The sequence below is a fragment of the Ruegeria sp. CL3 genome (assembly GCF_056536505.1).
Genome location: NZ_JBQFPT010000006.1, coordinates 279,392 through 322,868, shown reverse-complemented (window position 1 = coordinate 322,868; position 43,477 = coordinate 279,392). Strand labels below are relative to the sequence as shown.

At 55.8% G+C, this 43,477-nt stretch carries 39 protein-coding genes and 2 tRNA genes (1 of these 41 only partly in view); 16 read left to right on the top strand and 25 right to left on the bottom strand.

The genetic code is table 11. The features are described 5' to 3' along the window. Positions 1-33: 33 nt before the first annotated feature. Positions 34-110: transfer RNA gene (locus ACR0NO_RS11585), tRNA-Met, on the top strand. On the opposite strand, the gene ACR0NO_RS11580 is transcribed toward ACR0NO_RS11585, so the two are convergent. The 8 genes from ACR0NO_RS11580 to ACR0NO_RS11545 all read right to left on the bottom strand — a co-directional run bounded on the left by ACR0NO_RS11580 (position 67) and on the right by ACR0NO_RS11545 (position 8,596). After that, complete coding sequence (locus ACR0NO_RS11580) at positions 67-1,716, bottom strand: recombinase family protein (protein WP_480724042.1); 1,650 nt, start codon at positions 1,714-1,716, stop codon at positions 67-69. The two genes, ACR0NO_RS11585 and ACR0NO_RS11580, sit on opposite strands and share 44 nt — an antisense overlap. Positions 1,717-1,873: 157 nt before the next feature. Further along, entirely contained in the window at positions 1,874-2,650 is a 777-nt protein-coding gene (locus tag ACR0NO_RS11575) for a tyrosine-type recombinase/integrase (protein ID WP_480724034.1), read from the bottom strand. Between the two features lie 274 nt (positions 2,651-2,924). Further along, positions 2,925-4,604, bottom strand: coding sequence for a site-specific integrase (locus ACR0NO_RS11570; RefSeq protein ID WP_480724033.1), 1,680 nt, complete (start codon positions 4,602-4,604; stop codon positions 2,925-2,927). A gap of 168 nt (positions 4,605-4,772) precedes the next feature. Next, on the bottom strand, positions 4,773-4,985 hold the full coding sequence (locus ACR0NO_RS11565; protein WP_093965312.1) for a helix-turn-helix domain-containing protein: 213 nt from the start codon (positions 4,983-4,985) through the stop codon (positions 4,773-4,775). Next, positions 4,978-5,133 (bottom strand): hypothetical protein, encoded by a 156-nt coding sequence (locus ACR0NO_RS11560; protein WP_480724032.1) that lies wholly within the window; start codon positions 5,131-5,133, stop codon positions 4,978-4,980. Before ACR0NO_RS11560 ends, ACR0NO_RS11565 begins: the two co-directional genes overlap by 8 nt. 786 nt (positions 5,134-5,919) lie before the next feature. Then, entirely contained in the window at positions 5,920-6,705 is a 786-nt protein-coding gene (locus ACR0NO_RS11555) for a hypothetical protein (protein ID WP_170494281.1), read from the bottom strand. A 47-nt stretch (positions 6,706-6,752) separates the two neighbouring features. Then, positions 6,753-8,426: a sulfatase-like hydrolase/transferase gene (locus tag ACR0NO_RS11550; RefSeq protein ID WP_170386664.1), complete on the bottom strand. Its 1,674-nt coding sequence runs from the start codon at positions 8,424-8,426 to the stop codon at positions 6,753-6,755. A 14-nt stretch (positions 8,427-8,440) separates the two neighbouring features. Continuing rightward, the gene (locus ACR0NO_RS11545; protein WP_170380012.1) at positions 8,441-8,596 is read right to left on the bottom strand and encodes a hypothetical protein; all 156 of its coding nucleotides are present in this window, start codon (positions 8,594-8,596) and stop codon (positions 8,441-8,443) included. Between the two features lie 106 nt (positions 8,597-8,702). On the opposite strand from ACR0NO_RS11545, the gene ACR0NO_RS11540 reads away from it, so the two are divergent. Further along, positions 8,703-9,659 (top strand): helix-turn-helix domain-containing protein, encoded by a 957-nt coding sequence (locus tag ACR0NO_RS11540; protein ID WP_480724031.1) that lies wholly within the window; start codon positions 8,703-8,705, stop codon positions 9,657-9,659. A 327-nt stretch (positions 9,660-9,986) separates the two neighbouring features. On the opposite strand, the gene ACR0NO_RS11535 is transcribed toward ACR0NO_RS11540, so the two are convergent. Together ACR0NO_RS11535 and ACR0NO_RS11530 are read right to left on the bottom strand one after the other, a co-directional pair. Continuing rightward, positions 9,987-10,205: a GDCCVxC domain-containing (seleno)protein gene (locus ACR0NO_RS11535; RefSeq protein WP_480724030.1), complete on the bottom strand. Its 219-nt coding sequence runs from the start codon at positions 10,203-10,205 to the stop codon at positions 9,987-9,989. Between the two features lie 4 nt (positions 10,206-10,209). Next, the gene (locus ACR0NO_RS11530) at positions 10,210-10,533 is read right to left on the bottom strand and encodes a hypothetical protein (protein WP_480724029.1); all 324 of its coding nucleotides are present in this window, start codon (positions 10,531-10,533) and stop codon (positions 10,210-10,212) included. A 99-nt stretch (positions 10,534-10,632) separates the two neighbouring features. Here ACR0NO_RS11530 and ACR0NO_RS11525 point away from each other — a divergent pair, with 99 nt between their 5' ends. The 3 genes from ACR0NO_RS11525 (at position 10,633) to ACR0NO_RS11515 (ending at position 13,182) form a co-directional block, all read left to right on the top strand. Beyond that, a complete protein-coding gene (locus ACR0NO_RS11525) occupies positions 10,633-11,031 on the top strand; it encodes a MerR family transcriptional regulator (protein ID WP_480724028.1) in 399 nt (132 codons plus the stop codon). Between the two features lie 103 nt (positions 11,032-11,134). Next, positions 11,135-12,538, top strand: coding sequence for a sensor histidine kinase (locus tag ACR0NO_RS11520; protein ID WP_480724027.1), 1,404 nt, complete (start codon positions 11,135-11,137; stop codon positions 12,536-12,538). Beyond that, the gene (locus ACR0NO_RS11515) at positions 12,535-13,182 is read left to right on the top strand and encodes a response regulator (protein ID WP_260023726.1); all 648 of its coding nucleotides are present in this window, start codon (positions 12,535-12,537) and stop codon (positions 13,180-13,182) included. Before ACR0NO_RS11520 ends, ACR0NO_RS11515 begins: the two co-directional genes overlap by 4 nt. A 75-nt stretch (positions 13,183-13,257) precedes the next feature. Here the strand turns inward: ACR0NO_RS11515 and ACR0NO_RS11510 are convergent, their stop codons facing one another. From ACR0NO_RS11510 to ACR0NO_RS11495, 4 genes are all read right to left on the bottom strand, one after another. Beyond that, positions 13,258-14,124 carry a hypothetical protein gene (locus ACR0NO_RS11510; protein ID WP_425085767.1) on the bottom strand — a complete coding sequence of 289 codons (867 nt, stop codon included), beginning with the start codon at positions 14,122-14,124 and terminating at the stop codon, positions 13,258-13,260. A 159-nt stretch (positions 14,125-14,283) separates the two neighbouring features. Then, positions 14,284-15,165 carry a cation diffusion facilitator family transporter gene (locus ACR0NO_RS11505; RefSeq protein ID WP_480724026.1) on the bottom strand — a complete coding sequence of 294 codons (882 nt, stop codon included), beginning with the start codon at positions 15,163-15,165 and terminating at the stop codon, positions 14,284-14,286. A gap of 165 nt (positions 15,166-15,330) precedes the next feature. Then, complete coding sequence (locus ACR0NO_RS11500) at positions 15,331-16,239, bottom strand: c-type cytochrome (RefSeq protein ID WP_480724041.1); 909 nt, start codon at positions 16,237-16,239, stop codon at positions 15,331-15,333. Between the two features lie 13 nt (positions 16,240-16,252). After that, positions 16,253-16,720 carry a c-type cytochrome gene (locus ACR0NO_RS11495; protein WP_425085770.1) on the bottom strand — a complete coding sequence of 156 codons (468 nt, stop codon included), beginning with the start codon at positions 16,718-16,720 and terminating at the stop codon, positions 16,253-16,255. 86 nt (positions 16,721-16,806) lie between these two features. Here ACR0NO_RS11495 and ACR0NO_RS11490 point away from each other — a divergent pair, with 86 nt between their 5' ends. The 7 genes from ACR0NO_RS11490 to ACR0NO_RS11460 all read left to right on the top strand — a co-directional run bounded on the left by ACR0NO_RS11490 (position 16,807) and on the right by ACR0NO_RS11460 (position 24,979). Then, positions 16,807-17,652: a LysR family transcriptional regulator gene (locus ACR0NO_RS11490; protein WP_480724025.1), complete on the top strand. Its 846-nt coding sequence runs from the start codon at positions 16,807-16,809 to the stop codon at positions 17,650-17,652. An 893-nt stretch (positions 17,653-18,545) separates the two neighbouring features. Then, a tRNA-Ser gene (locus tag ACR0NO_RS11485) sits at positions 18,546-18,635 on the top strand. A gap of 999 nt (positions 18,636-19,634) precedes the next feature. Then, positions 19,635-19,784 (top strand): hypothetical protein, encoded by a 150-nt coding sequence (locus ACR0NO_RS11480; protein WP_480724024.1) that lies wholly within the window; start codon positions 19,635-19,637, stop codon positions 19,782-19,784. Positions 19,785-20,223: 439 nt separating this feature from the next. Beyond that, positions 20,224-21,117, top strand: a complete 894-nt coding sequence (locus tag ACR0NO_RS11475) for an NAD(P)-dependent oxidoreductase (RefSeq protein ID WP_480724023.1) — start codon at positions 20,224-20,226, stop codon at positions 21,115-21,117. A gap of 507 nt (positions 21,118-21,624) precedes the next feature. Beyond that, entirely contained in the window at positions 21,625-21,855 is a 231-nt protein-coding gene (locus ACR0NO_RS11470) for a hypothetical protein (protein WP_480724022.1), read from the top strand. Between the two features lie 49 nt (positions 21,856-21,904). Beyond that, entirely contained in the window at positions 21,905-22,207 is a 303-nt protein-coding gene (locus ACR0NO_RS11465; RefSeq protein ID WP_480724021.1) for an SH3 domain-containing protein, read from the top strand. Positions 22,208-22,459: 252 nt separating this feature from the next. Next, positions 22,460-24,979, top strand: coding sequence for a cation:proton antiporter (locus ACR0NO_RS11460; RefSeq protein WP_480724020.1), 2,520 nt, complete (start codon positions 22,460-22,462; stop codon positions 24,977-24,979). A gap of 101 nt (positions 24,980-25,080) precedes the next feature. Here the strand turns inward: ACR0NO_RS11460 and ACR0NO_RS11455 are convergent, their stop codons facing one another. The 11 genes from ACR0NO_RS11455 to ACR0NO_RS11405 all read right to left on the bottom strand — a co-directional run bounded on the left by ACR0NO_RS11455 (position 25,081) and on the right by ACR0NO_RS11405 (position 40,548). After that, positions 25,081-26,880: an NAD(P)-binding domain-containing protein gene (locus tag ACR0NO_RS11455; RefSeq protein WP_480724019.1), complete on the bottom strand. Its 1,800-nt coding sequence runs from the start codon at positions 26,878-26,880 to the stop codon at positions 25,081-25,083. Positions 26,881-27,028: 148 nt separating this feature from the next. Next, entirely contained in the window at positions 27,029-28,768 is a 1,740-nt protein-coding gene (locus ACR0NO_RS11450) for a sigma-54-dependent Fis family transcriptional regulator (protein ID WP_480724018.1), read from the bottom strand. Positions 28,769-29,144: 376 nt separating this feature from the next. After that, positions 29,145-32,330 (bottom strand): ATP-binding protein, encoded by a 3,186-nt coding sequence (locus ACR0NO_RS11445; protein WP_480724017.1) that lies wholly within the window; start codon positions 32,328-32,330, stop codon positions 29,145-29,147. 146 nt (positions 32,331-32,476) lie between these two features. Next, positions 32,477-33,280, bottom strand: a complete 804-nt coding sequence (locus ACR0NO_RS11440; RefSeq protein WP_480724016.1) for a hypothetical protein — start codon at positions 33,278-33,280, stop codon at positions 32,477-32,479. A 117-nt stretch (positions 33,281-33,397) separates the two neighbouring features. Next, positions 33,398-34,291 (bottom strand): RDD family protein, encoded by an 894-nt coding sequence (locus tag ACR0NO_RS11435; protein ID WP_480724015.1) that lies wholly within the window; start codon positions 34,289-34,291, stop codon positions 33,398-33,400. Then, positions 34,288-35,283 carry a stage II sporulation protein M gene (locus ACR0NO_RS11430; RefSeq protein WP_480724014.1) on the bottom strand — a complete coding sequence of 332 codons (996 nt, stop codon included), beginning with the start codon at positions 35,281-35,283 and terminating at the stop codon, positions 34,288-34,290. Before ACR0NO_RS11430 ends, ACR0NO_RS11435 begins: the two co-directional genes overlap by 4 nt. After that, entirely contained in the window at positions 35,283-36,527 is a 1,245-nt protein-coding gene (locus tag ACR0NO_RS11425; RefSeq protein ID WP_480724013.1) for a DUF58 domain-containing protein, read from the bottom strand. Before ACR0NO_RS11425 ends, ACR0NO_RS11430 begins: the two co-directional genes overlap by 1 nt. A 35-nt stretch (positions 36,528-36,562) precedes the next feature. Next, on the bottom strand, positions 36,563-37,519 hold the full coding sequence (locus tag ACR0NO_RS11420; RefSeq protein WP_480724012.1) for an AAA family ATPase: 957 nt from the start codon (positions 37,517-37,519) through the stop codon (positions 36,563-36,565). Next, positions 37,509-38,819, bottom strand: a complete 1,311-nt coding sequence (locus tag ACR0NO_RS11415) for a hypothetical protein (protein ID WP_480724011.1) — start codon at positions 38,817-38,819, stop codon at positions 37,509-37,511. Before ACR0NO_RS11415 ends, ACR0NO_RS11420 begins: the two co-directional genes overlap by 11 nt. Further along, the gene (locus ACR0NO_RS11410; RefSeq protein WP_480724010.1) at positions 38,816-39,514 is read right to left on the bottom strand and encodes a DUF4129 domain-containing protein; all 699 of its coding nucleotides are present in this window, start codon (positions 39,512-39,514) and stop codon (positions 38,816-38,818) included. The genes ACR0NO_RS11415 and ACR0NO_RS11410 overlap by 4 nt, the downstream gene beginning before the upstream one ends. 146 nt (positions 39,515-39,660) lie before the next feature. Next, on the bottom strand, positions 39,661-40,548 hold the full coding sequence (locus ACR0NO_RS11405; RefSeq protein WP_480724009.1) for a MurR/RpiR family transcriptional regulator: 888 nt from the start codon (positions 40,546-40,548) through the stop codon (positions 39,661-39,663). A 137-nt stretch (positions 40,549-40,685) separates the two neighbouring features. Between ACR0NO_RS11405 and ACR0NO_RS11400 the strand changes: the two genes are divergently transcribed. The 4 genes in view from ACR0NO_RS11400 to ACR0NO_RS11385 are tightly spaced (at most 23 nt apart) and all read left to right on the top strand, a layout consistent with a single transcriptional unit that may run on beyond the window. Next, on the top strand, positions 40,686-41,768 hold the full coding sequence (locus tag ACR0NO_RS11400; protein WP_480724008.1) for an alcohol dehydrogenase family protein: 1,083 nt from the start codon (positions 40,686-40,688) through the stop codon (positions 41,766-41,768). Next, complete coding sequence (locus ACR0NO_RS11395; protein ID WP_480724007.1) at positions 41,765-42,343, top strand: dimethylsulfonioproprionate lyase family protein; 579 nt, start codon at positions 41,765-41,767, stop codon at positions 42,341-42,343. The genes ACR0NO_RS11400 and ACR0NO_RS11395 overlap by 4 nt, the downstream gene beginning before the upstream one ends. Continuing rightward, complete coding sequence (locus tag ACR0NO_RS11390; protein ID WP_480724006.1) at positions 42,340-43,446, top strand: mandelate racemase/muconate lactonizing enzyme family protein; 1,107 nt, start codon at positions 42,340-42,342, stop codon at positions 43,444-43,446. Before ACR0NO_RS11395 ends, ACR0NO_RS11390 begins: the two co-directional genes overlap by 4 nt. A gap of 23 nt (positions 43,447-43,469) precedes the next feature. After that, positions 43,470-43,477, top strand: partial view of a cupin domain-containing protein gene (locus ACR0NO_RS11385; protein WP_170491353.1) — the 5' portion only. 250 nt of this gene lie beyond the right edge of the window; 8 of the gene's 258 nt are visible here — the first part of the coding sequence; the start codon lies at positions 43,470-43,472; its stop codon lies off the right edge, out of view.

Below are 43,477 nucleotides of genomic sequence, written 5' to 3'. Positions count from 1 at the left end.
CTCTCTAATACGATGAAACAAATCTGACTCTGACGCGGGATGGAGCAGCCCGGTAGCTCGTCAGGCTCATAACCTGAAGGTCGCAGGTTCAAATCCTGCTCCCGCAACCAGTGTTGGCGAACAGAGTCCCGAACAAGCCGCCTCAGGGCGGCTTTGTTCATTATGGGGCGCACCCAACGCGAGCAATCCCGCCAACTCACCAACAAGTTCAATCGTATACGTCCCATCATCCGAGATCAGCCGTATCTCAGACAGCAGCCCGCGAATGATGCACGTCGCTTCAGCCTGCGAAGAGGGATCGCGCAATGCCATGGTTAAATTGGCGACTTGTTTCCGATACACATCGGACAATCCGGGGTGCAGCAAAACTGGTGGTTCATCTGACGCCGAATTGATGGTGTCTTGGAGTTCGGATTTGCGTGCTTCTAACGCTGTCAGCTTTTCTTTCATGCTGGCGTGGAACATGCCGTCGCTGATCGCGTCGACGAGATGTGCGATCTTACGCTCGACCTGCGCCAGATCACGTGTCGCGTTAATCCTATCCTGCTGAATGGACCCGGTAAGACGGTTGTATTCCTCTTGATAAGCGTTGGTGAATTCCGCGATCAGATCGGGGTGTAGTAATTGCTCTTTTAGGCCGGAGAGAACGCGGTCCTCCAAGTCTGTGCGTTTTATCGTCAACCGGTTGTCACAAGTACCTTTGTTCTTATGAGCGGAGCACCCGTAATACTGCTTTCCGACTTGGGTGATGCCGCCGCCGCAACACCCGCAGGTCAGCATGCCAGAAAACAGATGCCGTGCCCGCTTGGTGCGGCCCAACTTCTTGATGCCATCGCTGATCGCGGCGTTGCGCGTACTTTCCTGCCGTGCCTTCACCGCGTTCCAAAGGTCATCGGACACGATCCGTAACTCGGACACGTCTTCAATCACCCAGTCTTCCGGCGGGTTTGGGCGAGCTTGCCGTTTACCGCTGTCCGGGTCTTTGACGAAACGCTGCCGGTTCCAAACCAACCGCCCGATATAGAGTTCGTTGTTCAAGATGCCGGTGCCACGCTGGTGGTTGCCGTAGATCGTCGATGCGCCCCATGTTCCACGGGGGCCGGGAATGCCCTCATCGTTCAGGTGGGCAGCGATGTTGCGTGGGCTCAGCCCATGGCTGTAGTCCTGAAAGATACGTTTAACGATCTGGGCTTGGCTTTCATTGATCCGCCGTTCCCCTGTGGTGAAAAACCCGTCTGCGCCCATATCTCGCACAACGTCATAGCCATACGTGATACCACCGGCTGATTTACCTTTGCGCACACGTCCTTCAAGGCCGCGATGGGTTTTTTGAGCCAGGTCTTTCAGGAACAGGCTGCTCATGGTCCCCTTGAGGCCGATATGCAGTTCGGAGATCTCTCCCTCTGCCACGGTGAAGATCGGGATGCCTTGAAACCGTATTTGTTTGAAGAAGGCGGCGATGTGTTCCTGATCCCGGCTGATCCGGTCTAGGCCTTCGGCCACAACGACATCAAACACATTGCGTCGCGCGTCCTCCAACAGTCGCTGGTAGCCGGGGCGCAGATGAGACGCTCCGCTCAGCCCCCGGTCGGAATAGGTCTCGGCCTCCTGCCACCCTTTGCTATCGATCAGGCGTAGGCACAGCCGATGTTGGTCCTCAATGGAGGCGTCACATTGAAGATCGGTGGAGTAGCGGGCGTAGATGGCGGCGCGCATGGGTCGGGCCTTTCGGTCTGAGGAACTGGTTGGCCCAACCCATTATAGGCATGGATTGGGCCGTGTCTTCCACTTTCGATTGCAACCCGTTGCAACGGAAAATGCTTTGGTCATAGGCATTTGGCCGAACCGACGAGCGGCTTTCGGATGCGATAACTTACCGTTTGCGACCCAAGGTCTTCATCTTTGCCTGCAGGAGAGATTGGTAGTCGTCACAGGCCGACAACCCGGTGGCACGATTGTAGTGCTTCTGAGACATGTCCAGCGTCGCGTGCCCGAGGATATCCCGGATGATGTTGACATGTTCCGGGTCCGTCTCAGCGACGCTGGTCGCCGCAATGTGCCTAAACTTGTGGGTGCGCAACTCGACGCCCAGCATACGTTGCGCCACTTTCGGCAACTCACGAGACAGGCCGTCCGGGGTGATCGGGTCTCCATATTGGCTGATCCACAGCGCATTGGATGTCTTGGGTCCGAGCAGGATCGGGCGATGGTTGTCCAAATAAGACTCCATCGGCTGTATCAGAACCTTGGGCAGAGGAAACCACCGCGCTTTTTTGTCTTTGGTGTCTTCCGGCGAAAGGTGAACCTCGAACCCTTCGGCGTTTTTGCGCAGATGCTGGTCCGTTGTCAGCACCAGCAACGTGCGACGGCGTACGGGCCGCGAGATCAGAAAGGCGATCATCAGGCCTGCGCGAAAGTGGATTGCGCGCTTCAGGTCACTGAGAGACGGATCACTCTCCACATCTTGGAGCCATTGCAAGCTTTTGGTCAGAGCGTCACCTGCCAATATCGGAACCGCTTTCGGCAGGCTTTTGCGATCTGCCAGATGTACCAGACGGTTGGACAGTTTGTTTAGCCAGTCCCAATCTCCTGACGGGTCCATGGCCTTTACAAGCACATACAGATCACAAATCATGTTCTTGCGGGTCATTAGGCCTACGCGCGCTTCCGCTTCTTCCAGATATCTCCGCACGGCATCTTTGGTAATGCGATCTGTCGGGGATCGATCCAAAAGGGCAGGCTGATGACGCTTTATCCATGACAGCCAGTATCCGTAGCTCTGGCGTCGTTTGGTGCGGCTGCCTTCGGACCAGCTCGCACAGGGACCTGTACCGTCAAAGATGTCACCTTCCGCGAATAGGGCTTCCCAGGCGGTTTTATCCGCCTGGGGCCAATTTTGATAAAGAAGAACAAGAGGAATGGGGTTAGTCATCGGACGTCCCCCGGAACTTCGAAAGAACCACCTCATCATAGTGGTCGTGTGCCCATTGGTTGCTGAGCGATGCGTAGAAATCCATCGTCGTTTGGAGCCGCTTGTGCTTGAGCAGGCGGCGGACGGTCTCGAAGTCGCCGGGGCGTTCTTCTAGATAGAGCTTGGCCGCGATGTGGCGGAACAGGTGAGGGTGAACCTTCAACCCGGTCTCACGAAAGATGCGACGGGTCAGATCACCGCCAAAGTTTGCGGGCGACCGGGGCTTTCCGTCACTGCTGCGGGGGAACAGGGCACGGCCACCAACCTGCGACACAAGCGGTCGGAACTGCATGATATAGCGGTGCAAAATCTTGGAACTACGGGCATTCAGTTTGACCTCAATCGGCTCCCCATTCTTGACCTCGATCCCTTCGATACGGATGGAATAATAGGTGTGCGTCCCCGAGCGGATCCGGATCAAATGTTTGTCCAAATCAAGGTTCGCGAGGTTTTTGACGCGCATGGGACAGCTCAGGAGGATCGTAAGCGCTGCTGCATGCATCGCCGCCAGTGCGCTGTCGCGCCGGGTCGGACTGTCTTCCGCCCGTGCCATCAGCGTATCCGGCAGGCTCAACAACAGGGCCACGTTCTCCCAATCATTGAACTGCGCAAGGCGCTCGGCGTTCTTGGGGCTCATGCCGCGCGGGTTTACGGCGACCCGTTTGTGAATGTCTTTGAGTGCCTTGATGACGTCCTCTGGCGCGTTAAGGTGATGCCGTGCAATGGCGATGCAGGTTGCTGCAACATTACTCAGCCCGGACGGCAGGCCATTGGTCCCACGGCGGTCTATGATCGTCCGGAAGGCTGATTTGAGATTGCTCGCCGTAACCACCACAGACAGGCTTGTGAACTTTTCCGGGCTTTGCCCCGAGGTTACCAACGCGTCCAGCAATTGACGCAGATACGCTTCGGTGTTGCGCAGGCTGGTCTCGCGCAGCGGCTTGTCAGGACCGTCTTCGCTGAACAGATCACGTTGCGCCAAGCGGTCGATATAGGCTTTGATCTCTGCTTGCAGGCTCTCCGGATAGTCCGTCAGCGGGCGGGCCACGTACCGATCAGACAGCAAACGGTCCTGCCGGGGAAGATCCAGACCGTGTTTGTCAATCACGTGGTTCCATGTATCGATCATGGACTGAATGTACTTGGCTGGTTCGTTCTTCAGCAGCACAGCGTCGAGGACCGTCTGAAACGCCTGAACCACTTCGCCACCAATGTCCTTGGGCGAGATCGACCGGGCACTGCAATAGCGTGCAAACCGCATCAAGCCCCAAACCTGATGGGTGGACTGCACAGTCGTCAGAAACGTGTCCCACTCTGGGGTTAGTTCAGATTTGGCTTCAAAATCCTGCAACACCCCAACCGCACGCAAGGCACTGGCCAGATCGCTTTTGGTGGTGCTAAGGGTGTTGGGCTTCACCCCGCAGGCGGCGGGATGCAACGATGCCAGCAGTTTGCGCAGTTGCGGGATGTCTGTCGGAATGTCCGACGGCGGACGGCTCATGTATGCACTGACGCGCGAGATCGCGGACAGCTTGGACTGTTGACGTTTCTTGTCGGGGTCTGGATTGGACTTCATAACGTCCAGAACCTCGGCCAGCGTTGTTGGCGGTTGGATATCTTGATGATGGGTCATGATAAACCTCTTCGGTTTTGAAATTGGGGACAAAAGGGGACATTTGGGGGCATGCAGACCCATGGCGGCCCTCTTGCGGACATTCGGGAAACCAAAGGCGTGAATTTGTATCCGAAATCCATGACCCCGTTTTCCCGAACGCCGGAAAAGCCGAGTTTTGTGAAAGCCTTAGAGAACATGGGCTGCTGCCTGATTGCCGCGTTGTTGGGCAAGGGCGTGCAGGTCGCTGCGCGCAATGCGCCAATCGCGGCCCAACCGAGTCGCAGGCAGTTCGCCGGATTTGATCCAGCGACGAACGGTCTTGGTGCTGATGCGGAACAGCGCAGCGACATCGCGCACGCTGAGATAGGCGGCATCCTCTGTGATCGGCAGATCAACCATGATCCACCTCTGGGTCTTCACCGTTGCAACGGGTTGCGAAATCCGAACGCGCAGCCTCGCGTGCCAACAGCCGCACAAGGTTGATCAGGGGTTCAGGAATAGTGAAATTGGGCGGGTTGCCCTTGGGAGCAGAAGACGAACTCGTCATCGATACGTTCCTTTTAAAGGAACCGCTCGAGACAATGATCGCGATGTTCTGGCTTCGGAGCGCACTCCAGACGACAAAACACTGACCTCAAACGAGATCAGGATCATTGCCATCGAGTGCGTCGAGGACGAAGTGCCGTCCTGTCCAATCCCAATATTGGCGGCCCAGCCATCACGGCTGGTAGGTTGATAGTTCTTTCAGTTTAACTGACGCGTTTAGTTATATCAACCTATTGTTTTGTTTACCTTTTGCTTACATTTTGCAGAAATTTTTGTTGCCGTGAGATCGAAAGTACTATGGCGGATTTTTCAAAGCCTAAGTAATAGTCGCTTCTCACTAAAAGCAGCCATTCGTTTGCAGTTCACCGAGCGACTGCCTAGAGCCCAAAGTTACCAGTAGTGCTTGGGGCACGAAGGTCAGCAATGCGCAGAAAGCGGACTTTGCAAAGTCTTGGGTACAGATCGTAATAGAAGTCTATTTTCTCAGAACTCTGGGCCTAAGCATCGATGGCTGGGGATTAGAAGCGCGAACGACGGATTCAGTTTCAAGGTTCAAATCCATCTCAGCGGATCGCCCAGAGACTGTTGATCTTCCCCGAGTTCAGAGCGGAGTGAACGGAAAGAATGATGCGGCGTGACGCCAATTTATTTCCTACCGACCCGGAGCGGGCAGGGATTGGCTCAAGGCAGTTCCAGGAAGGGTCAAGATATACGCAGAAAACAAATGGCTGAACAGAGTTCTGGACTGCGACATAGATGATCTTCGCCGAGGTTGGGTGTGGGTGAACTAGTAGTTGAAACGCAAACCTAAGCCGGCACCTTTATCGTAGGGGCGGTCGGAACCTATACCGATGAGGAAATCAGCATAAATTGCGATGCCAGGACTGAGGTTCTTGCCAATCTGGAACTCAGCGGTCGCTGGCCAAGCATCGTTCTCCCAGTCATATGGTGCTTTAATATCAGCCTTGGCCCAGTACCCTTCGCCAAACGGTTGTAGCGCAATCAACCGCATCGCGGTTTGGTTTATGTCCGTCGGGCCATTGTATGAAGCAAAATGCTGGAGCAGTGGGATCAGCGTCAGCCCTGATTTTGTGTTTGCAAAGGCGAACCCGCCAAAAGGCGCAATTTGATCGGACCCGGTTCCGATCCCTTTTTCCGGGTCGCCAAAGTCCAGTATCCACTCCAGACCAATGGCCGACTTGATGGCCCACGTTTCGTTGAGCGGTCTCTGAGAAGGGAAATAGATCGCTTTGAGGCTCAATTTCTCAAATTCAGTGAACCGAGTTCCAGTCACATCCGTTGAGTTGTAGTGCAACTCATATTTCAGTTTCAGATCAGGCCGCAGCATGTATGCGCCATCTATAAAGGCGTCCTGCTTGTCAGCACCGTTGCCCAAATCCAAATACTGATACCGGATGTCCGTGTTATTGACTGCGGCCAAAGGGTTTGAAGCGTTTTCATCGGCGATTGCTGGGGCCGCAACAATGCCAGTCGCCAATGCAAGGACAAGCGCTTGGATTTTCATATTGTTTCCAGAATTTTTGTTGTGGATGCCAAGCCCCACATCCAGCATATCATTATCTGATGCGGGGCTTGCATTGCTCTTATCAGCTTCACCTTTTAGTCGGGCTGAATGTCCCGCTTGGCGACAAAGGCATCCACCGCTGCGACGGTTTCAGGACGAAGGTTCACGATACCTTCATAGGGACGTCCAGTCGCGGCCGGTTGATCGGGGTACATTTCCTTGAATTTCAGGTGGCGGGCAATAATGCGGTTAAACTCATGTCCAGCCCATGCTCCGATCTCGGTCGATACGCTCTGTTCTTCGCGGGGGTCGCGGAACAGGTTGTAGAACTTGGCCACGATAGCATTTTCACCTTTGGCCGGAACCTTGAGTTTGATGTGTTCCTTTACCACCTCTTTCAGCGAATTGATCGAGTAGATCAGTACATGATCCCTGCGCCCATGCGTATCGCCAATAAACATCAGGGACGTCTGATCGACACCGTCAATGATCCGGTCGCGGGGGATGGCATCCATCGCTCCACCGATACGCGCAATTGACGTGAACAAATCAGAAATATGAATAATGTCAGATACAATCGAGTCTCCCTCGATCAAGCCGGGCAGGCGGGCAAACGCGTCCACCCGAACGCCTCCTTCAGACGTATCGGCCTTGCCGCCGCGGAAGACCAGCGGCGAAAACCCACTGCCGGGGGCATATTTGGTGAAGTGACCGTTGTCGCCCATCAAAACGATTAGGGTATTGTCCCTGAGCCCCAGCGCATCGACTTCGTTCAGAATGACCCCTATCCATTCATCCAGCTCTTCCATGCTTTCAACGAATGTACCGCCGTTGGGTGTCGTGAACGCCTCTCTCGTCGTGCGCGTTGTCGACAGAGGGACAAGCGGCCAGTATTGCAGGAAGAACGGTTCATCCCGTTCTGCTAGCAGGCGCAACTGTTCCATCGCCTGTGCCTGATAGCGGATGTTCATCTCATTGTATTTGTCCTGGGTCCATTTCTCACCCGGTTCCATATGGACTTCGCGGACCTCCCCGCCAATAACAGCTTCAAGGCCGGTAATCATGTGTCCCGGATCAGGGCGAAACCAATCATCCAGCGTGTATTTGGAGTTGTAGTTGTCTTCCCCAATGGCCATGGTGATTTCTTCCTTGGCTGCATCTTCGTTGAAGATGGCCAACTGGCCCTGCTGATGGATGGGGAACGCGGCGTAGTCAAAGCCCTGATAAGTAGGCCAAGATTCCTGAATGTCGCCCATGTGCCATTTGCCAACATGCGAGGTGTTGTAGCCTACGGATTTCAGAACTTCGGCAATTGTGACTTCTTCATCGGCAAGGCCAAAACCTGAAATATCGACGGCGGTATCGCCCATCCCATTGCGATACGGCTGGCGACCCGTCATGAAGGCGACCCGCGACGGTGTACAGGACGGCTCGGTGTACATGCGCGCAAACCGCATGCTTTCCTCTGCGAGCGCGTTGATATTGGGCGTCGAATACCCGCGTATCGCGTTCATCTCGGGCATACCCATGTCGCCAAAACCCATATCGTCAATAAGGATGTAGAAGATGTTTGGAGGGTTCCCTCCGTTTTTCTCACGAAAATCGGCCAGCAGTTGGTCAACCTGTGCGTCGTTCTCGACCCAAACGGCTTCGTTTTGCTGCTTCAGCACATAGTATTCCGCATCATGCACGATATTGCTGTCCTGAGCTGCCGCCGTGATAGCGGAGCCGGCAAAGACCAGCGCGGAGAGGAACAGTTTTGATTTCATGAGATACCCCTGTTTCATGATTTACTTGTTTTCAGACCTTCAAGGATCAGATGATGGCAAAAGGTTGAAAGGGAGAGTTCGCTGTCTTCAGCCTGTGAGCGCAACAACTCTTTTTCGCTTTTGGTTAGCAGCGTTACGACGCGTTCGGTGCGCGCAGTATCGTCAGGCAACGATGGGCGTCCGAACCTCTTCCCTCTCGATTTGTCTGCTTTGTCTTGCAATTGTCCAAGCCTACATATTCGAATAACATTTCATGAAAACTACCTGCGGGGCGGAATGGACGACATCAAAAAACGATCAGCCCCCAAAAAAACCTGCGCCCCAAACACACTTTTTTTGCAGGACCCTTCGCAATTCCGCGAGCTGTCCCAATGGGATGTCGAGCTACGCCAAATTGAAGAGGGAACTATGAACTCTTCGGTATCCGTTTGGGCAGGTCTTGACCTTCAAATGATCGATTTGTCGTTTGATAAGGCTGTGTACCAAACCGGTGTTTCTCGCTCTGACATTCTAGCGTTTGGCTTACCAGACAAAGGGAGTGTACGGACTTGGCTTAACGGCTCACCCTCAGACACCGCTCTGATGAATTTTGGTAGCGGAGACCCTTTTGAAGGCGTGAGCAATTCAACGCTCACAGGCCTGACCTTTGCCATCGACATCCGAAGGGCTCAACGGATCGCCGACGATTGCGGTCTTGATATCAGCACCGCGCGAAATGACGCTTTAAGATCTTTCGTTAGCGACGCTGGCAAGCTTCATTCCTTAGTCAAAAACAAAGCGCGCTTTCTAATTGGATCAGCGGCCGGACCAAGCTCTGATAGTGAAGAGAGTGATATGATCTTAGAGCTTCTGGAAATGCTGGTGGTAGGCGAAAATTGGAGTGATCGGCGAAACAGTAAAAATAGAACCCGTTTAGCACAACAAGCCGTTGAGTTCATGCGGGCCCATTTGATGGATAACGTGTCAATCGGTGAAGTATGTGCAGATATTCAGGTATCCGCATGCACTCTTCGTCGCGCGTTTCAGGAAACATATGGGGTGAGCCCCAAGCAGTTTTATCTAAGAGCCCGTCTCGGTGCTGTGCGCCATGAACTGGTATCCTGCTCGCCAGAGGAGAGTATATCAGACATCGCAAACGCTTACGGATTTTGGCATATGGGTCAGTTCGCGCGAGACTACAGAGCACTCTTTGGACAACTGCCGACACAAACGTTGTCGGGCAAAATGAACTGAAACAGAGCTTGGCAGTACGCGGCCTAACTTGTCCGCAACACGAGAATTGCAAAGTCGGATTTTGAAGGTCCGCTTGGGGCTGACTGCGGTCCTTTGGAGTAAATATGCGGATGGCTGCAAAGTCCGCAAAGCGGAAGTTTGCTGCGACTGCTTTGAATGGCTGCTCTGCGGACAAAGCTTCCGATAAGTCAGTTTGTCGGGATGTGTGACAACGGCCCATATCAGTCGTTGAAGAACCCTGTGCCGAACGGCCGGTTTGGCCCGAAATATTCGATCTTGTACTCTTTCGGCATTGCCCGCAGTCAAAGAAACCAACCGACAGAAAAGCTATCCACAACAGCCGTCCCCTAACTGGATAGGAGGACACGGAACGGTAGCGTAGGAGCAAAAAACACAGCAATCGCCTTCTAAAGGCTTCAAGACTGCCCTGCATGATTTGCATTCATAAAACCACTGGCACGTGTCGGTTGGCATTCTTTCGGTTTCAATGCGTCCGCACTCAGGGCAAGTCAAAGTGCTATCCAGCACCACAGTTTGTTTTGTCATTGTCTCACATCTGCATGATTAGATAATCGTTGATTTGAGCCTCATTGAACACGATGACCCATGCCAGCGCGGTGATCGCTGAGCTTCCAACAAGCCACCATTTCAGATTTGCCATCGTCCCGTTTCGATGCGCTACGATCCATGAAACCGCGACCAGCGCTGTTGAGATAGCGAGAACATAGTAGCTTGCCGCCGCTATTCTTCCGAATACCGCCAACAAACTGCCACCCAAGCCTAACAACATCATGGCCATTGGAAGAACGCAGCATGCCGCCACCCCCAGAGCGGAAACCGATCCCAGGTAGCTGAATGTCACATATTTCTTCATCTTTCGCTCCCGAGGTGCTCGATTTGATTGTGTTGAGGCACCGGCATTCAGAACGTATAACTCCTGTAGCGACTACAGGATCAATAGGGGGCACTTCACATGATTGCGATAGGTGAGGCTTCCCTGCAAAGCGGGGTCGGCATAGAAACTATCCGCTACTACGAACGCGAAGGTTTCGTACCAAGACCCGCACGAGCTTTGAACAATCGTCGCCTCTATTCGGCAAACGATGTGGGAAGACTTCGATTTTTGAAGAAATGCCGCGACCTGGGGTTCTCTCTCTCAGACGCAAAGGCGCTTTTGGAGCTGTCAGAAGGAAGCGCCGACGACTGCCGATCAGTTAAAGAATTGGCCGAGGCTCACATTGCCAGCGTTCGAACCAAGATAAATGAGCTCAGACGCCTGGAGCGTGCCTTGAGTGAGCTTACAGCCAATTGTGATAGTGGTAAGGTTCACTGCCTGATGCTGCAAAGACTGAGAACGATGGATGATATCTGACTGTGGCCGCTGCGCGGAAGCTCAGGGTCTGAGATTTAGCTAAATGACGTCAGACCAAGGTCTGTGGTGCGATAACAGATTGTAGTTCATAGTCGATTTCACGATGAGAACGAAAGTAGCTGACCTGACGATTGGCAATTGGTCGTTGTCGCGAGTCTTCCTTGCGGCCAGCATTTTAGTGATGGGTACTGCTACCGCAATCGTCGGGGTCTGGGTGTCTAATCGAATCCAGAACGCCGTCGTGCAAAACTCTGCCAACTCTGCGGCGCTGTATATGGAAAGTGTAGTATCCCCGCTCAGCCAGGAATTGGCACATGGCGACCGCCTTTCAAAGCAGGCGAGCCTGGCGCTGGACGAGATTTTTATGACCCAGCCAATGCGAGACCGCATTGTCTCCTACAAATTCTGGAAGGAAGGCGGTGTGATTGCGCACGCCTCGGATACAGACATCATTGGAAACCGTTTCAATCCAACGGATGATCTAAGGCGAGCGTGGAGCGGTGACATCTCCGGCTCTTTCGAAGAGCTTGATCATGCCGAAAGCGCCGCTGAGGCGGCATTGGGGATACCACTACTTGAAGTTTACAGCCCGATCCGCGAACTCTGGTCTGGCGAGATCATCGCAGTTGCGGAGTTCTATGAAAGAGCTGATCAGCTGGAGTTAGACTTAGCCAAGGCCAGACGAACAAGTTGGATGGTCGTCGGTTCCGCATTTCTCGCAAGTACTATTGTTCTGTATTCCATCGTCGCAATTGGTGACAAAACAATTCGACGACAGGGGTCTCTTCTTAAACAGCGCCTGACAGAAAGTGAGAGGATGGCCGAGCAGAATGCCCGGCTGCGCTCGCGTGTCGTCGAGGCGTCAGAAAGATATGCCACGCAAACAGATCGGTTCCTCAAGAAACTCGGTGCCGAACTGCATGATGGTCCTGCGCAATACCTGTCCCTTGCCGCTCTTAGACTGGAGGCGGCGTTTTCCAAAGAGTCCGAAAGGCCTAAAGAGGCAGAGGAAATTCAGCAGTCTTTGCAAAAATCTCTGGCTGAAATTCGTGCAATATCGCGAGGGCTGTCTGCGCCAGATATCGACAGCCTGTCACTCGTCGATGTTGTGAAGAGAGCCGTAGAAGATCACGCCGAACACAGCCCATTGCGACCGGATATTTCATTCTTGGGTAGTCAGGCCCCAGAGTTGTCATTGTCCGACAAGCTGTGCGTTTTTCGGTTCCTTCAGGAAACGCTTTCCAATGCCGCGAGGTATGCTCCAGCATCCAAGTGCACGGTTATCTCTGAGGCGCAGAACGACCGCATAGTTGTAAAGGTCAAAGACGACGGACCTGGATTTGACAGGTCAGAAGAAACCGCGTTGCGAGACGATGGTGGCCAGGGGCTAATGGGCTTGCGAGATCGGGTCGAGAGTATTGGTGGCAGGTTCGAAGTCGCATCAAGACCGGGCGAAGGCACCACCATAGCTATGACACTCTTTCCCAGAAAGTTGGGCACATCATGACTACATCTGTCGTAATAGCTGATGATCACCCGATATTCAGGGATGGCTTGCAACGAACGTTGGATGAAGCTGATGGCTTCGAAGTTTTGGCCGCTGGGTCCAACGCTGAAGAGGCAGTATCGCTGGTCGGCACGCATCAGCCGGACATAGCTGTTCTTGACCTCTCTATGCCCGGTGGCGGGATAAGCGCGACGCGTAAAATTGCGGCGATGGAAAATCCACCCGTCATTGCAATCTTGACGGTCTCAGAGAACAGCAGCGATGTCGCGGACGCCTTGGAGGCGGGCGCGATTGGGTACATTGTGAAGGGAGTAACCGCAAGCGAACTAACCGCTTCCTTACGCAGCATCGCCGCAGGTGAAGGGTTCGTTTCTCCGGGCTTGGCTTCACGAGTATTGCTGCAAATCAATGCTGACACCGGCATGTCTACTAACAGCTGCATTCTCGATGACCTTACGCATCGTGAGGAAGAAATACTTCGACGTGTGGCCAAAGGACTGAGTAATCGTGAAATCGCTGATGAGTTAGACCTTCAGGAAAAGACCGTGAAGCACTACATGACGGCAATCCTGTCCAAGCTTCATGCGCGAAATCGGGTAGAGGCCGCGCTCATTGCCCATGATGTTTGGAACAAGGGAGATTAACGGCGGTCTCTTTGACGACGATGGCGGCCCCTCACTAAGAGTCGCCGCCAACGGATTATTGACTAAAGTTGCAGTTCAGTTGGCAACCGACTGTAACCTCCGACGATCAGAGGCCGTTGCGTTTCTTTCAACAACAGTCCGGTTGTACGGGTCTTTCAACTCGTAGCGCCCAAACTCGATCTCCTCTTTCCAACCATTGGCATAGTTCACTTCTATATTATTGCCCTGGCGTTCGATTTTCGTGGGTCGACTTCCAGCAGTGCCGCTTTGCCCAGAAGAGCGTACGTTGTCGATTGAGATACCATTCGCCAATGACCGAAGCCTTGAGACGTCAGCACCGGTCGCGGGGCGCTCCTCAACAGTTCGGTTCTGCGCATTCTTTCTCTCATACCGCCCGTTTTCGATCTCCTCCTTGGTTCCGTCGGCGTACCGCACTTCAATACCGTTAGCGTTTGTTTCGACCTTCGTTATCCCAGCCGAACCCGACGGTTTGCCCCCTGTTTGAGACCGATCCTGCTTTCCGCTGCCTTTGTTGGAGCGATTGGAGTCATCATTATCATCATCGTCATCGCGACCACTTTTTCCTGATCCAGAATTGTCGTCTCGATCATCATCTCGGTCGTCGTCGCGATCATCGTCTCTATCGTCATCACGATCATCGTCCCGGTCGCCACCACCGCCGCTATTGCCCGACCCAGAGTTGTCGTCCCGGTCACCGTCACGGTCACCACCACGGCCGCTACTGCCCGACCCAGAGTTGTCGTCACGATCATCGTCGCGACCATCCCCGTCGCTTCCCCTGCCGCTCTTGGCAAAGGCATATGACGGTTCAAAGTGTAGGCGACCATCAGCGTCGAACGCTGGCACATAAGGCGTCGCCGCGATCAACGAAGCCAACGCCGCAGTACTTAGAAGTTGACCCAGCTTTCTTTGAGTTTTCATTTTCGCCTCCAATTCTGAGCATCACGTTTCGTGACGTTGGAGACAGGTTACTTCTGGTTCGGCTTCCCCACATCGGGCTTAAGTCTGACGAATTTCAAGCCGAACGTCTTATTAAGATCAGTCAAACCAATAGAGTTTTTGCTGAGCCATGTGACCAGTTTAGTGGGATCTAACCCCGGCCCCCTTCAATTCGTCATCAGGTTCGAGATGAATGACAAAGACCGAACCCGGGTACAAACGCTCCAATTCTTCCTCGATGTCATTGCATATATCGTGTGCCGCGCTGACTGGCATTGTGCCGTCCACAACAAGATGAAACTCCACGAAGATGACATTTGCGGATCTGCGCCCTTTGAGGTCGTGGTACTCTAAGGCTGAGCCGAGATTTGCGTCGATTGCGTTGGAAACAGTCTGCAAGTCATGATCCGAAAGGGTCGCATCCATGAGGCCATCGACGGACGCCCGAATAACTTTCCAGCCCTCCCACAAGATGTTCAGTGCAACAAGAATTGCCAGGATCGGATCAAGGATCAGCCAGCCGGTGACAAGTGCAAGTATCAGACCTGCGATGACACCAACTGAGGTCATGACATCCGTGAAAATGTGCCGGGAGCTTGCCTCCAATGCAGGCGACCCCTCGCGCCTGCCGATTTTGAGCAATAGGTAGGCCCATGCGCCATTCACGCCCGTTGCTATGATATTGATGGCGATTCCAAGAAGCGGCGCATCCTCAAGATGCGGGTTTGGGAGTGCCAGCACAGCTTCTCTGATGATCAAGAACGCCGCCAGCACAATCAGTACGCCCTCGGCGACGGCGGAAAGATACTCGGCTTTTTTGTGACCAAAGGGGTGGTTTTCGTCAGGGGGTATGTTGGCAATCCGAACCGCAAAATACGCCAGCAGTGCCGCAACAACATTCACGGTAGATTCCATCGCGTCTGACAATAGCGCCACCGAGCCTGTCAGCCACCAAGCCAACAGTTTTAGGGCCAGTACCGCAATGGATATAGGAATGGACCAAAGAGCGATTTTTTGTGTCATTTGGCCGCGACCCTCAGTCAATCATGGACGGAAACTCGTGTGATTGGTGAGCTCCGATGTTCAAAACGTAAAACAGGTGTTTGGTAAAAAGGGAATAGGCCTCACAGCTTCCTACTGGCGACCGGCAACAGCATCTGGCCCCCGCAGCATTGCGCCGAACGACTGTTACTCTGATGGAAGCCCAGTCGACGAAACAGGAACAGCTTTGAGATAGGCGGCAATCGCCAAACGGTCCTCATCCGTGAGGCGTGATGTGTTCTCGATGACGTCCACCATCTCACCACCTGCGCTGTCATAATCCGGGGTGAAGCCAGATTTGAGGTATTCGGCAATGTCTGCCTCAGACCAATCAAGCTGGTCTGAGGTCAGGCCGGGGATACGTCCCTTTCCGCTGGGGTTTGGCGCTCCTGTCAACCAGAGATCGCGTTGCACACCCCCTAAGCCGTTGCGTGGCGTATGGCATTCGGCGCAGTGGCCAAGAGCCTCCACCAAGTACCGGCCATGTCGTTGTTGGTCGGTCAGATCTCCATCGAGCACCCATCCTGGCGACATGAACAAATGCTTCCATCCGCCCAGTCCGCGTCGAATGTTGAAGGGAAAGCCAACCTCATGCACCTCGCTTTCGGCTGCGGCCGCTGGCAGCGTGCCGAGAAATGCGTGAAGCGAAACGACGTCGTCTGCCGACATGTTGGTGTAAGATGTATAAGGAAAAGCTGGAAAATAGTGCTGTCCTTCGGGTCCGGTCCCATGGATCAAGGCATTGGCCAGATCCAGGGCAGACCAGGACCCAATACCAACTTCCGGGTCACTGGAAATGTTGGGGGCAATGAACGTGCCAAAATCCGTCTCGAACCTACGACCGCCGGCGAGCATAAGCTTGTCCTCACCAACCGCTTCCGGCGCTGAATGACAGGATGCGCATCCCGCGGCGTGGAATACGATTTCACCTCTGGCGAGATCTGGTTTCAAACCATCGAGTTGAGACTGATCCATTCTTTGCGGTCGGGTCAGCACCAAACCTGCCAACCCAACCACAAGTGCAACGAAAGCGGTGAAAAAGAAAAACCGCTTCATGGCTATCTGCCATTTATTCTTTCGGTGCTCTGTAAGCTTTGTGACATGCAGAACAGCTTCCACCCAGGTCGCCCATCGCAGCTTTCAGGGCTTCAACATCTTGCCCTGCTGCAGCCTGCATCGCAACAGCGGCGTCTGCCATGGCCTGCCCTTTCGCACCAACGTCAGGGAAGTTTTCCCAGATCGCAGGTAGCGCTCGAGAGGACGGATCGGACACATTGTCAGATCCTTGAGGCCACATCGCGGATTGGTCGATCTGCGTGAGCACAACAAGGTTGTTTGCAGCCCGTGTTGCGGCCTCGGCATCATAATCCACCTCGCCTTTGGCCATGCCGCCAAGTGTACCAAGATTGAATGCATAGAGCTGCATGATCGAGGTCCGAGCCTTAACAGCCGGGTTTTCGCTTTGGTGTGCGATGGCTGTGCCAATTGCGGCCACCGAGAACAGACCGGCCGCAAAGATCGAAAATTTCTTCATCATGGTGTGTCTCCCTGTTCAATAGTCTGAACGATAACTTGAACGAATTTACTTGTAATTGTTTGTTCTTCGTCGTCACTTGTTAATTTATGAACAACGAAAACTGGGACGACATTCGATATGCGCTTGCTGTAAGCAAATACGGTTCGTTGAACGCGGCGGCGTCGGCCATGGGCGTCACGCATGCTACAGTCTTGCGAAGGGTGGCCGCATTCGAAGAGCGCAATGGCTGCCGGATTTTTCAGAAAAGCCCGTCAGGGTATTCGGTTCTGCCAGAAGCCAGTGCAATTCTCTCGGCCATGGAAAGCGTCGAAGAGGCGGTTCTTTCGGTAGAGCGGGCAATCGTGGGAGCCAATCGTTCCCCAGTAGGTCATGTGCGAATTACATCAACTGACAGTCTTTGCCAGATTGTTCTACCTCCAATACTAAATGAGATCTCACAGCTTTACCCCGGCCTGAAACTGACTTTATTAAGCGGAAATAGTCACCATGATCTATCCCGGTTGAGCGCAGACATCGCCGTGCGGCCATCGATAAAGCTCGATGAGGGGCTGATAGGGCAGCTTGCAGGAAAACTGTCTTTCGGAGTCTTTGACGACGGCTCTCCCAATAGCAAATGGATGAGGCTTGATGGGGCGTTAAGCCGTTCACTTCCTGCCAAATGGCTGGAGGCGAATGTCAGTGCTGACGAAATGACCAGCGGGGCAGACAGTTTTTTGGTTCTACGAGAGATGGCCGCTGCAGGAGTCGGTAAAACGTTTTTACCCACGTTTTTTGGCGACCCGGATTCCCGGCTTCGAAGGTCGCACGACGTGACTCCAGAAATTGAGGTTCCGCTCTGGGTAGCGACGCTGGACGAAATAGCGAACACTCCCAGATTTGCTATCGTTCAACGTGCGTTGGGTGAACGCTTAGCCATTGTTCTTTCTGGATGACGTTGTTATCAAATTCAGTCCCGAGCACTCGGGCTTCGCTCTCAGAAGATACAATACATAGCGGCTTAAAACCCACATCCAAGCTAACGAACTGGCAGCACGAAGGCCACTTTGGGCAGTGGAGCAGTCACTACGATGACCGAAGTTTCTGGCGCTTATTTGAGCAGAGCAGCCCTTGGCGTATACCGCAGCGAATGACCGCTTCCCGCCCAAAACGACAGATGCTGCGCCCATAGCCTAAGTCGCCTTTGGGCTCAATGCGGTCATACAACTGTTTTGATAGGAACGTCTGCTTTCAGAAGGAATACGCTTTAATCATGCATTTTAACTGCGTTCGACAATGGCGGTTGCGCCCTCCCGCAACCAGCGTCAGAAAATCCAAAACAGCCCGTTCAGACTACAATTGATCCAATGGATCTATCGCTTAACGTCTTCACCTCGTCAGGCTCATAACCTGAAGGTCACAGGTTCAATTCCTACTCCCGCAAACATCACAGTCGAACAAAGTACCAAACAAGCCGCCCTGAACCGTTTTTTGTGTCTGGTCCATGCCCGGTTCGTGATCCATCTTGACAACACCTTTCATTCGGTGATCTGAGGATAGTCAGAACCCACACCACCCTTTTCGACGGTGTTAGCCGAATACTGCGACCGCCGCGTGATCTAAAGTCTTTGAACTAGTGCAACATGCAACGGCCACTCGCGCAAGCTTCGATTTTTTTTTGTTTGATCATGATTGTGAACAGTAATGCGCAGCTTGAACAGGTGAATGCCCCCAGTCAAAAATCGCTATTTTGCGCTATTTCAACAGCTTCGCGCGGGTCTGTAAAAAAATCCAATCCCTGAAGAAATGCCCTTGTACTTCCGCTGCTTGCACGGATATACCCGTCCGTGGAGACGTGGCCGAGTGGTCGAAGGCGCTCCCCTGCTAAGGGAGTAGGCGGGAAACCGTCTCGAGGGTTCGAATCCCTTCGTCTCCGCCATAAACCTATTTCGGATAACTGGCGCGTCCTTTCTAACTTGCCGTTTAGCTATAAATTATCAGCGTTTACTATCTCATCGTTTCATCTTGAGCGTTACTAAGTTAACCTTAGTACATCTCATTGAGTGGTATATTTTGTGGTATTTTAATGGCTGCGCTCTGCGGGAAGCTGGTAGATAATCTTGGCCTGGGTCGGCATGGCGACGGTTCTGGACTGTATCTTTTTGTTGATCCCTCTGATGCGCTGCGCTGGATCGTGCGCGTAACGGTCAAAAGACACGAGAACCACAAGGGTGTTCCGCTGCGCACGGATTTCGGCTTATCCGCATCGGACGGAGGATCGCTTGTTACAACGCGGATCTGAACGCCTGGCTGGCGGCGCGGCGCACCGATCCCGACAACCAGGCTACATAGTGAAAAACCCCAACTCCAAGCGCGGACATGGGGCTTTTCCAGTGACATCAACTGCCAACCTAGCAAGTCCAGTTGATGCCACAGGATGCCCCGCGCCGACAAGACAAAACAAGCGCCGGTACTACTAGTCGCCCCTGAGCCACCCGGTCGAACGGGTGATCGTAGGGAAAGGAAGGATCGAGCATGGCTGATATCTCCCTTTCCAAGTCGATCAATACCTCACACGACAGGGGGCTAGACACATGCTCGCTTCCCCGGACTGATCATCGAGAAACCGCTGACAACTACAGCGGCGAGCTCTTGCGCCATGGTGTCTACCGCATCGCCGTATGTCGGGACGGCGTCCAATGGCTGTTTCAGCGCCAGAGCCCCCAATTTCCCGCTGGGGGAGCAGCATGGGACACGCTAGGGTACTGTGTGTCCAAATCCGGTCTGACCCGGCTCGTCCGTGCGCATATCGGCTGCGACGTTCCGAAGTCAGATGCCATTCCCGAGCATTTCCAGAGGAGGTGCCGCGATGAGTAGGCGTCGATCTCCGAAGGGCAAACGGTCAGATGAGGGCCAATAAGTCCCTCTGCCCTACGCCATGATCAAATCTCCGGCATTGCGGGCTCTGTCCGGACCTGCAGTGAAGCTCTGGCTGGAGCTTCACTCCCGCTCTAACGGCAGCAACAACGGCAAGGTGATTCTGTCGATGAACGAGGCGGCAGAAATCTTGGGGTTGGCGATGCATTAGCTTGGCACAGCAGACTACCCGTTCTTCGAAGGCGTTATGGATCAAGTCGCGACTCCCGTACAGCAGGACAGTTCTGTCTCGGAGACAACATCGAACTTTGTGATGTCGGTTGTTGCCGGGGTTAAACCGCAAGACGAGATCGAAGAAATGCTGGCGATCCAGATGGGAGCGATCCGATTTGTTCCATTCTTCTGCCTTCATACGTTTAGAATGAATGACCGGTTAGCGCGCAGAGCAGACTTAAAGTTGAATTCAAGGAACGACTGTTTCGAGCACAATGCAGACACTTGGTTCAAGCGCAGCATCTGTCGAAAAGGACTAGAAACGTTCATTCGCTGCGTCCTGCGCCTTGGTTCACGAAGCAAAGTTAAGCCACCATTGCTTTTTCATTCTGTACTAGTCCACACTGACTCTCCGTGAATGGTAAAGGGAGACCTCGATGAGCGAAGAAACGATAGGATTTGTTGGTGTTGGCTTGATGGGTCAGGGTATGGCCGCAAATCTGCTAAAAGCCGGCTTCAAAGTTAATGTGGTTGCTCATCGAAACCGTGGCCCTGTCGGTGACTTGGTCGCTCAGGGTGCGATGGAGGCGGAAAACCTCGCGGAGCTCGCTGCAGGTTCCTCAGTTATCCATATTTGTGCACCCGGTTCACCTCAGGTCGAGGCAATTGTCGCGGCCATGATGCCAACCATGCAGGCCGGTAGCGTCATTGTGGATTGTTCCACGTCAGACCCGAATTCCACTATGGCACTCGCAAAAAAGTTAGCGCAGGCCGGTCACCATATGGCGGACGCGCCGTTGGGCGGGACACCGGTGCAGGCACAGAACGGAGAGCTGGCGACCATGGTCGGCGCTGACCCTGTTGTTTTTGAGCGGTTGAAGCCTGTTATCGCAGCTTGGGCAAAGACCATCGTTCACATTGGCCCATGTGCTGCAGGGCACAAAATGAAGCTTCTGAATAACTTTCTTTCACTGGGGTACGCGGCGCTCTATTCAGAAGCGTTGGCACTGTCCGAAAAAGTCGGAATTTCCACCAAAGAATTCGACTCGGTCATTCGTGGCAGCAGGATGGATTGCGGGTTTTATCAAACCTTCATGGGGTACGCGGTTGAAGGTAATCGAGAGTCCCACAAATTCACCCTATCCAATGCTCTAAAAGATTTGCGTTACCTCGAAGCCATGGCAGATGAAGTGGGGCTGTCCAATCCAATCGGAAACGCCGCAAAAAACAGTTTTGCTATGGCGCTTGCCGCTGGAGGTGATGGGCCGAACGACTATGTTCCTCACCTTGTCGATTTCGTGGCTGCGAGAAACGGCGTATCCAAGGCGTAGTTCTGGTCGCGTTGTGCGCGCAGGTAAGAGCGAAATCTTTAAGATGCAGGAACTTTGATTTCAGGTAGTCCCGACAATCATGCTGAGGATCAAAACCGAGAAGTTTCTTTGCCTTGGCGTTTGAATGGAAGGTTTGATCCTGCGTCATTTCCTTCTTAACATCAAAGCCTTCGTAAAACCGCGCTACTAACACTGACGTCGTTAAATTTACAGAGTGGTTGTCTTTTGTTGCTTTGAAATCCGGATACCTCAAATCACGGATGCTCACGAACTGTTGGCGCTCGGAGCAAAAACCTATCAATTGACCTCCTCCGAACCGCTTCCAAATGCGGCCTGCTGCCGGTTAGTTGAGCTCAACTGGCGGGCTGAATGAAAAGACGCGGGACTTCTTTGCCAAGTCACTCACGCAACAATAAAAATGAAAAATGAAATACTTACTCCAAACCCCAAGTGCCAGAGCAATCCTGATGGCACTCTTCATAATCATTGTTGTGAGGGTGTGCAGCCATGAAGGAGCTGGATATCAAGAGCCTGATAAAGAGTTTTTGGACAGTAGAGGCAGGCCCTAACCCGCACTGCCACACCTTTGTGTGTCTTCTTTCCGTTCATAAGCTGTCATCTGAGAAAAATGTTCAGATGGCCAAGTTGAGCCCAAACCTGACCTTCGGCATACTTAAAAATCTTGGTTCAATAGCCGGTTTAAACGTGCGCGTTCTTTGGTCAAGGAGTTACGCTTGATGATCGGAGGCGCTAAGACTGCATTTGAGGAAACAGGCAGGTTAACGTTATGCGAAGTGCAATCTTCTTGCCCTTAGTGGCATTTTTCCTAGGCACCAATGTCTTGGCTCAATCCGCAACGGCAGCTTCTCTCGGGCAATACGAGGTTTTTGGCGTTGAAGACGGAAGCATGCTGAAATTGCGTGCAGGACCGGGAATAGGGTTCAATGTGATCGTGGGCCTTCCAAATGGAACCGCTTTAAGAGTTCACAGTTGCGAGCAGACCGGCGGCACCCGTTGGTGCCGCGTGTCCTTGCAACGTGCGCGTGGCCTAAAGGGATTTGTCTCTTGGGCATATTTGCGAAAGTTGTAAGTATAACTTTGTTGCGGTGCCATCTTAGATGCCCAGATTTTGTCAGAAGAACCAAAATTGAGTCGGTTAAGGTGTTGTCCTAAATTCGGCCAATATTGCAAGCATAGTAGCTATTCAACCGAATGGCAGCGAGCGACTGCTCCGAACCCTTAGTGAACGTTGATGTTTTTGAGCCAACACGTTGATCCCGCAAAGCCGATCCTGTTGAAGGGGCGAATTCCCTTAATTCGAGTTCTCAGGTAATACGTAGTAATGGATATTGTCGTCATTACGACCATCATCACTTCATTTTTTGTTGTAATCGGCGTGGCAGAACCGTTGGCTGCACGTATGCGCCTGCCTTACAGCGTTATCTTAGCGGTCCTGGGGATAGTGATCGGACTTGGCGCAACGTTCTTTCTCAACACTGACTTGACGGATGCACTGAACCCGGGAGCGCAGGCGATTATTGATTTGCCGATCCGGTCAGACGTCTTCCTCTATGTTTTTCTGCCAACGTTGCTCTTCCAGGCGACACTCGGCATGAACCTGCGCAGGATGCTGGATGACTGGATGCCCATCCTGATGATGGCCGTCGTGGCTGTGATTGTGGCGACACTTTCCATTGGCTATGCGCTCAGTTGGGTAAGTGCCTTACCGTTGGTCGCTTGCCTGTTGATTGGTGCTATCGTATCGACAACAGATCCCTCGGCGGTTGTCAGCATTTTTAGGTCAATCTCCGCACCACGCAGGTTGTCGCGAATAATCGAGGGTGAAAGCCTCCTGAACGATGCTGCCGCGATTGCTCTTTTCGGGCTATTCATGAGCTTTGTGATGCTCGGGAGACCTGATCCATCATTAAATGAAGCCGTGGGGCAGTTTCCGCTGTTGATCGCCGGCGGAGCACTCACCGGTTGGCTTATGGCGCGTATAGCGGTTTGGATGATGGCCTTCGTAGACCGTTGGGACAAGGCACAAATTTCAATTTCTGTCGCGCTGCCGTACCTCGCCTATATCGTTGCGGAACAAAGCGTCGGGGCTTCGGGTGTTATCGCAGTTGTGATCACAGGACTAACGCTCAACCTCACCGGCCCCGGTCGTTTGTCACCGATCGCATGGACAAATCTGCAAGAAGTATGGGATCTTCTTGCACACTGGGCCGGAGCGCTAATTTTTATTCTTGCAGCATTGTTGATACCTCGGCTTTTGGAAGGGGTGCAGCCGTCTGACTTTGGCCTGTTGGCAGTGGTGGTTCTTGCAGCAACACTGGCGCGGGCGGCGGTTCTGTTCGGCTTGTTGCCCTTGCTCACGACAATCGGTCTGTCGCCAGTTGTGGAACACCCCTATCGCACCGCAATGCTTTGGGGTGGGCTGCGGGGCGCTGTGACTTTGGCATTGGCACTAGCAGTCACCGAAAGCACTCAAGTACCGCTCGAAACAAAGCGTCTGGTCGGCATTTTGGCCACTGGCTTTACGCTGTTTACACTGATTGTCCAAGGGACAACCTTGCGAACGGTGATCACAAAGCTAGGACTCGACAAACTCACTCCGCTTGATACGGCATTGTCGCGCCAGGTGGTCGCAGTCGCCTTGCAATCAGTCCGCGAGGATATGTCTCGCACTGCGGAAAACTACGACTTGACCCACCAAATTGTAAGAAACGAAGCCAAACAATTTAGCGAACGCCTCGACGAGGCTGTAAAAGCCGCCGAAGACAGCGCGGAGATCCTGGATCGTGACCGGATCACGCTTGGCCTTATTGCGTTAGCCGGTGCAGAGCGGGATTCAGTTTTGGCCCGAATGCGAGAGCGCACCATGTCATCCGTTCTCAGCGAAAAAATTCTGTCAGACGCGGATCGGCTCATTGAAGGCGCAAGGACCGGTGGGCGGATCGGCTATCAGCGCGCGTCCAATCGATCTGTCGTCTATGGCAAGTCTTTTCGGATCGCCGTTTTCCTGCACAACCGCCTACGAATCTCGTTTCCGCTCACTCGTATAACAGCGGACAGGTTCGAAAGACTGCTCATGCAACGTCTGATCCTTCGAGATCTCGATGGGTTTGTCCTTGGTCGCATACGCCGGATCCACGGTCGCCGGGTTGCGGAGTTGCTAGACGACCTGTTGGAGCGCCGATCCGAGGCGGTTGAGACAGCGCTTGAAGGATTACGGCTCCAATATCCAGGTTATGCGGAAAAGCTGGAGCGGCGGTTCATCCGAAGGACAGCATTGCGACTGGAGGAGCGAGAATACGCGGTCATGCGCGAGGATGGCCTGGTAGGCGAAGAGCTCTATTCGGTGTTGATGCAGGAAGTGGCGGCACGACGTGCTTTATCCGAAGGGCGTCCTGTACTGGACATTGCCCTGAAGAGGCGGGATCTGGTCAGGCAGTTTCCACTATTCTCTGATCTCGACAAAGCTTCATTGCGAAAACTCAGTAGAGCGCTGCGTACGCGCTACGCCAACGCGGGTGACACGATACTTTCCAAAGATGAATTGACCCGGAGTGTGTTTTTCATCGCTTCTGGAGCCGTCGAAGTGGAGTTCGGCAGACACACCACACGTTTAGGTCGTGGCGAAATGTTTGGGCAATTGGCCATGCTCATGAAACGGCCCCGTCGGGTAAATGCGCGAGCGCTGGCGCCCTCGACACTGCTTATGCTTGACGAAGCAAGATTCCGGCGCTTGCTGCGGCGAAGCAAGGCCATGCGGAACTCTGTCAAGATGAGCGCCAGCAAACGCATGATCGACCCTGCGGTGTTGGACCTGGACGAGCATGAAGATTCTCCTGATTAAGGATAGCTGTAAAGAAAGCTCATCAATTAGAATGGAACCGCTACAACTGTTTTTTCATTTCGCGATAGCGCGATGTCCATTTTTTGGTCGAAGCGAATGCTTTAACTGAGGTGATGCACTTCTTGAAGGCCGTAGACCGGCGTCGGAATACCCTCCATCCGGGCCTTTATTTGCAGCGATAGGAACTGTGAATAATGCCGGGACTGATGCAGGTTTCCACCATGCATCCAGAGGTTTGGAACCTGTGTCGGCTTCCACATATTGCGTTGCTCGCCTTCCCAAGGCCCCGGGTCCTTGGTTGTGTCAGAGCCCAGACCCCAGCATTTCCCAAGCCGATCCGCCATTTCCTGACCCATCAGGTCCGCCACCCAGCCGTTCATCGAATTATACCCCGTCGCATAGACCACCAGATCGGCATCCAGATGCGTGCCGTCATCAAGGATAACTCCGGTTTCATCAAGCGCGGTGACCTGACCCCGTTTCAGCTTGATCTCGCCATCAATGATCAACTGGCTGGCCCCTATATCGATGTAGTAGCCCGATCCGCGACGCAGGTATTTCATAAACAGCCCGCTGTCATCATCGCCCCAATCCAGCCAGAACCCGGCCTTTTCCAACCCGTCATAGAACTCTTTGTCCTGTTCTTTCATCGCGGCATAGGCTGGAATCTGGAATTCATGAAGAATGCGATAGGGCAGCGAAGCAAAGATCAGATCGGCCTTTTCGGTCGTCATGCCAGACTGCACCGCACGTTCAGAATAGAGATCGCCCAGTCCGATTTCCATGAGGGTGTCAGAGCGGACAATATGGGTTGAGGACCGCTGCACCATGGTCACATCGGCATCGTTTTCCCAGAGCGCGGCGCAGATGTCGTGGGCCGAGTTGTTGGACCCCACCACAACGACCTTTTTACCGGCCCATTTGTCAGGACCTTCATGTTCCGACGAATGCACCTGTTCGCCTTTGAAAACATCCATACCCGGAAAATCAGGCATGCGTTTCTTGCCGGACATCCCCGTCGCCATGATCAGTTGCTTGGGCCGCAGTACAACCTCTTCGCCGTCCCGGTCCACCGTGATGGTCCATTCGCCCCTGTCTTCGTCAAACGTGACGGATTTGGCCGTCGTGTGCGTCCAATAGTTCAGCTCCATCACCTTGGTGTACATCTCAAGCCAGTCACCGATCTTGTCCTTGGGCGAGAAGACGGGCCAGTTTTCCGGGAACTTGATATAGGGCAGATGGTCGTACCAGACCGGGTCGTGCAGGCAGAGGGATTTGTAGCGATTGCGCCAACTGTCGCCGGGCCGATCATTCCGTTCAACGATGATCGTCGGTACACCCAGCTGACGCAGCCGCGCGCCCATAGCGATCCCGCCCTGACCACCGCCGATGATGACGCAGTAGGGCTGTGTTTCGTAACCCAGTTCAGCCTCTTCCTGCGCCCGTTCTTCTGCCCATGTGGTCCTGTGTTTGCCCGCACCGTGCTTGGCCCCAAGTGGACGGTTGAACCCTTTGGGCTCTTCATGACCTTTCAGCTCGACCATCGTGGTCAGCAATGTCCAAATCTTGCCATCCTTGAGGCGGATCAACCCGTAGCCGCGTGCCACTTCGGTTTCGAACTCGATCCAAGCGGTGGTTATTCCGCCGTCTTCAGTTGGAACTTCACCTTCAGCTATTTTCCAACCACTCGGCTTGGTTGTGGCCAACTGATGCGCGAGCATATCTGCTACCTGCGCCTTGCCCTCAACCGTTTTAATATTCCAGGTAAAGCTTACCAGATCGCGCCAATAGCAATCGTCCTGGAACATATCGCAGGCGGCATCGATATCGACTTGGGACAAAGCCGCGCCGAAGTCATCCAGAAACCCCTGAACCTGATCCGAGAGTGTTGTGTCGAGCATGTCATCCTCCCTATCTCCACGGAGCAGAAGGCTGGCAAATCCGCGACCCTTCGGGCAAGCGGATTTGGCGCCTCAACACTTAGTTCAGTCTAAAAATGCAAGGGCTTGTTGCGCGTGCAACAAGGGCGCAACACGGGTACATATGCGTCTAAGTGGGCGGTCTAAGCCCGGCCTTTCGCATACGGCGCAGGATCGTCGATCGGTTCACACCAAGGCGCCTTGCCAGTTGGGACATGTTCCAATCGCAGGCACGCAAAAGTGCTTCCAGATCATCTGAGTCCTGCTTTTGCGTAGGGGCGAGCGCCGGGGCGGGCAAATCCGTTAAGTCGATGATGTTGTCCTGACACAGGGCGACCGAACTTTGCAGCAGATGTTCCAGTTCACGAATATTGCCGCGCCACAATCGTGATTTCAGGTCGGCGCGGGCAGCGGTCGACAGGCGAATATCATGGCTGGCAAACCGTCGAAGCAGACGATCAATCAACCAATCCAGATCCGCACGGTGGCGCAAAGGCGGCACAGACAATGTAGCCCCCACAATCCGGTGCAGCAGATCTTCGCGCAGACTGCCCTGCAATCCCGCAGGGGGCTGTCGACATGAGGCGATGATCCTCAGATCAGCCCGCCGCTCAAGCACTGCCAAAAGAGAGGCCTGAGCAGGCTCGCTCAGGTCTTCAACGCCACGCAGGAACAGTGTGCCAGGTTCGATACCATGGCAGAAATTGAATGTTGGCGTATCGCAACAGATCACGGTGTGGAAATCCTGTGTCGCAGGATCAGCCATATGGATCGCGCGCGCCAGCTTGGTCTTGCCCGTCCCGCTTTCACCGGTCAGCAAAAGCGGCAGATTGGTCGGCGCAAGACGGGCAGCTTTGTTCAATAGTTGCTTAAGACCCGCATCTGGCCCTGCAAAGCTACCAAGGGCACCAGGCAGAACCTGTTCCCGTTTGCGCAAAGCTGCCGTCATCTGCGGCGTCTGTGGCGCAACGGCATGACCATAGAGCGCGCGCCCATCCTTGAGGTGCAGAACGCGGTCTTCGGACGGTCTGCCGCGCATGAACTCGGGCATGTCATCAACACTGATTTCAAGCCAGTCCTGCAGTTGCGACCCTATCAGGTGACCCGAACCATCCGGGTCCAGAGCGCGTCGGGCCCCCGAGGTCATACCGATGATCTTGCCGCCTCCGTCCACTGCAACCGCCGCTTCGGGATCGACCTCAAGAAATTCGGGGCTGGCTGAAAAGCGCAGGACCCAATCGCGCCGGGTCGATGCCATCAGGTTTGCCATCTCGACGCGACGGGCGGAATTCGTCACCAATGTCATCGCCAGATTCTGCGACGCCTTTGGCGAGGGTCCACGCAACAATGACACATCTAGAACAGCCGCAAGAGCTCCTTTGGTGTCAAAAATAGGTGCAGCCGTGCAAGACAGCGGCGTATGCGTAATCGAAAAATGATCGCCCTGATGAATCGTCACCGGCTGACCCGTAACGATACACGACCCCACTCCGTTCGTTCCCGCCAACTCTTCCGTCCACTTGAAACCTAGATGAAGACCCGCAGTTCTGAGTTCGTCCTCGAAGTTCTGGTCGCCAAAGAAATCGACGCAGACGCCATCTGCATCCGCAAGCAGCAGGACGTAGTTCTGCCCTGCCACCTGCGCAAACAGCGATTGAAGTCCCGAGCGCGCGGTCGCGATCAGACGTTCGGATTGTTCTAGGTGTTCTCGGAATTTGGTGTCAGGCAGGATGTGCGCAGGTTCTTGTCGTGAGGGATCCATACCGTAGGTTTCAACACAGCGCTGCCAGCTATCCGCGACAAGTCGGTCTCGCCCTGTATCGAAACCGCTTAAGACGCGGTCAATCTCTTTTGAATGCTGGCGATCCAACAGCTTCCCGCCCTACAAACCCATCTTAAAAATAGCATGAGTATGGCTTCGCGCCTATGTTCAAATTTCGTCTGGCAGACGTTTGGCGCTTTGCCTTGTCAAGCTGACCTGCGTCGAACGCGCAGCGTTGGGCCCTTTAGGCTCAGAGTTGTCATTCTCTGAAATTTGTATGAGTGGCAGCGATGTGTTTCGAAACGAGAATTCTAGCATTCTAACCTTGGGCTTTGCTCCGCTAGACACCAAGTTCAGTTCAGTACTTTAATAGTTTAACCCACTGTTTTTCAAATTCAATATATACCTTTCAGTAACTTGCAGGCATAGTTCCGCACTTCCACTCCGCCGCAACCTTAAATATTGGCACATTTCGGATAAACTTCTAGGCCAACTCGGCCAGAGCCGTGTCGATCCGGGACAGCATCGGGGATTGGCCCGCGGTTTCAACGATGACGCGGGCTTTGCTCAGGTGTTGCACGGCCAATTGCTTCTTCTTGCGCGCTTTATAGAGCAACCCGAGGATCATGTCGCAGCGGGCTATATAGTGCCCTTTGTCGTCGAATTGGGGGTTGCTGCGCACCTCGTCCAGCATAGCAACCAGTTTCTTTTCGCCAAAGAACAGCACCCAAAGGATCGAGCGGAAATTCCGGAGAAAGACGCCAGCTGACGCTCCGCCCTCACCGGTCAGGATGGCAAGATACATTTCGCATAGGAACAGACGCGCCCAATCGGCCGACACTTTAGTGCCTTCGTCCGTGCGTTTTTGAACGGCACGCTCGATCTGCCGTAGCCCGTCAGCGATGCGTCCTTTGAGGGCATAGGCTACTCCCAGCATCGTTGCCGGGCCCATGGTGAACAGGGTCCAGCCGTGTTCATTGCAATTGGCGATATGGGCCTCAATGATCTCGATCGCGCCGGGTGTTTCCGTAGGCACCATGGCGGATACGCGGGCGGCCTCGGCGATGGCGCGTTCGAACTCGACTTTTGAAGCCTTGTGCGCCTCTTCCGCGATGGCCAGCGCCTTTTCGTGGTCATCGGCGACCATGGCGATCAGGGCTTTCATCGCTGTGCCATAGCCCAAAGCCCTTGGGTCGTTGGTCTTTTTGCCCAGTGCTATCATCTTGTCTGCGGTGGCGTGCGCGCGGGCGACTCGTCCGCGGGTCAGTTCGTTCCAACCGATGGTGGCGAGGTAGAAGTTCTGGATATAGGCGTCGTCGATCTTTTCCAGCTCGGCCTCGATCACGCGGGCTTTGGCTTCGAATTCGGCGTTTGAAATCGGCGAGAAATAGATCGACACCGAAAGCTCATTCACCATGGCATAGGCCCGTGAGGCCGGATCGCCCAGACGTTCGGCCATGGCGGTCAGATCCTGTTGCACCCAGTGGGCCTCGCGGTATTTGCCATTACAGACAAGGCAGGACACGTAGTGGTGCAGGAACAGCGCGTGATGAGAGCTGTCGCCCACCTGTTCAAGGATGGGGCGCACGGACCCGGCAAGGTCAATGATCGTTTTGACCCTGAGCGAGATGTTCGAACACAGCGCAAAGCTGGCCAGAAACTCAGCGAACTCGGACTTTGAGGCGCAGTCTGGATCGCTTTCATAAAGGGCATAGGCTGCCGTGTAGTAATTGTTGGCCTCGTCCAGCGAATAGACACCCAGAGACTTGTCCCCGGCCATCGCCGTATATCGAAACGCTTTGTCGGTCTGGTCCGTCTGGCCGTAGTGGTAGGCCAACATTTCGGCCACTTCCTGCAGGCGGTTTGCGTTGCGCAGGACCAGACACTCGGCCACTTCCAGATGCAGGCCCGCGCGGCGGGTGGCGACAAGGCTCTGATACACGGCATCGCGCAGTAGGACATGCTTGAACACGTAGTCCGAGGAGTTTTCGTCGCGATACAACACGTCCTGAGCCTGAAGTCGCTGCAGAGCGTCACCGGTTTCGCCGGGGTCTTTGGCCAGTTGCGAGAGCAGACCGGGATCAAACCGTCGCCCAATTACGGCGGCGGCTTGCAGCAGGTCCCGATCCTTGGTTGACAGGCGGTCAACGCGGGCGGTCAGCAGGTTCAGCATGCTGGCCGGCAGGTCGGCCTGCGCCATGTCGATATCCAGATGCGCCTCGGTCGCGTCGACCCGAAGGCTGCCTTGCTCCAACAAGTAGGTCAGGATTTCTTCGCCAAACAGCGGGTTACCACCGGCACGTTCGGCCAGTTGCCGGTCCAGTCCCGCGGGCAGAGTGGTTACGCCCAGCCGGTTGCGCGCCAGGTTGGCGAAATCCTCGGTCACCAGCGGTTTCAGCGCGATGGTCCGAACCTTGTCGTCATCGCGCCAAGCAGGCGTGTATTCCGGGCGGTGCGTCTGGATCAGCAACAAGTTGGTCAGGTCCGACCGGTTGACGATGCCCTGCAACAGCTCTTCCGAGGCGCTGTCGATCCAGTGGCTGTCTTCGATGAACAGGATCACGGGCTGCTTGGCGCATCGCGCTTTCAGCAGCTCGGGCAGCAATTCACGGGTGCGCAGGCCAATGAGAACGCCGTCAAGCCCGTCCAATGCGTCCGGCGGTGGTGTCAGGCCAAGCAGGTTCATCAGCAGGCCCAAATTCTGTTGAGAAAAGCACTCCCAAGCTTTCAGGCCGGTTTCGATCTTGTAGGCGATGCGGGTTGGGTTGTCCTGATCCTTGATGCGGAACCCGGTTCGGACAATCTCGATGATCGGGAGGAAGGGAACCTGCTGCCGATCCGCAAAACAATAGCCAGTCAGGACGTCAATCTGATCGCGGGGCAGGCGGTTGAGGAACTCGAACACAAGCCGGGTTTTGCCCAAGCCTGGTTCCGCCACCAGATCCACCACCGAAACGCCGTTGCGCGCCCGAGCCAATGAATCAGCCAATTGAGTCAGTTCGCTTTCGCGCCCCACATAGGTGCTGAGACCACGCGCGACCGAGGCATCAAATCGCGAGGCATCGGCCCGTACGGATTGCAGTTGCCACAATTTCTGAGGGGCAGCGAGACCTTTGAGTTGATGTTCCCCATCAAAGCGCAGCTCAGTCACCCATTCGACAAGGCTGCGGGTCTTGTCGCAGATCAGCGTACCCCCCGATGGGGCCAGGTTTTCGATGCGCGACGCCATGTTGACCGTGCTGCCCACCGCTGTTGCCGGGCCGTCTGCGCCCTGTACGGCAGCCATCAGAACGGTGCCGGAACTGATGCCGACCCGCATCTGAGGGCGCACACCAAAGCGGGCCTCGATCTTTTGGGCGGATGCGCGGAAAGCGTGATGAATGGCGTCGGCGGCGCGGCAGGCCCGTTCGGCCGGGTCCTCTAGTGCCTCAGGGATGCCGAACAGCGCCATGATACTGTCCCCGGCAAAGTCGCGGACCGTACCACCATGTTTTGTTACCGCGCCCGAGAGTGTGTCGTAGACCAGACGCACAAACTCCAAAGCTTGTTCTTCGTCCAGTTTCGAGACGATCGACGTATAGCCAACCATATCCGCAAACAGGACCGAGACCTGGCGCCGCTGCCCCAGATCGCCCTGTTGTTGTGAAGATATGACCCCGCCGTCCTGCATTACCACCGGAGTGATACAGCAGCAAAGCACGCGCCGCCAGCCGTTGCGGACATGTTGGTGTGATTGGTCTGTGAAATGTACGCGAAAATGTCACGCAGAGACGCGCAGATGCCCGCAGCCCTGTGACCGGGCTGCGGGTCTTTGGTTTACTTGAACACGTCCACCAGATCTGAGACGCTGACACCTTCCTTGATCTCCTTCAGGCGAGCAAAGATCAGCGCGATGGTGATGCTGAGCCAACCATAGGCAATCGCGTTGAGCGCGGCCTCAAAAAAGACCCAGGGACCCAAAGATGCCGTTGGATCAGCAATTCCGGAGAACCCGAACGCGGCAGCAAAGGCAAATGTGACTACCATGACGACCAGCACAATACATAGACCCATCAGGATCAGCGCGCCGATGATGGGCCAACGGTAGTTCTTGGTCAGGGTCGCGCTGCGTCCCATCGCGCCGAACCCGGCCCTGTCGATCACAATGGCCGGTACGATGACGGAAAACACGGCGTAGATCCAGATACCCGGCACGACCAGAAAAACAAGGCCGATAAAATACAAAATCGTCGTTGCGACCGACAGAACTGCAATGGCGGGCAGGTTGACGACAGCCGCCGAGAAATAGCTGCCAATACGCGCCGCAAGCCCCAATTTTGCGTCATAAGCGAACTGTATGATCACGGCCGTGGTGACGGCATATGCGAGCAATGTGATCAGAGCCGACACGATCACGCCAGAATAGAAGGCGGTATTGTCGAAACCGGCGGTGCCAACGTCATCGAAAGACTGCCCCACCGCATAGTTGTTCACTATGACTTCGATCAGCGCCGGAATGAATCCCAGCAGAAGCACAAGGTGGATCTTTTTGAAAAAGATCGAAAACGTCTCGCCGACAATGGTGCCGACGCCAAGAGGCATGTGAGCCTCGGGGTATTCGGGATTGGCTGTATCTGTCATTTTTTGTTCCAAACTACTTTTGTGTTCTGTCTCTGATAGAGCCTTGAGAACGGGTTCATCCTCAAGACGAGTTTCGGTTTTCTGCTTCTCGCTTGGGTAAATCTGCAACAGGCGTGGTCAGCCTTGCTTGTCGGTCGTGGCGTGGAATTTGTCGGCGCGTTTGTCGCCGAACAACTGGCGCTGTTCCAGAAAGGCGCGTTGTGCTTTGTAGAAGGCCTCGAGAAAAGCAAGCTGGTCTTCGGGGCGTACCGCATCGGCATAGTCGATCTTGCGCCGAACCTGCTCGACAATTGCGGCCATGGTTTCCTTTTTCCGCTTGTGCGCTTCGGGCCCGGTCGAGCGTGCTGCGCCGCGCAGAAACCCTTCGAGTGTCTGCAACTCGAACGCGCCGTAGTGCTCAAGCTGATGGGTCAGAAACTGGAACCGGGGCTGGGTGGCAGTTGCGGGTTTGATCGCCTTGGACATATCGGGCAGCAGGATCGGCTTAGGCAGGTGGATCACATAGGTGCCTGCGATAATGTCCCCCAACCGCTGGCTGCGCTTATTGAACACCGGCACCGCAACCACGCCCAGTATCCAGGCCAGCGAGATCAGCGACGGGACCAGAGCATCGGCATTCAGGGTCAGAACCAGTGTGCCGGGCAGGAAAATCTCGGCCTCTTTCATCAGATTGCGAACGACAAGGGATTGCGTCGTCAGCGCCTGACCATCGGCCGAGACCACCTTGATCTTCATCATGCGCTTGCCGATGGTCTGGCCATTCCACACCAGCTCGAACGCGGCGTAGTAGGGGATGCGGATGATGAAAAACAGCATTGCGGCCACGGCCAAAAGCGCCTCGGGCGGGACAACGTCGATGGCCAGCAAAAGCAGGAAGAGGGCGATGGCACCCACCCCGGTGATCAGGATATCGGCGAATTGGGCGGCCATGCGCACGCCCACACCTGCAACCCGGAAGTAGAGCGGCACACCCTCGGGGGGCAGCAGGCGGTCGAGCTTGGGTTGCGTCATGACCGTTTCCTTCCGCCCATGCAGAACCACAGCAACCACAGCGCACCGATCCCCCAACCGATGGCGATGCGTGTGGTGCGGTCCTGTACCAACTGCCTGCCGAAGCCTTCCAGCAGCGCGGCGGCGACCAGCATCATGGCGGCGATCAGTGCAAGTTTCACCGCATCATGCCCGGCGGCCCGCAATGCCGCGCGGCGTGTGAGCTGGCCGGGGAACAGTACAGCGAGGCCCAGTTTCAACCCGCCCGCGCCTGCGATGCAGATCGCTGACAGCTCGGTCACGCCGTGGATCGACAGCCAGCCAAACAGGTCCCAGCCCAAGCCCCGATCAATGTGAAGCGCGTAAAAAACTCCCAAAATCAAGCCGTTATAGAACAGTAAAAGAACCGTCGGCGCGCAGAGGAATGCCCCTAGCCCAAACACAAAGATCGCGATGCGTGTGTTGTGCGAGAACAGATAGGTGGCAAAAGCCCCCAGCCCGGACCCGTCTTCCTCGCCATAGATGGCCGAACGCAGATAGTCCGTGCTGGCATCCGGCCCGCGCCCTCCGGCCAGTTCGGTGGGCATGAAGACAAAGAACCATTCGGGATTGTCGAAGTAGAAGAAATACCCGGCGATGGCACCAGCCGCCATGCACAGAAACCCCAGCAAGGTGACGCGCCACGAGGACCGCATCGCTAGCGGCCCGCCGCTGGTCAGGAACTTGCGGATGATCCCGCCCAGCCGTTGTTGCGGGGCGTAGACACTCAGATAGGCGCGGCTTGTCAGCGCCTCGAGATATTCCAGCAACCCGCGATCCAATGAGATTTCGCGCGCGATGGACAGGGATGTTGTGGCCTGCCGGTAGAGGTCGGCCAGATCGCGCGCCTCTTGAAAGCTCATGCGGTGCAGGCCCTGACCTTCGGCCTTGTCGACCAGATCGGACAAGCGTCGCCAGTCGCTTTCGCGTTCTTTCCGGAACCGGGCCGAGCGGATCAGGTCAGCGTCAGACATCAGATCATCTCTCGTGCTTTGATTTCCAGATAGGTCGAGATCAGCCGCGCCGAGATCTCGCCCGGTTCGGCGTCAATTACGGTCACGCCGATCTGTTGCAGCCGTTCCAGTACAAGGCGGCGCTCGCGCAGAAGCTGCCCGGTCGAGACGGTCTCGGCCACGTCGTTCATGTCCTGCGGGGCCGTGTTGACCTGCGCCTCGAGGATCGGATCGCGCAGGGTGACGAAAACGATCAGGTGCCGCTTGGCCAGCGCGTTTATGTTTTCGACCATCAACTCGGCCGAGGTGGTGTCGACGAAATCCGAAAACACAATGATCAGGCTGCGTTTCGGAGTGCGCCCGTTCAGCTCGGTCATGGCGAGGGTGTGGTTGGTTTCGACGCTTTCGTATTGCAGCTCGGCCGTGCGGCTGCGCAGCCGTGTGAACGCTGCGCGGCCCGGTTCGGGGGGCAGGAACATACGCGGCTTGGCGTCATAGGCGTAAAGCCCGACCAGATCCCCTCCGATGACGGCGGCCCAGGCGGTCGCCAGCGCGGCGGTAATCGCATGGTCGATCTTGGGCAGGCCCGCGATCTCCTCACGCATCTGATAGCCGTTGTCCAAGGCGATGATCACGTGGTGGTTGCGCTCGGCCCGAACCTCTTTGGCGACCAAAGACCGGTGCCGCGCCGACCGCTTCCAGTCGATTGAGTTCGCATCCATGCCGGGTACGAAATCCCGTAACTGGTGAAACTCGGTGCCCTCGCCGATGGCGCGGTTTTCCTTTACACCGAACAGGCGTGATTGGACCGTTGTCGAAATCTCACCCGATTGCACCCGGCGGATGTTGGGTACGATCGCCAGTTCAAGGCCAAAGGCGATTTTCGGGACGAATTCGAACAGTTTGAACCGGGAAGACCAGCCGAGCCATAGATGTGAGAGGCGCCATTTTCCCCGGCGAATGGCGCGAAACGGAACGCGCACCTGACCGCTGGGCAGATCGAACCGGGCCGGTCCTTCGATCCCTTCGGGCCAGTGTACCTGCCCGGTCATGCCCGAGGTCGCAGGGGTGACGGTCAGGGCAATCTCATCCTGTTCGCCCACGAAGATATCACCCAGCGGCTCTACCGAGACTGAACGGCGACGTGGCCAGGACAGCAGCAGGTCGCCTATTGCCAGCGCGCAAAGAACCACCCATGGCACCCCGGCAACGGTGCGGGTTGCATCGCCCATGACAACGGCGACCAGTGACAGACCAAGCGCCACGCAGGCCGCCACCAGCAATATGCGCGAAGGCCGGATCAGCGGGGGGCCTCGATCTGGTTGAGGATATTCTCCAACACCTGCTGCGGCCCGCGCCCTTCGATTTCGGCGGCGGGGGACAGAACGATGCGGTGTTGCAGCGCGTGGATGATCAGAGTTTTGACGTCGTCAGGAATGGCAAAATCGCGCCCGTTCAGAGCAGCCGTTGCGCGGGTCGCCCCGGCGATGGCATCCGCAGCGCGGGTCGAGGCGCCAAAGGCGATATCCGCGCTTTCCCGTGTGGCGCGCACCAGACGCAGGATATAGGCGAGAATATCGTCATCCAGCACGATCTCATCAATCAACTGCCGGGCCGCTGCCATCGTCTGGGCATCCAGCAGAGGGCGCATTGTTTGCGTTGCGCTCAGGGGATCCAGCGGTGCATTGGCGTGTTTGCGCAGGATCGACAGTTCGACGTCTTCGGGCGGGAAGCTGAGGTTCACCTTGAACAGGAAGCGGTCCAGCTGCGCCTCGGGCAGCGGGTAGGTGCCTTGTTGTTCAATCGGGTTTTGGGTGGCGACCACGATGAACTCGGACCCCAGCGAGTGGTCGGTGCCATCGATGGTCACCATGCGTTCGTTCATCGCCTGCAGCAAGGCGGCCTGGGTCTTGGGCGGCGCGCGGTTGATCTCATCCGCCAGTAGAATCTGGCTGAAAACCGGGCCTTTGGTCAGAACGAACTCGCTCGTCTGGAAATTGTAGATCGAAGTGCCCAGTACGTCGCCCGGCATCAGGTCAGGCGTGAACTGAATGCGCCCGAACTCGAGGTTCAGTGCCCCTGCAAAGCTGCGCGCCAGCAGTGTCTTGGCGGTGCCCGGAGGCCCTTCAAGCAGCACGTGACCGCGCGCAAACAGCGCCGTCAGCAGCAGGTCAACCGCCTCTTCCTGACCTTGCACAACTTTGCCGATCTCAGCCCTGAGGCTTTCGGCATGGGAAAACAATTCATCAAGCGTCATCGGCAAGTTGCTCCAGTATCAACTCAAATTGGTCCACATAGGGAATGGCCTGTTCCGGCCCCAGATGCGGGGGCAGGGCGCGGATGGATGCGATCAGATCTTCCAGTTTTGCAGTCAGGTCCGGATTTCGGGCGCGAATATAGTTGAGGTACGCGTCCTCGGGCGTGCCGCGCAGTGCGTGCGAGGTACCAAAGACCGATGCCGCGCGAGCGCGCAGGCGGGTGTCGATGAAATCCGACAGCAAAGCACCGTCCTGATCGGTCATCCGCATCAGCCGCGCACGGACCCGATTGGCAGTTCGTTTGCCTGACCCGAGACCCAGCGACAGATCCGTAACCGGCCCGCTGCGCACCCCGCCGCGCCAGACTGCAAGGGCCAGCAGAAGCCCTGCACCGATCCATAGGGTCAGGAAAGGTGGTTCGAACAGGCGTTTCAGATCGTCCCAGGTGCGTTCGCGCGCGACATGCTGTTGCGGCTCGGTCAGCCAGTTACGGTCGCTATAGTCGATGATGATCCGCTTCTCGCCCGCGATCTCGGGCAGCACCTTTGCCGCTATCCGGGCATTGTCGCCCAGAACCAGCCCATGGTTGTTCATCAAATCCGGGTCGGACAGAACATGGACGTTCTGCTGTTCACCGTCGCCGGGCAGCGGGCAAAGGCCCAGAACCATAGCGCCCCGACGGCCCACTAGCGGCTCGCAGCCTTGCCCGTCAAAGACCTGCGCCGCGTAGAGGCGGGCGGTCAGCGCATCGTCAGAGGCCACGTCAAAGTCAGTGAACGGAACTCGGGCCGAGCGGATTGTGCCGACATTCGAACCAACGATCCCATGCAGAACCGCCTCGATCCCTTCTTCGGGGGACAACAGAATAGGGTGCCCCAACCCCGTCAGCCTCAGGCCCGAGCGCCATTTAGGCAAGATCACAAGGCTGGGGGTGGACTGCGCCTTGTCGCGGATCACGTCCAGAGTCTGATCGAACTCATCCGGTTGCAGCAGCAGTTCGTCTTTGGTCTGCGCGCGCGCCCGATCTTTGCCCGGCTGAGTATCATAGATGGGCTGGATCAACAGACCGATGGTGCTGCGGTCCAGCGGCCAGCCTCCGGTAAAGGTTTGCGCGGTGTGGTCTTGATCGCGCAGCCACAGCTCTAGCCCGTCGAACCCGGTCGAGGAGTCGCGCAGCGCATATTGTCGACCGGCCATCACATAAAGGAATATGCCGATGCACAGCGCGCCGATGATGCCAAAGATGATCCAGTCGACCCGAACCCGCTCGGTTGCTGCAATATTGGCCGTATCGCTCATGCGCGGACCTCGCGCAGGATGGGGCGGATGCGCGCAAGCAGCGCGTTGAAGTCGGGATCGCTGATGGAGCGATGGCCGAAATGCACCCGTTCACTTTCCAGCACCAGCGCACGTAAATCGGGGATGTACCAGAGGCTCTGCGGCAGGCTGCGCAGCGCCTCGCGGTGGGTCCAGCTTCGCTTGAACAGAACCTCATTGGCGCTGAGGCAACGGGTCAGAACCAGTTGCGCCAGTCCAACGACGGCCTGGTTGCGATCCTCCTGCCTCAGGATGGCGTCCAGATCGGGCAATTCCTCGTCTGTCTCGGGTGCGTCCACTGACGGCTTTCCGGCGCGCTTTGCGTTGCCTGCCCCCGACCGGAAAGAAACCGACGTTAGACCCACGCTGAGGTACAGGATCCATGCCAGCACGGCCAGAACCAGTGCCGCGATGATCCCCACCGTCCAGTTGGTTTCAAGCGAGACGGTCTGAGATTCCGCCTCGGGTTTGGGTGAGAATTTGGTGTCCAGCGGAGGGGCCGGTTGGGTGGGGTCGAAATACACCACATCCGTGTCGATCCCGCGATAGCGAACGGTCTTTAGATAGTCCTGTCCCGAAGGGCTAAGTTCAGTCGGCGAAAGCGCCTTGCCTTGCGCTGTCGCCAGTGTGGGAGCGCAGAAAAGAAACGATAGAAATAGGGCCGTCAAAATACGCATTGGGCTATCGTTAGTTCACTCTCGTCATGCATGCAATCGGCAGAATGCGCCTCGCGCATGGATTGACCACGGCGGGTACTCGACCGGTGTTTGTCGCGCCCATGTGGCGATTTCATGACAGGTTTTCGAGGCGAGATCGGATGTGACTATTCGGGCTCTGCCGCATAGAGACCAAGCTCATGCCTACGCTGGTGGAACCGCGCGACACGATCAACGATCTCATCACTGGAAACAGCGATCACGAAGGACAAAAGCGTCTCAAGCAATGCAATGGTCGAGACCGACGAGGGGAAGAATTGCGGCGTGTCCGCAGACAGAACAAACCCGTGCTGTGCGTTCAGGATCACAGGGCTGGCCGGGCTGTCCGAGATGCCAACGACGGTCATACCCTGCTGTCGCGCCAGCTTGATCGCCTCGATCACTTCGGTCCGATAGGGGTGGCAGGTAATCGCAATCAGCACGTCCTGTTCATCCGCCCAAGCAAGATCGTCCACCGGGGTCGAGCCGGAACGGGGGATGGCGTGAAACTGCTTCATGCCGGTCGAGGCGAGATAGGTGAAGTTGCGGGCGTTCGAGTTGTTCACCCCAACGCCCAGCGTGAAGATCTGACGACAGTTCCAGATATCCTCGGCGGCGGCCTGCAGTTGTTTGGCGTCGATCCTGGCAAAGGTCTCTTCGATATTGCGGATCGCCGCGCCGATCATGTCAGCGTAAAGTCCGCCCAGCTCACCGGACTTACCGATGTCCTGAAGCCAACGGGCGCGGTCAGGAAATGAGACCGATCCCTGCCGGATCGCCTGCCGGAACGGGGCGCGAAAATCCTCATAGCCTTCAAAGCCGACTTGCCGCGCCATGCGGACAAAGGTGTTTGGTTTGACATTGGCGGCTTCGGCAATTTCGCGCACGGTCGAGACACCGACATCGGTGGGGTTCTCCAACACATAGCGCGCGGCCTTTTGGGCCTCAGGTGTCAGGGCCTCCCATTCCTCGGCCAGACGATCGAGAACGATTGATGATACATTTGTGTCATTCATTGTTGACCGTGGTACACTTGTGAAATTAGCCTGTCGAGCAGATTCGCACACTGGGCGCACCAAGATGATCGAAAACGCCGGTTTGTGGCCCCCGAACCACCTCTGCCGACCTGCGGCGCATTTGAGGAGACTACTGGATGAGTTTGCCTGACACAATGAAGGCGATGGTGACCATGGGTCACGGCGGGTTGGAGCAGATGGTGCTGCATGAAAACTGGCCCCGTCCGGAGCCCGCTGCGGGCGAGGTGTTGATCAAGGTTGCCGCTTGCGGGCTGAACAATACGGATGTGAACACACGCTCGGGCTGGTACTCCAAGACCGTCACGGATGCGACTACGGGCGGTGCGTTTGAAGAGGTGGGTGAGGATGACCCGACCTGGGGCGGCGCGCCGATTACTTTCCCGCGTATTCAGGGTGCCGATATCTGCGGCGAAATCGTTGCCGTAGGAGAGGGCGTGGATGCAGCGCGGATTGGCCAAAGGGTGATCACCGATGGATGGCTGCGCGACCCGGACGATCCCGAAAACATGGACAAAACGGGCTACTACGGGTCCGAACGGGATGGCGGTTTTGCCGAATACGCAACGACGCTGGCCGTCAACGCGGTGCCGATCACATCCAACTTGTCGGATGCCGAGCTTGCGACCTTTTCCTGTTCCTATTCCACGGCCGAGGGCATGCTGACCCGGGCAAATGTCACGGACAAAGACACGGTTCTGGTTCCGGGGGCCTCTGGTGGCGTTGGTGGCGCGCTTGTGCAGCTGGCCAAGCGGCGTGGTGCGCGGGTGATCGCGTTGGCGTCCGAGGCCAAACACGCCGATGTTGCCGCTCTGGGTCCAGACATGATCCTGCCGCGCGCGCCGGAAAACCTGCGTGGTGCGCTAGGCGGTGAGAAGATCACTGTGGTGGCCGACGTAGTCGGTGGTCCCTATTGGGCGAAGCTGATCGACATTCTGGAACGGGGCGGGCGCTATACCTGCTCGGGTGCCATCGCTGGCCCGATGGTCGAGTTTGACCTGCGCACGTTCTACCTTCGCGATCTGACCTTCACAGGCTCAACGGTGATTGATCCGCAAGTCATGCAGAACCTTGTGAAATACATTGAAGCGGGTGAGATCAAACCCGCCCTTGCAGCCACCTATCCGCTTGAGGAGCTTCGGGACGCGCAAGCTGCGTTCATCGCCAAGCAACACACCGGCAATATCGTGGTGATCCCATGACTTTGGATGATGTGCTGCGGGCCGCGCAGTTGGTGCATCAAACGCACCCCGATCTGTCCGCCTTTGGCGCGTGGCCGTCGGACCTATCGGCGGTAGAACTTGACCCGAACCACATCCCTGCTGCAGATCAGGTGAGCGAGTTGACCCTCTCAGGAAGTGCTGAGACGCAGGTCTTGGTCGAGGCGATCAAGGCGACCACGCATTTGGCCCAGTGGAAACACACCTACACGGAAGAGGAGGTCGGTGCCGAGTTCCTCAGCCGTTACGGCTACTACGAATTGTTCGGCCCGACCGGTCATTTTCATTCAACCCAGCTGCGCGGCTATGTCGGCTATTGGGGGCCGGGTCTTGCTTATGACTGGCACAGCCATCAGGCGGAGGAGCTTTACCTGACGCTGGCAGGGGGTGCTCTGTTCAAGGTCGATGGGGAGGAGGCGTTTGTGGCCGAGGGTCAGACCCGCAGTCATGAAAGCTGGCAAAGCCACGCGATGACCACTACGGATCAGCCGATCCTGACCTTTGTGCTTTGGCGTGGCGAAGGGATGGGGGATCTGCCCAGAATGGACGCAGCATGAAGATCAACCGGATCCGCGTGTTTCAGACCGGGCTGCCCTACGTTGGCGGTGCGTATGTCTGGGGCGCGGGGAACGCCATCGAAACGGCCACGGCCTCGGTCGTGGTCATCGACACGGATGCGGGCGTTCAGGGCTGTGGTGAGTTCACGCCCTGCGGCGAGAACTATATGGTCGCGCATTCCGAAGGCGTTGTCGCGCTGGCGCGGCTGGTCGCGCCGCGCTTGCTGGGCGAAGACCCGCGTCAGGTTGGCCGGATCGAGCAATTGATGGATCATCTGGTGCAGGGTCATGGCTACGCGAAGGCTCCGTTCGATGCGGCGTGCTGGGATATCCTCGGGCAGGCCTGTGATCAGCCGGTCTGGATGCTGCTGGGTGGAAAGCTGACCCATGGCGCGCCCATGTACCGCGTCGCGCCGCAAAAAGCGGTAGATGAAACGGTGGCCGAGATGAATGCCTATCGCGATCAGGGCTACCGACAATTTCAGATCAAGGTCGGGGGTGACTGGGCCACCGATATTGACCGTATCCGCACCACGGTTCCGTTGCTTCAGTCGGACGAAAAGGCAATGGCGGATGCAAACCAGGGCTGGCGGGTCGATAACGCGATCCGCGTGGCGCGGGCCACGCGGGATCTGGATTTCATCCTCGAACAGCCCTGCCGCACCTATGAAGAATGTCAGCAGGTCCGCCGTGTCGCCGAACAACCGATGAAGCTGGACGAATGCGTAACCGGCATCCATATGGCGCAACGGATTGTTGCCGACCGTGGGGCCGAGATCTGTTGTCTGAAAATCTCGAACCTCGGTGGGCTCAGCAAGGCGCGACGGGTGCGGGACTATCTGGTCGAAAACCGTATACCCGTGGTCAGCGAAGACACCTGGGGAGGTGAAATCACAAGCGCGGTCGTGGCGCATTTTGCGGCATCGACTCCGCCCGAGTATCTTCAGAACACGACTGACCTGATGAACTACAACACCCGGTCGACCGGAATCGGCGGCCCGGTGTCTCGGAATGGCAAGCTCTATGCCTCGGATACGCCTGGGCTGGGGGTGACGCCGGATTTCGAAAGCCTCGGCGCGCCGGTAGAGGAGTTCCGCCTGTGAGAGACCAAGCCAAAGCAACCCAGATGATTGA

Bases quoted from the DNA above. Each gene is read 5' to 3' on its own strand.
- ACR0NO_RS11580 (WP_480724042.1), bottom strand. From the start codon at position 1,716: ATGCGCGCCGCCATCTACGCCCGCTACTCCACCGATCTTCAATGTGAC.
- ACR0NO_RS11575 (WP_480724034.1), bottom strand. From the start codon at position 2,650: ATGACCCGCAAGAACATGATTTGTGATCTGTATGTGCTTGTAAAGGCC.
- ACR0NO_RS11570 (WP_480724033.1), bottom strand. From the start codon at position 4,604: ATGACCCATCATCAAGATATCCAACCGCCAACAACGCTGGCCGAGGTT.
- ACR0NO_RS11565 (WP_093965312.1), bottom strand. From the start codon at position 4,985: ATGGTTGATCTGCCGATCACAGAGGATGCCGCCTATCTCAGCGTGCGC.
- ACR0NO_RS11560 (WP_480724032.1), bottom strand. From the start codon at position 5,133: ATGACGAGTTCGTCTTCTGCTCCCAAGGGCAACCCGCCCAATTTCACT.
- ACR0NO_RS11555 (WP_170494281.1), bottom strand. From the start codon at position 6,705: ATGCTGGATGTGGGGCTTGGCATCCACAACAAAAATTCTGGAAACAAT.
- ACR0NO_RS11550 (WP_170386664.1), bottom strand. From the start codon at position 8,426: ATGAAATCAAAACTGTTCCTCTCCGCGCTGGTCTTTGCCGGCTCCGCT.
- ACR0NO_RS11540 (WP_480724031.1), top strand. From the start codon at position 8,703: ATGGACGACATCAAAAAACGATCAGCCCCCAAAAAAACCTGCGCCCCA.
- ACR0NO_RS11535 (WP_480724030.1), bottom strand. From the start codon at position 10,205: ATGACAAAACAAACTGTGGTGCTGGATAGCACTTTGACTTGCCCTGAG.
- ACR0NO_RS11530 (WP_480724029.1), bottom strand. From the start codon at position 10,533: ATGAAGAAATATGTGACATTCAGCTACCTGGGATCGGTTTCCGCTCTG.
- ACR0NO_RS11525 (WP_480724028.1), top strand. From the start codon at position 10,633: ATGATTGCGATAGGTGAGGCTTCCCTGCAAAGCGGGGTCGGCATAGAA.
- ACR0NO_RS11520 (WP_480724027.1), top strand. From the start codon at position 11,135: ATGAGAACGAAAGTAGCTGACCTGACGATTGGCAATTGGTCGTTGTCG.
- ACR0NO_RS11515 (WP_260023726.1), top strand. From the start codon at position 12,535: ATGACTACATCTGTCGTAATAGCTGATGATCACCCGATATTCAGGGAT.
- ACR0NO_RS11510 (WP_425085767.1), bottom strand. From the start codon at position 14,124: ATGAAAACTCAAAGAAAGCTGGGTCAACTTCTAAGTACTGCGGCGTTG.
- ACR0NO_RS11505 (WP_480724026.1), bottom strand. From the start codon at position 15,165: ATGACACAAAAAATCGCTCTTTGGTCCATTCCTATATCCATTGCGGTA.
- ACR0NO_RS11500 (WP_480724041.1), bottom strand. From the start codon at position 16,239: ATGAAGCGGTTTTTCTTTTTCACCGCTTTCGTTGCACTTGTGGTTGGG.
- ACR0NO_RS11495 (WP_425085770.1), bottom strand. From the start codon at position 16,720: ATGATGAAGAAATTTTCGATCTTTGCGGCCGGTCTGTTCTCGGTGGCC.
- ACR0NO_RS11490 (WP_480724025.1), top strand. From the start codon at position 16,807: ATGAACAACGAAAACTGGGACGACATTCGATATGCGCTTGCTGTAAGC.
- ACR0NO_RS11480 (WP_480724024.1), top strand. From the start codon at position 19,635: ATGATCAAATCTCCGGCATTGCGGGCTCTGTCCGGACCTGCAGTGAAG.
- ACR0NO_RS11475 (WP_480724023.1), top strand. From the start codon at position 20,224: ATGAGCGAAGAAACGATAGGATTTGTTGGTGTTGGCTTGATGGGTCAG.
- ACR0NO_RS11470 (WP_480724022.1), top strand. From the start codon at position 21,625: ATGAAGGAGCTGGATATCAAGAGCCTGATAAAGAGTTTTTGGACAGTA.
- ACR0NO_RS11465 (WP_480724021.1), top strand. From the start codon at position 21,905: ATGCGAAGTGCAATCTTCTTGCCCTTAGTGGCATTTTTCCTAGGCACC.
- ACR0NO_RS11460 (WP_480724020.1), top strand. From the start codon at position 22,460: ATGGATATTGTCGTCATTACGACCATCATCACTTCATTTTTTGTTGTA.
- ACR0NO_RS11455 (WP_480724019.1), bottom strand. From the start codon at position 26,880: ATGCTCGACACAACACTCTCGGATCAGGTTCAGGGGTTTCTGGATGAC.
- ACR0NO_RS11445 (WP_480724017.1), bottom strand. From the start codon at position 32,330: ATGCAGGACGGCGGGGTCATATCTTCACAACAACAGGGCGATCTGGGG.
- ACR0NO_RS11440 (WP_480724016.1), bottom strand. From the start codon at position 33,280: ATGACAGATACAGCCAATCCCGAATACCCCGAGGCTCACATGCCTCTT.
- ACR0NO_RS11435 (WP_480724015.1), bottom strand. From the start codon at position 34,291: ATGACGCAACCCAAGCTCGACCGCCTGCTGCCCCCCGAGGGTGTGCCG.
- ACR0NO_RS11430 (WP_480724014.1), bottom strand. From the start codon at position 35,283: ATGTCTGACGCTGACCTGATCCGCTCGGCCCGGTTCCGGAAAGAACGC.
- ACR0NO_RS11420 (WP_480724012.1), bottom strand. From the start codon at position 37,519: ATGACGCTTGATGAATTGTTTTCCCATGCCGAAAGCCTCAGGGCTGAG.
- ACR0NO_RS11415 (WP_480724011.1), bottom strand. From the start codon at position 38,819: ATGAGCGATACGGCCAATATTGCAGCAACCGAGCGGGTTCGGGTCGAC.
- ACR0NO_RS11410 (WP_480724010.1), bottom strand. From the start codon at position 39,514: ATGCGTATTTTGACGGCCCTATTTCTATCGTTTCTTTTCTGCGCTCCC.
- ACR0NO_RS11405 (WP_480724009.1), bottom strand. From the start codon at position 40,548: ATGAATGACACAAATGTATCATCAATCGTTCTCGATCGTCTGGCCGAG.
- ACR0NO_RS11400 (WP_480724008.1), top strand. From the start codon at position 40,686: ATGAGTTTGCCTGACACAATGAAGGCGATGGTGACCATGGGTCACGGC.
- ACR0NO_RS11395 (WP_480724007.1), top strand. From the start codon at position 41,765: ATGACTTTGGATGATGTGCTGCGGGCCGCGCAGTTGGTGCATCAAACG.
- ACR0NO_RS11390 (WP_480724006.1), top strand. From the start codon at position 42,340: ATGAAGATCAACCGGATCCGCGTGTTTCAGACCGGGCTGCCCTACGTT.